The 48378-nt window shown below is 46.0% G+C and carries 49 protein-coding genes and 1 pseudogene; 24 read left to right on the forward strand and 26 right to left on the reverse strand.

Going from position 1 to position 48378, the window contains the following annotated elements:
- Positions 1–168: 168 nt before the first annotated feature.
- A pseudogene (locus tag NDI33_RS23895) lies at positions 169–486 on the reverse strand (DUF4277 domain-containing protein); the annotation flags it as partial.
- A gap of 207 nt (positions 487–693) precedes the next feature.
- The gene (locus NDI33_RS23900; protein ID WP_190673439.1) at positions 694–1368 is read right to left on the reverse strand and encodes an HAD-IA family hydrolase; all 675 of its coding nucleotides are present in this window, start codon (positions 1366–1368) and stop codon (positions 694–696) included.
- Between the two features lie 228 nt (positions 1369–1596).
- Here NDI33_RS23900 and NDI33_RS23905 point away from each other — a divergent pair, with 228 nt between their 5' ends.
- Entirely contained in the window at positions 1597–2652 is a 1056-nt protein-coding gene (locus NDI33_RS23905) for a saccharopine dehydrogenase NADP-binding domain-containing protein (RefSeq protein WP_190673441.1), read from the forward strand.
- A gap of 35 nt (positions 2653–2687) precedes the next feature.
- Here the strand turns inward: NDI33_RS23905 and NDI33_RS23910 are convergent, their stop codons facing one another.
- Positions 2688–3209 carry a DUF937 domain-containing protein gene (locus tag NDI33_RS23910; RefSeq protein ID WP_190535041.1) on the reverse strand — a complete coding sequence of 174 codons (522 nt, stop codon included), beginning with the start codon at positions 3207–3209 and terminating at the stop codon, positions 2688–2690.
- Positions 3210–3275: 66 nt separating this feature from the next.
- Positions 3276–5072, reverse strand: coding sequence for an ATP-binding protein (locus NDI33_RS23915; RefSeq protein WP_190673444.1), 1797 nt, complete (start codon positions 5070–5072; stop codon positions 3276–3278).
- Positions 5073–5292: 220 nt separating this feature from the next.
- Here NDI33_RS23915 and NDI33_RS23920 point away from each other — a divergent pair, with 220 nt between their 5' ends.
- Positions 5293–6846, forward strand: a complete 1554-nt coding sequence (locus NDI33_RS23920; RefSeq protein WP_190535035.1) for a GTP-binding protein — start codon at positions 5293–5295, stop codon at positions 6844–6846.
- A 201-nt stretch (positions 6847–7047) separates the two neighbouring features.
- Complete coding sequence (locus NDI33_RS23925) at positions 7048–7176, forward strand: hypothetical protein (RefSeq protein WP_277877468.1); 129 nt, start codon at positions 7048–7050, stop codon at positions 7174–7176.
- A gap of 423 nt (positions 7177–7599) precedes the next feature.
- Here the strand turns inward: NDI33_RS23925 and NDI33_RS23930 are convergent, their stop codons facing one another.
- From NDI33_RS23930 to NDI33_RS23945, 4 genes are all read right to left on the reverse strand, one after another.
- On the reverse strand, positions 7600–8157 hold the full coding sequence (locus tag NDI33_RS23930; protein ID WP_190431592.1) for a 2OG-Fe(II) oxygenase: 558 nt from the start codon (positions 8155–8157) through the stop codon (positions 7600–7602).
- 79 nt (positions 8158–8236) lie between these two features.
- Positions 8237–9178, reverse strand: coding sequence for a putative 2-dehydropantoate 2-reductase (locus NDI33_RS23935; RefSeq protein ID WP_190673447.1), 942 nt, complete (start codon positions 9176–9178; stop codon positions 8237–8239).
- Positions 9179–9184: 6 nt separating this feature from the next.
- A complete protein-coding gene (locus tag NDI33_RS23940) occupies positions 9185–9361 on the reverse strand; it encodes a hypothetical protein (RefSeq protein ID WP_190673450.1) in 177 nt (58 codons plus the stop codon).
- Between the two features lie 35 nt (positions 9362–9396).
- The gene (locus NDI33_RS23945; RefSeq protein WP_190673454.1) at positions 9397–10035 is read right to left on the reverse strand and encodes a hypothetical protein; all 639 of its coding nucleotides are present in this window, start codon (positions 10033–10035) and stop codon (positions 9397–9399) included.
- Positions 10036–10166: 131 nt separating this feature from the next.
- Here NDI33_RS23945 and NDI33_RS23950 point away from each other — a divergent pair, with 131 nt between their 5' ends.
- Both NDI33_RS23950 and NDI33_RS23955 read left to right on the forward strand, forming a co-directional pair.
- On the forward strand, positions 10167–11147 hold the full coding sequence (locus NDI33_RS23950) for an ABC transporter ATP-binding protein (protein WP_190673457.1): 981 nt from the start codon (positions 10167–10169) through the stop codon (positions 11145–11147).
- Positions 11148–11337: 190 nt separating this feature from the next.
- Entirely contained in the window at positions 11338–11754 is a 417-nt protein-coding gene (locus tag NDI33_RS23955; RefSeq protein ID WP_190410504.1) for a fasciclin domain-containing protein, read from the forward strand.
- A gap of 316 nt (positions 11755–12070) precedes the next feature.
- On the opposite strand, the gene NDI33_RS23960 is transcribed toward NDI33_RS23955, so the two are convergent.
- Positions 12071–13531 carry a glycoside hydrolase family 13 protein gene (locus NDI33_RS23960; RefSeq protein WP_190673461.1) on the reverse strand — a complete coding sequence of 487 codons (1461 nt, stop codon included), beginning with the start codon at positions 13529–13531 and terminating at the stop codon, positions 12071–12073.
- Between the two features lie 268 nt (positions 13532–13799).
- Here NDI33_RS23960 and NDI33_RS23965 point away from each other — a divergent pair, with 268 nt between their 5' ends.
- The 3 genes from NDI33_RS23965 to NDI33_RS23975 all read left to right on the forward strand — a co-directional run bounded on the left by NDI33_RS23965 (position 13800) and on the right by NDI33_RS23975 (position 17409).
- A complete protein-coding gene (locus tag NDI33_RS23965) occupies positions 13800–14579 on the forward strand; it encodes a helix-turn-helix transcriptional regulator (protein ID WP_190673464.1) in 780 nt (259 codons plus the stop codon).
- A gap of 22 nt (positions 14580–14601) precedes the next feature.
- Positions 14602–16608 (forward strand): pentapeptide repeat-containing protein, encoded by a 2007-nt coding sequence (locus tag NDI33_RS23970; RefSeq protein ID WP_190673468.1) that lies wholly within the window; start codon positions 14602–14604, stop codon positions 16606–16608.
- Between the two features lie 402 nt (positions 16609–17010).
- On the forward strand, positions 17011–17409 hold the full coding sequence (locus tag NDI33_RS23975; RefSeq protein ID WP_190410507.1) for a response regulator transcription factor: 399 nt from the start codon (positions 17011–17013) through the stop codon (positions 17407–17409).
- A gap of 75 nt (positions 17410–17484) precedes the next feature.
- Here NDI33_RS23975 and NDI33_RS23980 read toward each other — a convergent pair whose 3' ends face one another.
- Complete coding sequence (locus NDI33_RS23980; protein WP_190410508.1) at positions 17485–17667, reverse strand: hypothetical protein; 183 nt, start codon at positions 17665–17667, stop codon at positions 17485–17487.
- A gap of 42 nt (positions 17668–17709) precedes the next feature.
- On the reverse strand, positions 17710–17970 hold the full coding sequence (locus NDI33_RS23985; protein WP_190428356.1) for a hypothetical protein: 261 nt from the start codon (positions 17968–17970) through the stop codon (positions 17710–17712).
- A 300-nt stretch (positions 17971–18270) separates the two neighbouring features.
- Between NDI33_RS23985 and NDI33_RS23990 the strand changes: the two genes are divergently transcribed.
- Entirely contained in the window at positions 18271–18816 is a 546-nt protein-coding gene (locus NDI33_RS23990) for a DUF2854 domain-containing protein (protein WP_190428357.1), read from the forward strand.
- Positions 18817–18841: 25 nt separating this feature from the next.
- On the opposite strand, the gene NDI33_RS23995 is transcribed toward NDI33_RS23990, so the two are convergent.
- Together NDI33_RS23995 and NDI33_RS24000 are read right to left on the reverse strand one after the other, a co-directional pair.
- A complete protein-coding gene (locus tag NDI33_RS23995; protein WP_190410511.1) occupies positions 18842–19099 on the reverse strand; it encodes a chlororespiratory reduction protein 7 in 258 nt (85 codons plus the stop codon).
- Between the two features lie 276 nt (positions 19100–19375).
- Positions 19376–19888 carry an Hsp20/alpha crystallin family protein gene (locus NDI33_RS24000; protein ID WP_190673471.1) on the reverse strand — a complete coding sequence of 171 codons (513 nt, stop codon included), beginning with the start codon at positions 19886–19888 and terminating at the stop codon, positions 19376–19378.
- Between the two features lie 31 nt (positions 19889–19919).
- Here NDI33_RS24000 and NDI33_RS24005 point away from each other — a divergent pair, with 31 nt between their 5' ends.
- Complete coding sequence (locus NDI33_RS24005; protein ID WP_190535014.1) at positions 19920–20093, forward strand: hypothetical protein; 174 nt, start codon at positions 19920–19922, stop codon at positions 20091–20093.
- Between the two features lie 53 nt (positions 20094–20146).
- On the opposite strand, the gene NDI33_RS24010 is transcribed toward NDI33_RS24005, so the two are convergent.
- Positions 20147–20680 (reverse strand): Hsp20/alpha crystallin family protein, encoded by a 534-nt coding sequence (locus NDI33_RS24010; protein ID WP_190673473.1) that lies wholly within the window; start codon positions 20678–20680, stop codon positions 20147–20149.
- A 304-nt stretch (positions 20681–20984) separates the two neighbouring features.
- Here NDI33_RS24010 and psaC point away from each other — a divergent pair, with 304 nt between their 5' ends.
- The 3 genes from psaC (at position 20985) to NDI33_RS24025 (ending at position 24611) form a co-directional block, all read left to right on the forward strand.
- Positions 20985–21233: a photosystem I iron-sulfur center protein PsaC gene (gene psaC, locus NDI33_RS24015; protein ID WP_089128523.1), complete on the forward strand. Its 249-nt coding sequence runs from the start codon at positions 20985–20987 to the stop codon at positions 21231–21233.
- A gap of 183 nt (positions 21234–21416) precedes the next feature.
- Positions 21417–23570, forward strand: a complete 2154-nt coding sequence (glmS, locus tag NDI33_RS24020) for a glutamine--fructose-6-phosphate transaminase (isomerizing) (RefSeq protein ID WP_242033035.1) — start codon at positions 21417–21419, stop codon at positions 23568–23570.
- A gap of 231 nt (positions 23571–23801) precedes the next feature.
- Positions 23802–24611 carry a methyltransferase domain-containing protein gene (locus tag NDI33_RS24025; protein ID WP_190673476.1) on the forward strand — a complete coding sequence of 270 codons (810 nt, stop codon included), beginning with the start codon at positions 23802–23804 and terminating at the stop codon, positions 24609–24611.
- 35 nt (positions 24612–24646) lie between these two features.
- Here the strand turns inward: NDI33_RS24025 and dxr are convergent, their stop codons facing one another.
- The gene (dxr, locus tag NDI33_RS24030; protein ID WP_190673514.1) at positions 24647–25843 is read right to left on the reverse strand and encodes a 1-deoxy-D-xylulose-5-phosphate reductoisomerase; all 1197 of its coding nucleotides are present in this window, start codon (positions 25841–25843) and stop codon (positions 24647–24649) included.
- Positions 25844–26018: 175 nt separating this feature from the next.
- Between dxr and NDI33_RS24035 the strand changes: the two genes are divergently transcribed.
- From NDI33_RS24035 to NDI33_RS24050, 4 genes are all read left to right on the forward strand, one after another.
- Positions 26019–27308, forward strand: a complete 1290-nt coding sequence (locus NDI33_RS24035) for a mannosyltransferase family protein (RefSeq protein ID WP_199302319.1) — start codon at positions 26019–26021, stop codon at positions 27306–27308.
- A 338-nt stretch (positions 27309–27646) separates the two neighbouring features.
- Positions 27647–28627 carry a methyltransferase domain-containing protein gene (locus tag NDI33_RS24040; protein WP_190673479.1) on the forward strand — a complete coding sequence of 327 codons (981 nt, stop codon included), beginning with the start codon at positions 27647–27649 and terminating at the stop codon, positions 28625–28627.
- Between the two features lie 134 nt (positions 28628–28761).
- Positions 28762–30165, forward strand: coding sequence for a DUF2079 domain-containing protein (locus NDI33_RS24045; protein WP_199302320.1), 1404 nt, complete (start codon positions 28762–28764; stop codon positions 30163–30165).
- 30 nt (positions 30166–30195) lie between these two features.
- Positions 30196–30876 carry an acetoacetate decarboxylase family protein gene (locus tag NDI33_RS24050; RefSeq protein ID WP_190440412.1) on the forward strand — a complete coding sequence of 227 codons (681 nt, stop codon included), beginning with the start codon at positions 30196–30198 and terminating at the stop codon, positions 30874–30876.
- Positions 30877–31145: 269 nt separating this feature from the next.
- On the opposite strand, the gene NDI33_RS24055 is transcribed toward NDI33_RS24050, so the two are convergent.
- Positions 31146–31625 (reverse strand): orange carotenoid protein N-terminal domain-containing protein, encoded by a 480-nt coding sequence (locus NDI33_RS24055; RefSeq protein ID WP_190410531.1) that lies wholly within the window; start codon positions 31623–31625, stop codon positions 31146–31148.
- Positions 31626–31861: 236 nt separating this feature from the next.
- On the opposite strand from NDI33_RS24055, the gene NDI33_RS24060 reads away from it, so the two are divergent.
- Positions 31862–32053 (forward strand): hypothetical protein, encoded by a 192-nt coding sequence (locus tag NDI33_RS24060; protein ID WP_190673482.1) that lies wholly within the window; start codon positions 31862–31864, stop codon positions 32051–32053.
- Between the two features lie 12 nt (positions 32054–32065).
- On the opposite strand, the gene NDI33_RS24065 is transcribed toward NDI33_RS24060, so the two are convergent.
- The gene (locus NDI33_RS24065) at positions 32066–33505 is read right to left on the reverse strand and encodes a 1-acyl-sn-glycerol-3-phosphate acyltransferase (protein WP_190673485.1); all 1440 of its coding nucleotides are present in this window, start codon (positions 33503–33505) and stop codon (positions 32066–32068) included.
- A 78-nt stretch (positions 33506–33583) separates the two neighbouring features.
- Here NDI33_RS24065 and NDI33_RS24070 point away from each other — a divergent pair, with 78 nt between their 5' ends.
- The 3 genes from NDI33_RS24070 to NDI33_RS24080 all read left to right on the forward strand — a co-directional run bounded on the left by NDI33_RS24070 (position 33584) and on the right by NDI33_RS24080 (position 37123).
- Positions 33584–35392, forward strand: a complete 1809-nt coding sequence (locus NDI33_RS24070) for a proline--tRNA ligase (RefSeq protein WP_190673488.1) — start codon at positions 33584–33586, stop codon at positions 35390–35392.
- A gap of 184 nt (positions 35393–35576) precedes the next feature.
- Positions 35577–36395 (forward strand): DUF2993 domain-containing protein, encoded by an 819-nt coding sequence (locus tag NDI33_RS24075; RefSeq protein WP_190673491.1) that lies wholly within the window; start codon positions 35577–35579, stop codon positions 36393–36395.
- Positions 36396–36484: 89 nt separating this feature from the next.
- Positions 36485–37123 (forward strand): GerMN domain-containing protein, encoded by a 639-nt coding sequence (locus NDI33_RS24080; RefSeq protein WP_190673494.1) that lies wholly within the window; start codon positions 36485–36487, stop codon positions 37121–37123.
- 8 nt (positions 37124–37131) lie between these two features.
- Here NDI33_RS24080 and NDI33_RS24085 read toward each other — a convergent pair whose 3' ends face one another.
- The 3 genes from NDI33_RS24085 to efp all read right to left on the reverse strand — a co-directional run bounded on the left by NDI33_RS24085 (position 37132) and on the right by efp (position 39034).
- The gene (locus tag NDI33_RS24085; protein ID WP_190673497.1) at positions 37132–37485 is read right to left on the reverse strand and encodes a metalloregulator ArsR/SmtB family transcription factor; all 354 of its coding nucleotides are present in this window, start codon (positions 37483–37485) and stop codon (positions 37132–37134) included.
- Positions 37486–37812: 327 nt separating this feature from the next.
- A complete protein-coding gene (gene accB, locus NDI33_RS24090) occupies positions 37813–38331 on the reverse strand; it encodes an acetyl-CoA carboxylase biotin carboxyl carrier protein (RefSeq protein WP_190410538.1) in 519 nt (172 codons plus the stop codon).
- A 145-nt stretch (positions 38332–38476) separates the two neighbouring features.
- Complete coding sequence (gene efp / locus NDI33_RS24095) at positions 38477–39034, reverse strand: elongation factor P (RefSeq protein ID WP_190440430.1); 558 nt, start codon at positions 39032–39034, stop codon at positions 38477–38479.
- Positions 39035–39229: 195 nt separating this feature from the next.
- Here efp and NDI33_RS24100 point away from each other — a divergent pair, with 195 nt between their 5' ends.
- Positions 39230–40366 (forward strand): peptidylprolyl isomerase, encoded by a 1137-nt coding sequence (locus NDI33_RS24100; protein ID WP_190673500.1) that lies wholly within the window; start codon positions 39230–39232, stop codon positions 40364–40366.
- A gap of 99 nt (positions 40367–40465) precedes the next feature.
- Entirely contained in the window at positions 40466–40777 is a 312-nt protein-coding gene (locus NDI33_RS24105) for a hypothetical protein (protein WP_190530198.1), read from the forward strand.
- A gap of 337 nt (positions 40778–41114) precedes the next feature.
- Here the strand turns inward: NDI33_RS24105 and NDI33_RS24110 are convergent, their stop codons facing one another.
- From NDI33_RS24110 to tyrS, 4 genes are all read right to left on the reverse strand, one after another.
- Positions 41115–41969, reverse strand: coding sequence for an exosortase-dependent surface protein XDP2 (locus NDI33_RS24110; protein ID WP_190673503.1), 855 nt, complete (start codon positions 41967–41969; stop codon positions 41115–41117).
- 605 nt (positions 41970–42574) lie between these two features.
- Positions 42575–43198, reverse strand: coding sequence for a hypothetical protein (locus NDI33_RS24115; protein WP_199302321.1), 624 nt, complete (start codon positions 43196–43198; stop codon positions 42575–42577).
- A complete protein-coding gene (gene pyrF, locus NDI33_RS24120; RefSeq protein WP_190673505.1) occupies positions 43195–43947 on the reverse strand; it encodes an orotidine-5'-phosphate decarboxylase in 753 nt (250 codons plus the stop codon). Before pyrF ends, NDI33_RS24115 begins: the two co-directional genes overlap by 4 nt.
- A 67-nt stretch (positions 43948–44014) precedes the next feature.
- Entirely contained in the window at positions 44015–45223 is a 1209-nt protein-coding gene (gene tyrS, locus NDI33_RS24125) for a tyrosine--tRNA ligase (protein WP_190673508.1), read from the reverse strand.
- A gap of 324 nt (positions 45224–45547) precedes the next feature.
- On the opposite strand from tyrS, the gene NDI33_RS24130 reads away from it, so the two are divergent.
- The gene (locus NDI33_RS24130; protein ID WP_190436664.1) at positions 45548–47467 is read left to right on the forward strand and encodes a PBP1A family penicillin-binding protein; all 1920 of its coding nucleotides are present in this window, start codon (positions 45548–45550) and stop codon (positions 47465–47467) included.
- Between the two features lie 43 nt (positions 47468–47510).
- Here NDI33_RS24130 and NDI33_RS24135 read toward each other — a convergent pair whose 3' ends face one another.
- Together NDI33_RS24135 and NDI33_RS24140 are read right to left on the reverse strand one after the other, a co-directional pair.
- Positions 47511–47834, reverse strand: a complete 324-nt coding sequence (locus NDI33_RS24135; RefSeq protein ID WP_190410546.1) for a DUF1825 family protein — start codon at positions 47832–47834, stop codon at positions 47511–47513.
- Positions 47835–47941: 107 nt separating this feature from the next.
- Positions 47942–48238 carry a hypothetical protein gene (locus NDI33_RS24140; RefSeq protein ID WP_190673511.1) on the reverse strand — a complete coding sequence of 99 codons (297 nt, stop codon included), beginning with the start codon at positions 48236–48238 and terminating at the stop codon, positions 47942–47944.
- Positions 48239–48378: the final 140 nt, after the last annotated feature.

Consider the following 48378-nt stretch of genomic DNA (forward strand, 5'->3'; position numbering starts at 1 on the left):
TTTGGATTGGATTATACGGTCAATCTTGGGTAATGGGAATGGAATTTTGCCAGGATATTGTTCATGAATTAATGGTAATAAGACGTAACAAGCTGCCATCTTTTCAGAGAGGTTTGAGGGCTATGTCCTTGATTTTACGTATATTTTGACGGGGTTGTCACCCCGTGAGGTCAATCCCACCTCAAACAACTCATCGAGAACTCGTCCCATGCGGTCATCGTTCAGGTGTTCTGCCCGAATCCCTTCCCCCAACAAATGCTCCGTTGCTTTGTCTACGAAAAACTGCTCGAACAAATACAAAGGTGCGCTGACAAAGCCTAGTCCGTTGAGAATCATGGCTTTGACCGCTTGCCCAGGGCTAACCACCTGCAACGGGTGTTGCTTAAGGCGCTGGTTGATTTGCTCAACCAAGCCCATCTCGTCGATGACCCCTGCCACAATCCCACTGTGATCAATATCTTGTACTCTAATCTCAGATGCACTCATGCATCAAAAATACAATAACTCCATGCCAAAACCTGCGGAATATGGGATAAATTAGGTCTCTGGCTATCAAACCTACCTCTACAAAAATCAAACTGTACATCCACAGAAATATAAATATCGCAATCCTAATTCATTCATAAAATCGGAGAGATCTCTTCTTACTCGTCCTCAGTGCTTTATAGCGAAGAGAGTGTAGCGTTAATAAATTCAATTAGGATCGGGATCGTTTTTTGCGGGAGAATCTAGCCACGTCCACAACTGCGGAGAGGTGAAATTAGGCACTGCAAAAATTGCTCCGCAGTCGCAGAGAACTTTGGGGTCGTAGGTTGAGGCAATGCCAATTGTCACAATGCCTGCGCCTACCGATGAACGAATGCCGGAGGGAGAGTCCTCAAAAGCGATCGCTTGTTTCGCTTTAATACCAAAATAATCTAACGCCAGTTGATAGGGAGCCGGATCGGGCTTGCCCGCGATCGCTTCTTCTGCTAAAACAACGGTGGCGAAGGCATCTGCCAAATCCAAAGCTTCTAGCATGAAGTAGACATTTTTACGCGGTGCATTTGTGACAACTGCTCGTTGCAACTTTAATTCTTCTGTCCATGCCAAAATTTTAGAAAGTCCAGCCAGGGGTTTAAGTTCTGGTGATAATTCTCGGAAATAAGCTTCTTTCGCTTCAGCGAGTTGTTCGCCTTCTGATAAGGATAACTGAGGGAGAATATCTTGGATAATAACTGGATTAAGGCGTCCGCTAATCCGGTTTTGGTAAAAATTTTCGTCAATATCAATATCGTATTGTTTTAAAATATCCTGCCAAGATTTGTAATGGATTCGGTCAGTATTTACCAGAGTCCCGTCCAAGTCAAATAAAATTGCAGCCAACATAGTTTCAGGGGCGAGACGATTGAATCAGTGCCATAGCTATCCTAGGGTGGGAAGCAAAGCCAAGCAAACATTCTGTCATCTTACCTGTACCTTTTGCCGTATTGAAGAAAACACTCCCAAGCGGACAATAGAAGTATGCAGTCGCTCGACTGTTATACCCTTGATTGACAAAGCGGGATAAAAAGAGCGATCGCTTTCTATCTCTGCTGTGTCGTAACTTCTGTACTAATGTCCTCAAACTTTTTGTTATACGGTGCGAATGGCTATACCGGAACCCTGATTGCGCGATTGGCAGTGCGGCAAGGGTTACGCCCGATTCTGGCAGGACGCAATTCCGAAAAGTTGCAGCCGTTAGCGACATCGCTTGGTTTAGAACACCGCGCCTTTAGCCTAGAAAATGAATCCGCCGTGGATGCGGCACTCCAGGATGTCGCCGCGGTACTCCACTGTGCAGGGCCATTCTCCCGCACCTCTAAGCCAATGGTTGAAGGGTGCCTGCGGACAAAAACGCATTATCTGGATATTACCGGAGAAGTCGCAGTATTCGAGGCGATCGCTGCCAAAGATGCTGAGGCAACAAAAGCAGGCGTAATGCTGCTTCCCGGCGTCGGTTTTGATGTCGTTCCTTCTGACTGTCTCGCGGCTCATCTCAAGAGACAGCTGCCTTCAGCAACAAGTCTGGCGCTGGCTTTCACCGCCGGTCAGACATCGCGGGGAACTGCCACAACAATCGTGGAAGCTCAGAAGCAAGGAGGCTTAGTGCGGCGGGGTGGCGTTCTGACTCCGGTTCCAACCGCCTGGAAAACTAGAACCATCGACTTTGGAGAAGGCCCTGTTTTAGGAACCACACTTCCTTGGGGAGATGTGTCTACCGCTTTCTACAGCACAGGGATTCCCAATATTGAAGTTTATATGGCAACCCCTCCCTCCACTTACTGGGCGCTAGTCGCAAGTAGATATTTGGGTTGGTTATTGGGGGCACCACCCATACAAAGCTTACAGAAACGTCTAATCCAAGCTCAACCACCAGGACCAACCGATGCACAGAGGCAACAGGGGAAAACTAGATTGTGGGGAGAGGTGTCAGATGATGGCGCAACTAAGGTATCCCGACTGCAATGCCCCGAAGGCTATACGCTCACGGCAATGACAGCGCTGGCAATTGTTACCAAGGTGCTTGCCGGACAGGTGAGTGTTGGTTTCCAGACGCCGTCTAAAGTCTATGGTGCCGATTTGATTTTGGAAATTGAGGGGGTTGAGCGGTCAGATATTAATAATGGGTAATGAGTAATGGGGTATCCCATTACCCATTCCCAGCTTTATCTACCCAGATGGCGAGCTGCTAACTGCATCGCATCAGCAATATCAACATCGCCATCGCGGTCGGCATCTAAGAAAGTATTCAGAACTGGATTCGACCCGTGCGGATTTTGAGCGCTGGAGCCAGTTTTTAGAAGATTTAACACCAAGGGAACTAGAATCGGCAACATCTGTTGAATCATCGCCGGATTCAAGCCGGTTCTTTGAGCAATGACTTGCACGATTTGTGGCACTTGAGAAAAACCAAAAAGCGCATCAACGGCTTGAGGATTGGGAGAAGTGCCGCCATATTGATTGACAAGGGCTTGCGCTTGTTGAGGGCCTTCGGTAGCTTGCTTCTGTTGTAGAGCAGAGCGCACGTAGTTACCTACAAGGGACATTGTAGATTGCACTGCTGACGGGTCGGCACCATAATTATTGCCTACCTGCTGCACGGTGCCAAAAATATTATCCATCTGTCCGGGAGTCGCTTCCCGATCTGGACTGTCTAAGGCATTGATAATTTGGTCAAAAAGCCCCATAACTCTTTCTACTCCGATAACTTGAACAAAATGTCTCACTTTTGGACTGTAGTTCGCCTCTAGCTATTAGCAGAGAATTTTTGTTGATATTGATGCGACACCGACTTGATGTTTGATCGGTAAAGCGATCGCTAACTCTGTCCCTTTACCAACTTCTGATTTGCAGCTAAAATTACCGCCATGTTTCTCTACGATAATCTGATGGCTGATTGATAGACCCAAGCCCGTACCAATGCCTCTCGGCTTCGTGGTAAAAAAGGCATCAAATATTTTCTCTTGATGTTCTGGTGAAATGCCAGAACCATTGTCAGCAATCCGCACCCCAACGGTATCCTTGTTTAGGCGTTCTGTAGAAATCACGATTTCTCCAGGCTCTTTTGCCTCTTCTAGAGCATCAATCGCATTGCTGAGTAAATTCATAAATACCTGATAAAGCAAGCCGGTGTAACCTTCAATAGCTGGGATATCGCCGTAGTTTTGAATAATATTGATATTATTTTTAATCCGATTGTTCAAAATCAGCAGGGTACTATCAAGACAGGCGTGCAAATCTACAGAATTCGGTTGTGGATCATCGAGGCGAGAGAAATCTTTTAAACTTAGAACAATTTGTCGAACTCGGTCAGAACCGACTTTCATCGATTGCAGAACTTTAGGCAGGTCTTGTTTAAGAAAATCGATATCAATTTCCTCTGCTTGAGTTTGAATCGTTTCAGGCGGATTGGGAATTTCAGCTTGATAAGTTTCTAGTAATGCGAGAAGTTCTTTAACGTAGTCACCAGCATAAGCCAAGTTGCCATAGATGAAGTTGACCGGATTATTGATTTCATGGGCGACTCCGGCAAGCATTCGCCCCAAGCTAGACATTTTCTCACTTTGAATTAGCCGCAACTCGCTGTCTGCTTTTTGTTCTTGCAAAAGATGCCCCACCTGGAGGATGAGCTGATTGAGGGAGGTTGCCAACATTCCCACTTCATCTTCAGTTGTAATCGGCACTTGCAAGTCAAAATTAGATTCTTGAGTTGTCTGCTGCGCTACATCGGTTGCAGCTTTCAGGGGACGGACGATGGCGCGAGAAGTGTAGATGGCTAAAAGGATAGCGATCGCAATTGACAATAAAATACTTGCAACAATAATTTTAAATCGGATTGTTTCCGCAGCAATCAAAGCTAGTTCTGCCTGCTTAACATCCTGGTAAGATCCCTGAATAACTCCAGTTAAGTCGTCTGAGAGACCATCAAAATTTAGCGCTACAGAACCATTCGTAAAATTTAAAAGTAGTTTTTGTGCTTCCTGAATTTTATCTGGCTTTAAATGAGACAGCTCAATTTGCTGTACTAATTCATCAACCTGATGAAAATAGATTTCTGGTACGTTTTCGTAAGTTTTTAGAAAACTGGGTATTCCATCAGCGTGTACATGAGCCGCTGCCTCGCGTTGATAAACGGCGCTGTTTGTATAAGATTTGATTTGAGACAATATCCGCTTAATTTCAGCAGTATGTTCCAGAAAATGAGAGTATTCGTCCCAAAACAATTCCGGATTTTCTGCTAGCGGAATCAATTGTTGTTGGTGCGTACGTGCCTGTAGTACGCCATTTTGCAAGCGATGGAGAAGGTTGAGTTCTTGGTTGCTATATTCATGCAACTTCGTAGCTCGTTGCTGATAGTAATCTCCAATCATAAATCCGGCAGCCGTTCCCAAAACGGCAATGCCTAGGGTTAGCCCATATCCATAACTAATTTTTTGGCTAACGCTGAAACGACCAGTGACCCGGCTGAGCCAGCCTGTGATACTGACTGGGTGAGGGAACGCACTGCCTAAGCGTATCTGAGGCTTCCTGACGTTTGGCTCAGAGATCATCGATCTATCCGGTGGGGGATAATTTTAAAAGCTAGTTTGTATTATAATTTACTGTTTTTTAAAATTACTCAGAAAGACGCTTTGTTTTAATTATCTAGCCGAGAAAAAATCACGGCAACAGGCTCTACTTTATTCGTGGAAGCATCTCTTGCCTGTTGCTGATAGCAGACAATGATAGGGAGATTAAGATTAGAAGCATCTCCTTACCACAATCCCGTTCATGCCCCTGTCGCGCTTATTAACGCTGATCGTTGGCCTCAGTGTAATTCTGGGGCTGATGCTGTGGCTGATTAATTCTCTCTATCGGCTGTATATTCAGATTTCTTTTACGGCACCTTTACTGGGAAATCTGCTGCTTTTGTTGCTGATTGTCCTACTGGGGGTGCTAATCGGTGGATTTATCTACTATGTGATGATTCTTCAGGGGACTGCAAAAGGTTCGCGGCAACGCCGCAGATTGCCGAAAGTCCCGGAAGCGAAGACAGAGGCGGCTTCAGAAACCCTCAAAGCAGTGCGGCAGCAAGTAGCACAGATTCAGGATGAGGTGTCGCGGCAGGCATTACTTGAGCGATCGCGCGAAATCGAAGCAAATTTAGCGCGTGGGGAACTGTTAGTCGTCGTATTTGGCACGGGTTCCGCTGGTAAGACTTCTCTGGTGAATGCCCTGATTGGGCGCATGGTAGGACGGGTAGACGCGCCAATGGGAACGACGGAGGTGGGAGAAACTTACGTTCTCAAGTTGAAAGGATTAAATCGGCAAATTTTAATTACCGATACGCCCGGAATTTTAGAAGCAGGGGTGGCGGGAACTCAGCGAGAACAACTGGCAAGGCAATTGGCAACTGAAGCGGATTTGTTGTTATTTGTCGTAGATAATGACTTGCGGCAGTCCGAGTATAACCCGTTGCGAACCTTGGCAGAAATTGGCAAGCGATCGCTGCTGATCCTCAACAAAACCGATCTTTATACAGACACCGATAAGGAAACAATTCTGGCGCGTCTGCGGGAACGAGTGCGGGGATTTATCGCTACCGCCGATGTGGTTGCGATCGCCGCGAATCCCCAGCTTGCCGAATTGGAGAGTGGCGAAACCTTCCAACCCGAACCGGATGTGATGCCGTTAATTCGCCGCATGGCAGTGGTTCTTAGAGCCGAAGGGGAAGACCTAGTCGCTGACAACATCCTACTGCAATCTCAGAGACTGGGAGACGAAGCGCGACGCCTGCTGGATGCTCAGCGCAGACGCCAAGCGGAGAAGGTGGTAGAACGTTTTCAGTGGATTGGGGCGGGTGTCATCACCGTGACACCCTTGCCAGTAGTGGATTTGCTAGCAACCGCCGCTGTAAATGCCCAAATGGTTGTAGAAATTGGCAGAATTTACGGTTGTGAACTGAATATGGATCGAGGGCGCGAATTAGCGCTTTCTTTAGGGAAAACTCTCGCGAGTTTGGGAATTGTCCAAGGAGCAATTGAGTTGCTTTCTAGAGTCCTCCAACTGAGTGTCGCCGCCTATCCTATTGGTAAGGTCATTCAAGGCGTTACCGCCGCTTATTTGACTCGAATTGCTGGGAAAAGTTTTATTGAATACTTCCGTCACGATCAAGATTGGGGCGATGGCGGAATTACAGAAGTTGTGCAGCGACAGTTTCAGCTAAATCGCCGGGATGAGTTTATCAAGACATTTGTGCAAGAAGCGATCGCGCGAGTCGTCAAACCTTTAGCAGAAGCGAAAGAACCGCAAGAGGAACGCCAATCAGATCCGCCTCAACAATAGTAGCGTTCGCGAAGCGATATTCCTTCATTGGTAACACCCAGAAATATACCAGTTCTGGGTTACAGATTAAGGGTGCGCTTGCAAATTCTCTTGATCTACAAATAAATTTTATCTGCCAACCTGAAATTTATCCGGATATAGCAATTCTTGAGTTGATTAATAAGGTTAACAAGACAGCTTGCTTAACTTGGAGAAATTTCTATGGAATTAACGATTGCCGCAATTGCCTTCACCTGGATATTTTTCGCCTTTAGCGGAAGAACCTTATCCGACAAAAAAGGGTCTGACAAAAAACCCGAATATATCGCCAAAATCTACAAAAATGACTAAAGAAAGAGAAGCTCACTTTTTCACTTTCTTTCATGGCTCATAAAATGACGATTTTTCAGATGCTCAACAAATTTTAAATTGCTGTTTTAAATTCATCGTCATAGCAATTGGAGACTGGGAACACAAAACTTCCCAATCTCCTTTTTTATTTCTTATCGTCCAAGCTAAACAATGCAAATTCTAAAAGCTTCCTACTGGGTGAATTAAAGATACGAGATATGCAGACTTTTTTTCAATTGTTTTTCTGAGGAAAACCCAGTACAGGGTTAGCAAAGACAATAACATAAAAAGTTACACATGGGGTATAAATAAATGGGGGAATAGCAGTTTTATCTTACAACTATTTACCAGAAGAATAAAGAATAATTAAATGAAATTGTGTAGAGCGATCGCCCTTTTTTAAAAGTCAACTTCCCCCGATTTTTATTGGCTCGCATACGTGTACATCACGTCTGAACGCAGTACATACTTTCGACCTTGGATTACGGGTGCGCCTTCATGTTTTATTTCGTGGATAAAGAACAGCGCCATACCGATTTGAGGAACTATAGAGACGTTGGGTGAAAAAAACAGAGTTTCGCCTCCCTCAAAGTCTTCGCTCAGATAAATCATAAAAGTTAAACGGCTATGGTCGCCGTTTGTTCGCCAATAACTACCATCGTGATGTGGTGCGAAGCGCTGACCCGGATCGTATCGGTAGAACCGCAAGCGCTCATTAAGTCCCATTGCACACCAGTTACCGATTCTGGGGACATAAGTTTCCACACGATGCCATAAATTTGCTGCAAGTTCTTCATCATCCAAAATCACCCGATCGTTATTTCGGATTGATGGAGCCATTATGTATTCATCCTGTCCTACGGTGAGACCAGCCGGAGTATAGCCTATGTTTTCGGTTAAGGCGATATACTCGGCACACTCTGCTTTTGATAGAACGTTTGGGACGGTAAAAATCGGATTTTCTAAAGGCGCTTTTTTCATGACTAATTATTATTTAAGGTTTTTTTTCAGGGTGTCAACTATATTTAAGTCATGAAAAATCGGATGCCAAAAGAACATACTATTTGTGGCGATTTCTAGCATCCAAGAATTTTAGCTGCTGGTAAAGCATCGCAATTTTTGGCAAATCAACACCTGCTGCTTGTGCAGTTCGTAGGGGATTACCGAACATGGTTTCCACCTCTAGAGGACGCCCTTCGTCATAGTCGATTTTCATACTGGTGCGGTACGGCTTCATCTTTGCCGTGTGATCGAGCATCTTTTCGACAAAGCTATCAGGAATCTTCCGACCAAAAGCAGATGCACCTACCAGCACTTCACTCATTAACTGCTCGACTAATAATCGCGTGTGAAGATCGCTCATCAGCTCATCTGTTGTGGCGTCAAGAACCACAGAAAGCCCGTTGTATGGGATATTCCACACCAATTTCTGCCAACGAGCAAACAGCAAGTCTTCAGCAAGTTGGATAGGGATGTCAGCACTTTCAAAGTCACCCGCAATCTGACGCATTCGCTCGGTAATCCCGGCGGGTTGATAATCGGGGGTATATTCGCCGAGTGTAATCGCCTTATAGTCTAGGTGGCGGATGTGTCCTGGCCCCACTTTATTAGAGCAGAGAAAGCACAAGCCTCCCATCACCCGTTCCGAACCCACAATTTTGGCGGCTTTCTCCTCAACGCCTAGACCATTTTGCAGCACTAAGACAACGCCATCATCCTTAACCATAAATGGCAGCATTTCAGGTAGCAGGTGGTTTTGCGTCGTTTTCAGCGCCACAACTACCACATCGCAAGGTGGCATTTTGTTAGCGTCAGGGTAGGCGTTAACGTGGGGGAGGGTAAAATCGCCGTCTGGGGACTCAATGACTAAACCCTGTTGACAGACTTGTTCGTAATCGCTGTGCAACAGGAAGTGGACATTCAGCCCCGCTCGTTGTAGTTTAGCTCCGTAGTAGCCCCCCAGCGCTCCTGTTCCGAGGATGGCGTAACTCCGATTAGACATTGCTCTCTATAAAAGCTGAATCGCGGATATTTGGGCAACTTGCACGACTGGCGGCAATTGACTTGTGGGTGCGGGTATCATTTCACCCCGGAAGTCTAGTAACTGAACCAGCAGCAGATAGGCGATCGCTAGAATTATAGAAATTGCCCCAGTGATAATGGCAACTATTTTGGATCTATCCATTCGTTTCTCTTCTGTTAAATACTCCTAAATCCAGTCTAAGTGAATAGAAGTTCAGAACTGTATTTGCGCCAAATCGACTTTAAGCCTGCTTCTCGCAGCATGGTTTTTGCTGTTTCTCGCCCGTAAATCTGCGTTAATAATCCCGGTAGCCAAGTTACATCAGCACTGTTACCTTGGCTATACCAGTATTTCCAATAATCTAGGAACCCATACACCTGGCGATCGAGGTCTGGTATAAGCCGACAAATTTCTTCCATAAACTCGTGCGTACCAGCCAGTAAACCGTGATGCTCGTGAGACATCATCACTCCCCATTTTCCTTGAGGCGAGTAGAGAACATTCTCCGAAGTCAAAGCATTGTTAAACACTTTGCCATCGGCTGCTATGTAAGCTGAAATCTCAGAAAAATGGATATACCAGTGATTGGGGTGTTCGGGTTGTTCTTTGTTACGCCATAGATTTGAGAGGTAACAACCAGTGTCTCCCACACGGGAAGCAGCCGCAACTACAGCATCTAGGAGCGGTGGCTCTATGCGGTAGAAATACTCATAGATTATCCTTCGCGCTGGGACATCCGGTGCAAAACGCTGGTTAAACGGGTCGTCGTTCAGAAAAACCAGACGCAGAGAGGATTCTGCCGATTCTCGAAACTCGGCTTCAGTTAAGATAAGCATCCGCCCAGTTTATCCCTAAGAAATAGAACAGATATAGGACTCATATCATCTATCATTCCAAACTGATACGAAAGTCCGCAAAATAGGGAATCAATAATATTGTAGAGAATGCGATCGCTTGCCGAACTAATATGAATTCTGTTGAAGATAAGTCAGGGGAACCGATTACCGTTTACCGTCAATCGGTAGTACAGACTTTTGAACTGCGAAAGGTTTATCGCACCGGATTTTGGCTAAATCAAAAAATTGAATCTCTCAAAAGCTGCACGCTGTCAGTGTTTGAGGGGGAAACGTTTGGGCTGCTAGGACCAAATGGGGCTGGGAAAACGACGCTGTTAAAGACGCTTTTGGGAATAGTACGCCCTACGGGTGGACGAGGGGTACTTCTGGGAAAACCTTTGGGCGATCGCGAGGTGAAACAACGCATCGGTTATTTACCGGAAAACGCCTATTTCTATGACTTTCTCACCGGCTGGGAGTTTTTGCAATTTACGGCTGGATTATTTCAAATCCCGAAATCAGTGCAGCGTCAACGCATTCCCCAACTACTGGAATTAGTTGGATTGGCTCAATCCGCTGCCCGTAAAAAGCAGATGCGTCAGTATTCTAAAGGGATGCTGCAACGGGTAGGCATGGCTCAAGCGCTGATTAACGATCCAGAACTGGTATTTCTGGATGAGCCGATGTCAGGTCTTGATCCAATGGGGCGGTACCAGATGCGAGAGATTATTTTATCGCTCAAAAAGCAGGGAAAGACAATTTTTTTTAATAGTCATGTTCTGGCGGAAGTGGAGCAGATATGCGATCGCGTCGCTATCCTTGCTCAAGGCGAGCTGATTTGCGTCGGCTCCCTTGATGAACTCCTTGGCACCGCTGAATCCTACCACGCCAGAGGCAAAGGCGGGAACCTAGAGGTTCTCAAACGCTGGATACCCGATTTAGCATTTGAGCATAATGGCTGGCACGGACACTTACAAGGCGAACCCCAAGAGTTTCTGGCTAGTCTCCGTCTGATGGATGCCCATTTGACGACAATGAACCTATCCCGTCCTTCTCTAGAAGACTTTTTTATTCAGCAGCTACAACAACGTGGGATTCGTTCCAGTAGTTGAGTTATGTAACGGGGTTGGGGTATCTGATGAGTGGCTGCACGCTAGCGAAATCAGATGAAATGGGTAGCGGTGCTAACCTAATAGCGATCGCGCCTTCAATACTTTTGCCTTCAATACTTTTGAAGGATGCACTGCAAGTCTTATAGCGAGTATCTCTAAACAGGACACTCACTTAAAATCATCAAAACGCATGGCTGACCTTTTAGAAACTGCCACTAATGAAGGATCTTTCAAAACTCTGGTTAATGCTCTTGAGGCTGCTGGTCTGTTTGAGATTCTCAAGAGTCCAGGACCCTATACTGTCTTTGCTCCAACCGACGAAGCATTTGCCAAAATTCCAGAGGATACACTGGCTTCTTGGATGGACAACATCCCCAAGCTGAAGCAAATTTTAATGTATCACGTCCTGTTTGGGGATGTTAGAACTGATAACTTCGTCGAGATAGATTCCGCTGAGACAGTTGAGGGCGGCATTCTGGGGATTGATAGCACCGACGACGGTTTTAAAGTGAATGATGCGAAGGTGCTAAAAACAGATATCCTTACCGATAACGGCGTCATCCATGTCATTGATTCAGTACTTACACCGACGATAATGTCTAAATAGGCACTAATTTCGGCTGCTGACTTCTGTCTTCAGACAGAATTTATTGACCAAAAACTGGGTAATGGTAAGACAAAAGCAAATTTGGAGTCAGTGCGATCTAAACGACATCGTAAAAATTTAAAATTCGATTTGCTGACATAAAAAAGGAGGCACCTTTGCAAAGGTGCCTCCTTTTGATTTGGGCGATCGCCAAGGAATGTGGATTAAATAATTGGTCAAATTCACATTCTGTAAGGACATGGCACAAACACGCCCCTACGCAGGCAATTAGAGGTTAATCAATCCACCCTTCTTGGCAAACATTCGCGAAATTTGTTTAACCCAGGATGCATCCACTACGCGCTGGCAAATGCAAGGACAGATGGTTGGATTCTCCCTCACCGCTCCATGACACCTCGGCAGTGCCATACAATTGCTGATTAGGCTTGGATTGTAGCCCCGTCACCTCAAAACTCACATGATCTGCCGGTGCCGTCCCCACGTTAATGGCAACAATCAGTTCCTCATCTCCCAATTTCCGAGCAAAGACGTAAACGGTTCCTTCCGCAAACAGAACGTGGTAAGAACCTGTACGCAAGGCAGGATATTGGTGACGCAGGGCGATGAGTTGCTTGTGATAATCTAGAACATCACGCTCCCAGTGAGCTTCCATCGGAAAACCCCGACGCGAATCTGGATCGAGTTTTCCCGGTAATCCCACTTCATCACCATAGTAGATGCTGGGCGCGCCTGGATAAGTCAATAGCAGCAATGTTGCTAGTTGAACACTCTCCTTATCACCGCCTGCAATAGAAATCAGTCGCGCCGTATCGTGGCTAGCTAGCAAATTCAACTGAGTCAGTTGAATATCCCACGGATAAAATTCCAACAATTGCTGGATTTTTTCGGCATACTCTGGTGCAAAGAGGGGCGGATAAGGATGGTAAGAGCGATCTTTCACTTGGTCAATGTCTACGCGATCGCCTGCGGCAAAAGCAATCGTCGGCGCAGCAAAGAGATAGTTCATTACCCCGTCAAACTGAGTCCCATCCAGCCACTCGCGGGAATCTCCCCAGACTTCCCCCACAATATAAGCTTCTGGGTTAATCGCTTTCACGCGATCGCGAAATTCTTGCCAAAATCCTTGAGCCTTAATCTCAAAGGGCACATCCAAGCGCCAGCCATCGATGCCGAATTTAATCCAATATTCGGCAATCTCCATAATATATTCCCGCACTTCCGAATTTTCATGGTTGAACACTGGCAGCGCCCGATTTCCGTCCCAGCCCTCATAATTCGCCGGAAAATCGCCGTTATACGCCGATAAAGGCCAGCCTTCAATCTTGAACCAATCCACCCAAGGCGAATGGGGGCCATTTTCCAGAACATCGTGGAAAAAGAAAAATCCCCGACTGGAGTGATTAAATACCCCATCCAGCACAACTTTGATATCCCGTTCGTGGGCAGCTTCTAGCAACTCCCGAAAAGCGCCATTCCCCCCCAACATCGGATCGACTTGGTAATAGTCGTGAGTGTGATAGCGGTGATTGCTAGCCGATTGAAAGATGGGGGTAAAGTAAATCGCATTAATCCCTACATCCTGCAAGTAATCCAGCTGTTCCATCACCCCCCACAAATCACCGCCCTTGTACCCTTGAAGCGTCGGTATTTCGTGCCAATCTTCCCATCGGGTATCCTTCAAAAGCCGCTTGTGAGAATGCTTCGTTTTAGCAAAGCGATCCGGGAAAATTTGGTAAAAAACCGCGTGCTTAACCCAATCCGGCGTCTGTATCTGCATAAACTCCTTCCTAGCCCTTCACCGCTAAGGTACAGCCCTTGCCAGCTTTTCGCTTCTCACCTCTGGAAGATAATCTTTGTTACAGAATGCCAGATTGCAAAATCCAACTTTTCCTTTTTATGCTACTTATGTATCAAATTATTTTAGATCAGAGTTTAATATGGGTTACTAAAATATAAAAAATTTCTTAAGTTTAAAGCATTTTTTAGTTTTCCCTTAGCAATAATAGTTAAGCATCAAACATCCCCTTAAGACAAAAACTTCATTAATGATTACTCTTCGTATTCAAGAAATTGCAGACGCAAAATCAAAACCTTTAACTCTAGAAGAACTTAGCCAAGTCTCAGGCGTTTCTTTAAAGGTTATTCAAGATTACGCAACTAAACCTATCAAAACACTTACAGAGGAAGTTGCTGACAATCTCAGAAAACTTGCAGACAAACTAGAAGTAGACGTATTGGAGTTAGTTATGCCTGTACGTCAGGATGTAGACGTATTGGAAGTTAAGCCTGTAGATAAACAAGAGGCAGTCAAGCTCGAAATTCGTAAAATAGCAAAGGATACGAAAGATTGGAACTTACAAGAGTTGAGTAAGCAGTGTGAGGTAGACCTAATTATAGTGGAATTTTATAGCAAGCAGCCTATTTATAAGCAAAAATTAGATGAAACTAGCGCTAAAGAAACTCTCAGCAAAATATGTAAAGCTCTAGATTGTCAAATTGAGGATTTGTTAGTTGAAGTTAAAGCTGAAGAGTTGCCAGAGACTAAGCTTCGTATTGAAGAACTGGCGGCAGAAAGAGGTTTGAGTTTAAATGATTTGAGTTTGCTCACACGTTTATCTTATGAATTTATAGATTTAGTCGCTACTCAGCCTATTAATGTTGATCTTTTGAGTGATTTATTTACTGAGAATGAAATAGTAGAGTCTGCCGATAATAAAATACCTACTGATGATAATAAAATACCACCTAATGTATATGTTTTGCGCCCTAGATTTTGCAGACATTTAGGTTTTTGGTTTCCTGGTATTTGCAGAAGAAGATTTTAGCAATAACCTTGATTGATTGCGTATGACAAGCTATAAAGGCGATATTCGTAGTATTAATTTTACTAAAATTTATTCATTTAATAAAAACTTTCAAAATGCACAAGCTGGGCTGAAGAAAAATCATAAGATTTTGTTAAGCACTATAGGTATTGTAACTTCAATGCTCAATATAATGCCTTTGCTCTCAGGAGGAGCTTTAGGTTTTGTTATTTACCTTTCTCTAGGAAATGACTATGCTATTAGTTTTACAGGAATTTTTATAGAAATTAGTATATATACGGCTAGCTTGATTTTATTAATAGTTCGTGGTTATCATTGGACATCAATTTCCTTTATTGCTGCACTAATTATTATTTTTACACTAATAGGTATTTTTACAGATAATGAGCTGGGCTTTGCAATTTTTTTGCTTGGATTAAGCATAATTCTTGGTTGGCTTGGAGCTATTACTACAGGACTATTAGTAGTTTTTACTTCTTTAGGTTATTGGCTTATAAATGAATTCCTAGCTATTTTAGGAGCTAGTTTGACGGTTGTAGTCTTACTTTTGATTATACCAAAATTAACAAAAGTCGAATTTACTGTAACTTTAATTGCAGCGATCGCAGTCATCCTTACAGGCGCTATCATCGCAAGACAGGCAATTAGAGGCTCCCCCAAATTTTCTTGGATTAGAGAAAAAGCGGTCTTTTGGGCGGCAACAGGTGGTACATCTTTTTATGGAGTCGATTTAACAGATGCTTGCTTTGATGGTGCAGATTTACCGCACACAGATTTTAGAAAGGCTATCTTAACCCGTGCTAGCTTCAAAAATGTAACTGGACTAGAATTATCTAGATTGCAGGGAACGATATTGGAACAACCCAATGTTAGAAAGTTACTGATAAAACCACACGAAGGTTACGGAAGGGATTATACAGGAGCAAACTTAAGTGGCGCTAACTTAAGAGAGGCTAATTTGGAAAAGGCAGTTATTACGGGAGTGAACCTGAGTAATGCCGATTTGAGAGAGGCTAATTTAGAAGGAGCAAATCTTAAAGAAGCAAATTTGAATGGTGCCAATTTCAGAAAAGCTAATTTGGAATGGGCAAACCTAGCTAAAGCTCAAATATTAGATGCAGATTTTTCAGAAGCTTATCTTACATATTCCTGCATTCAAGAGTGGAACATTAATAACAACACCCGTTTCAAAAACGTTGACTGTAAGCTTGTCCATTTGAAGCAAGGCAAGCACGGGTTTTTACTACAAAAACCAGACAGCGGAGAGTTTCAGCCGGGTGAATTTGAAAAATGGATTGACAAATTACAAGAAACGGTTGACCTAATTTTACAACAAAGAATGAATTTAGCGGCTTTTGCTGTTGCCATAGCTAAAACTGCTCTTGAGTATGATGGATTAGATGTATCTCGTTACAGTATTGAAAATAAAGGTGATCGTGTCTTCGTCGCTAAGGTGGGTGTTTTTCCAGGCGCAGACAAACCTGCAATCCATCAAAGTATTACAAATTACTATTACAATGAAGTGTCTATTCAAGGTGAAAGAGCCAACATATTATTAAATCCATCAGCGGAGGTTGAAATTATGGAAAATAAACACACTAATGTCTCCGGAGATATAGTTAGTGGGGATAAAGGAGATAAGACTACTGTCGGTGATGTCACTGTTGGTCGCGATTTTATAGGGGCTAGCATTGTGGGCGATATCAGTGGTCAAGTAACTACGACTATTCAGCAGCTTCAGGGTGTTAATACTACTGATGGCAACGATCTTGCGGAGATTTTGACAGTTTTGCACGAAGCTATTAAAGGTGATTCTGCGCTTTCTGACAGTCAAAAGAAAGAGGCGCTAGAAGCAGTGGAAACCATCGCAGAAGAAGGGAAAAAACCCCCGGAGGAACGTGCGCTCAAGTATTGCTCGATGGCTGTGAATGCTCTTAAGGGGGTTACTGCTGCTGTTACCGATGCTAGTAAACTCGCTGAAGTCCTTCAAACTTATCTGCCGACGCTTACAGGACTTCTGGGCATTTAGACAGTGTAGGACTTAAATTCAGTCTTTAATTCATTAGACAGGAAACTTTAAAGAAGCGATCGCACTCTCTACCCAATTAGGAGGGCGATCGCTCTTTTAGCCTATCCCTCCCGATGGAGAGGAAAGTCGGAAAAGGTATTGGTATCCTTGGAAGTGAATGGCTGAAGCTCAAGAGCGATCACGCTAGAAAGACAAAAGCGAAACGAGCGGCTGTTCAATTGGTTTAAACATATAAAAACTAAACTTCCAGATTTCTTTATAAATATTTAAACTTTAGAAAATTATCTACTTTAGTTTGGAGGTAAAATGAGTATTTCTTGCAGCAGTTCGCTCGGATGGTAGAGGGACTTTTGTATCCTATGCCCCTAAACTAGAACCGTCAGATGATATAGTTATCCTCTTATGTTGTCCTGTCAGCACCCCCTTCTTCGTGTTCTTGTTGTTGATGACCACGAGCTAACTCGTTTTAGCCTGAAATTAGCATTCCAGAGTCAGGCAAACATCGAGTTAGTTGGATTGGCTAGTAACGGTCAAGAAGCCGTTGAGATGGTCGAGCGTCACCACCCTGATGTGATTATTCTCGATCTACAAATGCCAGTTTTAGACGGTTTGAGCGCATCTACCCAGATCAAGCACATCGATCCGCACGCTCAGATTATTGCCTATTCCTCAGTCGAAGACCCGCAGATTGAGGTGATGAGCCAAACCGCCAGAATTGATGCTTTTTGTAAAAAAGACACCGCTACTCAAGAGCTGATTGCTCTAGTCAAGCAGCTTGGGCAGCGGGCAGTCAGTCATTAGAAATGGGCGCAAGCAGCGATTGGTGTCCTTGCCGTAGCCTCTTGGCTAGAGTTCAGCTCGGCAAGGCGTTAGTTTCTAGTTGGCATCTGCCTCTGGGAAGGTGCGCCGAAATTCATCAATCAGGTCATCAATTTCTTCGAGTGCCTGATTAACATCAATTCGTAGAGTTCCCAGGTTTGGTTCCTCCAGAAGCCTTACCAGTGACTCACGCTTGAGTTCAATCTGGCTAATCCATTGCTTGAGTGTTTGTGGGTCCATTGTTTGCTTCCTCTGTCGATTATTTATTTACAATAATTAATCCTAGCGAAGGAAAGGAGGACGTTTCGGATCGGTAGGCTTATTTTTAATCACTTCAGAAATAAACCGCTTCAGCGCCTTCTCTCGATTTTTCATAAAAGCCGACCAAAATCCTGGTTGAAACTCATCCATTGTTTTGGCTAAAGCCCAAACATCTACAGCCAAGATGTTATAAAGCGTTTCATCTTCCTGCTTCAGCGTTTTGAGTTGATCCAGGATGGCTTTACTCTTTTTTGTAGCCCCGGAATTGTCTTCTTGAATCATTTTATTATCTCAGTTATGAATTGATGGCGGCGGACAACAGCGACTTATTTTGATAATAGGGGTTCCTTTTGTAAACGCCCTGAGTTATGAATTACGGTTGGTTGATGGGCTACTTTACAGACTCTGCACTCATTCGTCAAGGGCTATCAAATTAGCGAGACTTCTTCAGCTTCGTGCTTCCCAATCGCGACCCAAAGCAATGGACATGGTTTTAACAAAAATCCTACCCATACTAGAGATGTTACCCAGTGCCAAGGATAATAAAGCTGAAGAGATTGTCAATTGGGTATCCTAATTAAAATGTTACGTCAAACTTCTTTGGGAACGTTGGGTTTAAGTGTTGGTGGCGTTTTATTTCTGGCGGGACTGGTCGCTTACGTTACCGACAACCCAACGCTGAATTTAGCCGGATTCTTTTATGGGGTTCCCCTGTTGCTGGGAGGACTTGCCCTCAAAGCCTCAGAACTTACGCCCGTACCATTCAGCAAACCGACTTCCAAGGACATACTGGCACTCCGAGAACAGCAAGCAACCGCAACTCAAAACCAAATTCGTCTAGATGTCACCCGCTATCGCTACGGTCAAGATGCTCATCTCGATAGCTCTTTGAGCAGCTTGGGGCTGAGTCCAACCGATGAAGAAAGACCTGTGCTAACAGGATTACACGAAACTGCGATCGATGGGGCTTACGCTTTGGTGTTGGAATTTGAGTCGCCGCTCTTCCCTCTAGAGGTTTGGCAACAGAAGCGGGAGAAAATAGAAGGGTTTTTTGGCCCTGGTGTGCGCGTAACCGTGACTCAACCAGCTGAACAACGTGTTGATGTAGCGCTAATTGCTACACCCTAAACGTAGGGGCGGAGGAACTCCGCTCTTATTTTTCTAAACGCACGACATACCACTGTAAAAATTGTCCTGGCCCCATATCTAATTCGCAGGACGTTTCTAGCAGGTATTCAGCTTGAGCTTCTACTGAAGGAAATTTTTGCAAATCTGGCGGTAGGTTATCTTGACGAGTTGCCAAAATTGCCTTCAGTTTTTCTAACATTTCTGCGGGAGTGAGGAATTGCTCTGGTTGGTTGGGTTCCAGAACAACGAAGGCATCTTGTCGATACATCAAGGAATCTGGCATTTTAAGTTTTTTCCCAAAGAAGGCATCTTGCACAAGTGTATCGTCCTTGACGATAGCTAAAAAGATGACATTGTCCAATTAGGAGATGGTTTTTTCTAGAGGCAACTTACTGAGGGATTGTCTCTAAAATAAATAGTTTTTCAAGGTGCAACGCCAAAAAAATAGCCGCTGAGTGGAGGGTAGGATTCTACTGAAGACCACTCAGCGGTTAGATAACTAAATTAGGCTATTGTTTCTTACCCAGGCTCAAGACTCTTCAGGAAGGCAAGGGCAAGATTAGTTCACGCTAGCGTGGTTGGCTTCAGGAGTTGACTGACTGGTCAATTCTGGAGTTGTATTGGTGCCGCCTAAGTTGAGTTTGACGACGGTACGCCGCGCTTCCGTGACTTTCGGCAGGGTTAATGTCAGGATGCCATTCTGGAAGTCAGCCTTGGCTTGGTCGTTTTGAATGGGCACTGGCAGCGGAATCACGCGCTGGAAACTACCATAGCGGAACTCGGAGCGGAAGAAGCCTTTTTCTTCATTCTTCTTCTCAAAGCGATGTTCGCCGCTAATGGCGATCGCTTCACGAGTGATTTGGACATCAATGTCCTTGCCTTCTACGCCTGGAATTTCAGCCCGCAGGATCAGATGGTCTTCAGTGTCTTGGAGTTCAATGGCAGGCTTCCAAGTTGTGCTGTACTGGCGAGAAGCTACGCGATCGCTTCCAGCAAGTTCATCAAACATTTGATCCATTTGACGACGCAGAGTTTCCATTTCTTGGAAGGGTTGCCAACGAATCAGTGCCATAAAACAGTTACCTCCAATTTGCAGTGACTAAATGCTTGAATTGAAATTTGTTCAATGGGATGAAGCTTTTAGTTCCCACGTTTTTATAATGTCAAAACAGTCTGGTTACGTCAGTGAGGAAAACCGAATTGCCTTTTGGGGGATTTTCCCGACTTCTGGAAGAAGGCGAAAAATAACCGCTGAGTTGCTGATGCTCAGCGGTTGAGTGGTTAGACTAAGAAGTTTTTGCAGCTACGGATTAACCGAAAATTATCTGGATTAATCCCAGACGCTAGCCGGTTCAGCACTCTCAGTTGCTTCGGTCTTCTTCGTATCAGCAACGGGTGCATCAGTGATTTCTGGAGCCGCACTGGTACTATCTGCTAGATTGAGCTTGACCACGCGATCGCGAACTGACGTTACTTTGGGCAGCGTCAGCATCAGGACGCCATCCTTAAATTCAGACTGGACGCGATCGTTGTGAATCGCAACAGGCAGAGAAATTACTCGCTGAAAGTTTCCGTAGCGGAACTCAGAACGGACGTAACCGCCTTCTTGTTCTTTCTTTTCGTAGCGGCGTTCGCCTGTAATCACAACCGCTTCACGAGAAATGCGGATATCAAGGTCTTTGGCTTCGATGCCAGGAATTTGTGCCCGCAGGATTAAGCTATCCTCTGTATCTTGCAGCTCAATCGCAGGCTTCCAGGTGATTGGAGCATCCCGATTAACGCTTGCCAGTTCGTCAAACATTCGATCCATTTGACGGCGCAGGGTTTCCATTTCTTGAAAAGGTTGCCAACGAATCAGTGTCATAGTCGATTCCCAAGGGTTAAAACTTCTCTGTGTCGAACGCTGGAATTGAATTTTGTTCAACTGAGTTAAGCCTTTCGTTCACACTTCTTTATGATGTCGAACGCACCCCAGCTTTGCCGGTGAGGCAAACCGCCTTGAGACAGAGGGATTTCCCCGCCTTTGTCGGAAAGTCGCAATTAGGGGCAATCTATTACAGAGTTTGAAGTTCTGTGGCCTTTTGCAGAGGCGTCTATGCGCCTGCGGTAAACTAAGCCTTGATTCTAGTGTCATTAGTAGAGAACACTCAGAAAGGAGCCGTTTTTCGATGTCTCATACCGTTAAAATCTATGACACCTGCATTGGATGCACCCAATGCGTTCGCGCTTGCCCAACGGACGTCCTAGAGATGGTTCCCTGGGATGGCTGTAAAGCCCAACAGATTGCCTCATCTCCTCGGACTGAAGATTGTGTAGGTTGCAAGCGGTGCGAAACTGCCTGTCCTACCGACTTTTTGAGCATCCGAGTTTATTTGAGCAATGCTGAAACGACTCGCAGCATGGGCTTGGCATACTAACAAGCTGGCTTGAAAACACTTTTTATCATTCCGATTCCAAGGCATTGAGGGGGCAAATTGCTCCCTCTTTTTTGCGGAATAAGAGCGCGATCGCCCGTAACCAATACAATGTTGTTGACCTTGACGTTCCTGGGATAGCCCAGTAGCTTTTAAGATTAAGTGTGAACAGGAGTGTTGTGATATATGTGCGGAATCGTTGGCTATATTGGCACTCAAGCGGCGACAGAAATTTTGCTGGCAGGCTTGGAAAAACTGGAGTATCGGGGCTACGATTCTGCCGGTATCGCCACAGTCTTGGAAGGTGACATCCACTGTGTGCGGGCCAAGGGCAAACTCTACAACCTGCGCGAAAAGCTACAACGAGAAGTCAATCCGGCGACGATTGGCATTGGACACACCCGTTGGGCGACTCACGGCAAGCCAGAAGAATACAACGCCCATCCCCACACGGATACGGCTAAGCGAATCGCGGTAGTCCAAAACGGGATTATTGAAAATTATCGGGAGTTGCGAGAAGAACTCAAAGCCAAGGGACACGAGTTTCGCTCAGATACCGATACTGAGGTGATTCCTCACTTAATCGCCGAATTAATGGCACAGCAAGCGCAGCAAGCAGCGGCGACAGCTCAACCGTTTCCGTTTTTAGAGGCGGTGCGGCAGGCGGTGACGAAAACGGGGACGGATACTGAGTTAATCCCCCAGTTAATCGCCGAACTAATGGCACAGCAAGTACATAACTCGGCTTCTACACCTCAACAGTTTCCGTTTTTAGAGGCAGTGCGGCAAGCGGTAACGAAGGCGGGAACAGACACGGAGGCAATCCCCCAATTAATGGCTGAAGTGATGACACAGCAGGTACACAACTCAGCTGTGACAAGTCAGCATTCTTCCTTTTTAGAAGCGGTACGGCAGGCGGTGAATAAACTGGAGGGAGCGTTTGCGATCGCAGTTATCTGTGCTGACTATCCTGATGAATTGATTGTGGCACGGCAACAAGCTCCCCTCACCATTGGTTTCGGTCAAGGAGAATTTTTCTGCGCCTCTGATACTCCGGCACTGGTTCCCCACACTCGCGCCGTCCTGACGCTGGAAAATGGCGAACTCGCAAGAATGACCCCGATTGGGGTTGAGGTGTACAATTTTGCAGGCGATAGGCTGAAGAAAAGTCCCCGGACGCTGAGTTGGAATCCCGTACAGGTGGAAAAACAGGGATTCAAACACTTTATGCTCAAGGAAATTTACGAGCAACCGGGAGTGGTTCGCGCTTGTTTAGAAGCTTACCTGAACGCAGATTGGAACGCCGACTCTCGTCAATCTCCCATTAAACTGAACTTACCAGCGTCACTGTACGAGAATTTAGAACACATTCAAATTCTTGCCTGCGGCACCAGTTGGCACGCCGGACTGGTGGGTAAATACCTGCTGGAACAGTTAGCGGGAATTCCGACCATCGTGCAGTATGCCTCTGAGTTTCGCTATGCACCCGCGCCTCTCACTGCCAATACGCTGACCATTGGTGTTACCCAATCTGGAGAAACAGCGGATACGCTGGCGGCTTTGGCAATGGAATCCCAGCGTCGTGCCACTCAGCCGTCCCAATTTCAGACGCGATTGCTGGGGATTACCAATCGTCCAGAAAGCACTTTGGGGACGATGGTGCCCCAGATTATCGAAACCCATGCCGGAATTGAAATTGGAGTGGCGGCGACGAAAACTTTTGTTGCCCAGCTGATGGCATTTTACTGTTTGGCGCTGGATTTAGCTTATCGGCGTCAGACGGTATCGGCAATTCGGTTAGAGCAAATTTTAATTGGCTTGCGGCAGTTGCCAGCCCAGATTGAACTGATTTTAGAAAGTCAGGAGCGGTATATTGAACATCTGACTCACGATTTTGCCGAAACAAAAGATTTTATCTTTTTAGGACGGGGGATTAATTTCCCGATTGCCTTGGAAGGGGCGCTGAAATTAAAAGAAATCAGCTATATCCACGCCGAAGGTTATCCCGCTGGAGAGATGAAACACGGCCCAATTGCATTGTTGGATGCGAAAGTTCCGGTAGTAGCGATCGCCATGCCGGGGACTGTCTACGAAAAAGTCCTCTCGAATGCCCAGGAAGCGAAGGCGCGGGATTCCCGCTTAATTGGTGTGACGCCGATGAACGACCCAGAAGCAGCGGAAACTTTTGATGATTTGTTGCCCGTTCCTGCTGTGGAAGAGTTGCTTTCTCCGATCCTCACAGTAATTCCGTTGCAACTGTTGGCTTATCACATTGCGGCGCTTCGCGGCTTAGATGTAGATCAGCCTCGGAATTTGGCGAAATCGGTAACAGTTGAATAAGCTGTTATCACGTTTCTTAGTCTTTTTTATTAGGAACCGCAAAGACGCTTGGTACACGAAAGGAAAAAAGAAGAGTTCATCAATTAAATAGGATTGCTATATATAGCAATCCTTTCACTTTTAAGAATTGCAAAATCCTGGCTTCTCTTTATCTGCGTCCTAAAGCGGTTTACTTTTTTACAACTCAAATAGGACTGCTGTACTTGCATACGTTGATAACTTCATCGAATTATGAATAGTTACAAGCAACAGGTAATTGAATTTTACAATAGTAGAACTGCCTACGATTTCGAGGAAGGGACACGCCATCCACTTGAAGCTAAGCTCCTACTTGAATCTGTCCCGATTCAGAAGGGAGATAAAATTCTTGATGTTGCTACTGGAACGGGTTTAGTGGCGATTCCCGCAGCTCAAAAAGTGGGTTCCGAAGGCAATATCATTGGCATAGATATGTCTCCAGGAATGCTCCATCAAGCTAGAGTTAAAGTTGAAGCAGCTTGCTTACAAAACATCGAGTTGATTGAGGCAGATGCAGAATCAATCAACTTTAATGATGGTAGTTTTGATGCTATCTTTTGCTGCGAGGCAATTGTACTTTTTACTGATATTCCTGCTAGTTTGAAAAAGTGGTATCGCTTCCTGAAAACAGGAGGATTTGTAGCATTTACGTGTCCTCCTGAAACGGCTTATCTGGGAGATGTTTACAGGACTATCTGCGCTAGAGTATTGGGCATATCGCTGCCACACATCCTCGAAACACTCGGTACTCCAGAAAAGTGTCGGAATTTGCTACAACAGGCAGGTTTTAGAGATATCGAAATCAAAATTGAGCCGTCTGGACGGTATCGCAATATAAGAAATGACGAATTATCCTCGAAGAGAATTAATTTAAGTTTTAAAGGCAATCCGTTGTTGACCGAACTATCACCGGAACAATTAGAGCGGTTTCAAGTTGAGTACAGAGCAGAAATTGATAAACTAGCAACCGAGAAAGGTGTCTGGGAAGACACCACAAAATTTTTTGTTCGAGGTAGAAAATGAGTTGCTGAGTGATTGAAGGAAGACCAGGAAATACCCTAACGCATGACTGCGGCGCTACTACCTTTGTGCAACTGCTGACTCACCTCAAGCGCTTCCTGCCTTGCCCATTTGTCGGCGGCAATGATGTCATCGAGAGTAGGCGTTGAGCGGTTTTGGGAAGTAAAGCGATCGCAAACTGATTCAATGCAACGGGGAATATCCAAAAATTGAATTTTTTCTTCTAAAAATAGCGCTACTGCCTGTTCGTTCGCCGCATTCAAGACAGCAGGCATCGAACCACCGGCACGACCCGCCGCATAAGCCAATTGCATACAGGGATACTTGTCGTGGTCGGGTTCCTTGAAAGTGAGATTTCCAGCTTTCACTAAATCTAGCTGTTCCCAGTCGGTATAAATTCGCTCAGGCCAGGATAGGGCATAAAGTAGCGGCAAACGCATATCAGGCCAACCCAACTGAGCTAAGACTGACGTATCTTGCAATTCAATCAGCGAGTGAATAATGCTTTGGGGATGGATGACAATATCGATGCCATCGTAATCCATGCCAAAGAGGAAGTGCGCCTCAATCACTTCCAGCCCCTTATTCATCAACGTGGCGGAGTCGATGGTTATTTTGCGACCCATCGACCAATTGGGATGCTTCAGGGCGTCTGCAACTGTCACCGAGCCTAATTTCTCGACAGGCAAATCGCGGAAGGAACCGCCAGAAGCCGTGAGCAGAATCCGTCGCAAGCCGCCTTTGGGGACGCCTTGAAGACACTGAAAAATTGCAGAATGCTCCGAGTCCGCTGGCAACAGCTTCACGCCGTGTTTCTCTACCAGCGGCAGCACCACAGGGCCACCAGCAATCAGAGTTTCCTTATTCGCTAAAGCAATATCTTTCCCGGCTTCAATCGCGGCAATGGTCGGTAATAACCCTGCACAGCCGACAATTCCGGTGACGACAGTTTCCGCATTGCCGTAGCGGGCGACTTCAACGACCCCAGTTTCCCCACCTAACAGGATTGGTTGGGGGTCGAGGTCTGCGATCGCTTCTTTCAGTTCAGACAATTTGTCTTCTTGACAGATAGCGGCTATTTCCGGTTGGAACTGCCGAATCTGTGCGGCAAGCATTGGCACGTTGCGCCCTGCTGCCAACCCCACGATTTTGAACTTTTCCGGGTTTTGAGCCACAATATCTAGCGTCTGAGTCCCGATAGAGCCAGTGGAGCCAAGGAGAGTAATCGCTTTCACAATCATTTAAGGATTCAGGGGCAATTCCACTATAAATTGCTTGGGGTTCATCCTTAACATCTCATCTGAGCGGATTGATAAAGATCGGGGTATTATTACTGACCATAAGCCCTCAATCGTGGGCTGGATGAGTGTCAATCAATAAGATTGGGAAGATCAACTGAGTGGGGCATCTATGCAAAAATACGCTGCAACTGTGGAAACCACTGCTGTTGAAAAAAAGGAGATATGGGCGAATGGGTTCGTCTTCGCAACGGCAATGTGGCTAAGCAGCCGACTCATCATTGCGATCGCAATGATGGCGATCGCGCCTGCACTTCCAAGTCCCTCAAACATAATGCCTACATCTGGCTGGGGAGTTTTTGAGGGCTGGGATAGCATTCATTATCGAGCGATCGCTGTCTCTGGTTACGAATACGCAAATGACGGACAAGGACATAATGTTGCTTTTTTCCCCGTTTTCCCTTTACTCATCCGGGGAGTGATGACCCTCGGCTTGCCGTTTGAAGTCGCAGGCACGCTCGTAAATAATTTGGCATTATTAGGAGCGATCGCTCTTGTATACTTTTGGGTCGAAGAACGTCATGGTAGAAGTGCTGCACGGTGGGCAAGTGCCGTATTAGCTTGGTGTCCCTTTTCCCTCTTTGGAACCGTAATTTACACAGAAGGGCTATTTTTATTCTTCAGCACTGCGGCTTTACGAGCCTTTGATAAACGCCAATATGCCTGGTTATCCCTGTGCGGTGCATTAGCAACTGCCACCCGTCCCACCGGAATTGCCCTCATCCCCGCCTTTCTGATTGCAGCGTGGAAAGAACGCAGACCTCTTATCGCCTACGTTGCCAGTCTAGCGACTGCGGGAGGGTTGCTTCTATTTAGTTTGTATTGCTGGATTCGATTTGCAGACCCTTTCGCGTTTATTCAAGCACAGCGAGGATGGCGACCTTCAGTTGGTTTCGATTGGCAGGGTTGGTGGAAAATGCTGATGCAAATTTCGATTGGTACAGCAAATTGGAAGTATGGCGGGATTAAAGATCCTTGGCATCCGCTACTGTTTTTAATCCTTGTCGGCTGTGCCTATTTGCTGTGGCGATTCCGTCAAAAATTAGGTTCGGTTAAAGTCGGATACGGCTTTTGTGTTTTATGGTTAATTTTGTGGTTACAAGCAGGCGATCCGTTGATTAATACGGTTTCGTTAGTAGGGGGTGGCTACTTGTTATGGCACTTCCGGAATCAACTCAGTTTAGTGACCGTAATTTATGGCTTTTGCGGCTTGGGGTTAATTTTGTCCTCCGGAGGAACTTGGTCGATTGGGCGGATTGCTTACGGCATTGTGTCACTTGCGATCGCGCTTGGCTTATTACTTTCCCGTCACCCGCGTTGGGGATATGCCACGATCGGCTTCTTTACCGTCTTACTTATTCCGCTATCGATTCGATTTGCCCAACACCTTTGGGCAGGATAAGAAAAAACCAAAAGGCAAAAGGAGGGGGGAAATCTTCGCCCTTACAAATGCGATCGTCCAGCTATTAAATTTCCCTAAAATGCTGTGATTTTTGCACTATCAAAATCAAATCAACTTTCACTAAACCAAGTTTTACAAGAACCGCGACCAGTATGCTAAATTCACAATAAACTAATCCGATGGCTTTATATAGCAATCCTGAGAATTTGCGATCTTCTGTAGAGATGCGATTAATCGCGTCTCTATTAAGGCGAATATTGGCGTACAACTCAAATAAAGTTGCTATATATCTCTAATTTTCATTTTAAATTATTTTTGATTAATATTTGATTCAAAATATGGAAAACTCATTACGAAACAAAAAGCTTCTAGCGTTTAAAGTTTTTAGGTATGTAATATTTTATCCCTTCGACTTACTTTTAATTTCAATTTTTTTAACGGTTAATTCCTTCTATCAGCTAACCAAAATCAAAGTAAATAATGAAAACTATATAATTAACCTTTATAAATATTTGATTAATTCACCTCCTTTAGATGAAGAAGTTCAATTTTATTTAAAAAAGCTAGATTCCGGTGAAATAACACGGACATCATTAGTCTTTTCATTTTTGATGATTCCTGCTGAAACTGAAAGAAAGTTATTCAAAACGAATGGAATTCTTTCCCACCATTTAGCGCGTTTAACCCTTGTCCGAGAACATCTTCCTCCTGCTAAAGTAATCTTGGATCTTGGGGGTGCTGCTGGTCATCTCATAGAAGGAAGCTTACTAGCGATGGGGTATCCTTCTATTCCCGATCGAGTCCACATTATTGATTTGCCTCCTGAACAAAGAATGTTCGGTTCCGCTATCCTACCTACAAATGAAGTAACAACGCCTCAAGGCACTAAAGTAACCTATTATTATCAATCCATGACGGATTTATCTAAATTTGAGAATGAAATAATTGATCTAGTTTGGTCAGGACAGAGTATTGAACACATTACAGAAAACGAAGCGGAAAAAGTATTTATGGAGGTTCATCGTGTCCTGAAACCCGGAGGCTATTTTTGTTTAGATACTCCCAATCGAAAACTTACTCGTTTACAAGTTAGAATGGGCTTTGTTCATCCGGAACATAAAATAGAATACTGCCCAGAAGATTTAATTAACGACATAGAAAAATTTGGATTTAAAGTCGTAGATAAAAAGGCTGTCTCCCCGATGCCTTTTAGTTTAAGAACGGGAAGATTTAGCCGCCTAGAACTGATTGATGCAGTTGGACTGAGTGAATCTCCTGATGAAGGATATTCTTTTTATTTAAAGTGTCAAAAGATTTAGCGTCTAACTAAGGATATTATTTTTATTTAAAATGTCAAAAAATTCAGCTTTTCACTTTTAGGTTGAGTTGGGATTAGGACGTAAAGTAACCAGCAATCGCTAATTCTCTGCGTTCTCTGCGGGAAAAATATCTTATGAAAGAAACACGAATCAAGCCGAGTGCCCTGTCATTGATGATTGGCACAAGTGCCGTAATATTATTCGCGTGCAGTAGCCTACGACACTCCATGTTTCAATCGGGGGCTTATGACTTGGGAATTTATGACCAAGTGGTTTATTTAATGAGTCAAGGACAGCCGCCAATTTCTTCGATTCTAGGCTTTCATCACATGGGAAACCATGCTGCTTGGGCGGTTTATCTGCTGTCTTTCCTGTACAAAATTTATCCTAATGTTCATTGGTTGTTAGGAGTACAAGCCATCGCTTTGTCTTTAGGTGCTTTACAAATGTGGCACCTAGCACGTCAAGCGGGGTTGAAAGAATCGCAAGCAATCACAATATCAGCAGTCTACTTGCTTTACCCGCTAATTTTTAATGCAAATTTATTTGAATTCCACCCGGAAGTGATGGCAGTTCCCGCTTTTTTAGCAGGGGTATGGTGTGCTAGACAAAATCGAATTGGCTGGTTTTGTGTCAGTATTATTTTTATTTTGGGGTGTAAAGCTGTTTTATCCCTTACTGTCACAGCAATGGGGATTTGGCTGCTGATGTTTGAGAAGCGGCGTTTATGTGGTGCATTTGCTCTTTCTGCTGGTATCGCTTGGTTCCTAATTGCAACTCAGCTAATTATTCCATCTTTCAGCGGTAGCGAAGTAGCTGCCGTTTCACGTTACAGCTATCTCGGTAACTCAGTTCTAGATATTGCTAGAAATCTCCTGTTTAAGCCTGAGTTGATATTGGGAAGAATTTTCTCATTTAAGACACTCGAATATCTGGCACTGTTGGTTTTTCCAGTAATTTGGGGACTTTCTCCCCGACACATGACTCCTCTAGTAAGTGCGATTCCCGCGTTGGCGTTAAACATTCTTTCCGACAAACCACACCAACGGGATTTACTCCACCAATATTCTTTGCCAATTCTGCCTTTTTTGATGCTGGCTGTCATTTCCAGCCTTGCCGCAAATCGAAGTTGGTTGCGAGACAAACGGGCAATAATCGTATGGTCGATAGTGGCTTTCTTAGCATTAGGAAAGTATGGCTATTTTTGGTCGAAATATCAAAATTCTGTTGATACTTGGCAAGCAGCGCGAGAAGCGATCGCTCAAGTTCAAACGAAAGGCGGTGTGTTAACCACCAATCGGATTGCACCTCATTTAACTCACCGCCAGACGATCAAATTAGTGGACGATCTGAGTCCGCTCCCTGCCGATCTATCTCCCTTTGAGTATATATTGCTCAATGTGCGTTATCCAGGCGGTGCTGGCGGGACTGGTAGCCAAGAGTTCGCTGCCAAGCTGGCAAATCAACTAAAAAATACCCCAGGATTTCAATTAACCTATCAACGTGATGATGTTTATTTGTTTAGGAAAAAGTCTTAATAAAAATGAATATGATTGTAGGAGTTGAAAATGTCATATCCACAAGCACCTTGGACACTCCAGGGTTACGCGCTACAAACCCTGCACTTGATAGATGTTGAGCGATCGCGTCCCTTCATCCCTCCAGAGTTAGAAATCGTCTCAGTTTTTCCTGGAAAAACCCTAGGCGGGGTTTATCTTTCCTACTACGGATCGGGTTCCGTGTTGGAGTATAGCGAGTTAATTGTTATCCCAGCGATGGTCAAATATGAAGACAAGTTCGGCGGTTGGGTGTCCCACATCTATGTAGATAATGCCGATTCTGTTGCTGGTGGGAGAAGAATCTGGGGTTTACCGAAGGAACTTGCTGAGTTTACCTGGGAAAAAGGCGATCGCGCTGGTGTCACTGTCCGTCAAGGCGATCGGTTACTATGCAGTCTCAGCTACACAGACGCCTTATTGCCCATCTCTACATGGTGGCGGCAGCCATTAATCGGAACTGCGTTTAGTAGCCAAAATTACGATTTGCTTTTCTTCAAAAGTCAGCTTGAATCTCAACTAAAGGCAATGAGTGGCAAGCTAGAAATCCCAGCAGAAAGCCCTTTTTCCCAGTTGAACTTAGGTCAGCCTTTACTAACTGTTTACTGCGACGAGATGAATTTAGTAGTCGGTGCGCCAGAAGCAGTAGGCACAACAGTAACAGCCAGGGAAGTTGAATTTAGCTACCCTTAAAAACTAAACTTCTTGCGAAACTTGCTGTAGCTCACACATTACAACTTGGAGCTACACAAACGAATCGACCTCTCGGAATTCATCTGGGCTAAAATTCCAAAGTCTCAAAGCTTCAAGTCCATTTTGATGGACTTGAGCTGTTACCCCGGAATTTGAATTTCGAGTAGGCTACCGGATTTGTGCAAAATATCAGTAAAAAAACCCGCTAATTGCTTAACAACATAGCGGGGGTATAAAGGAGGAATTCAACAGGAAATTAAATATTCTTTCTAGATGTCAGAACCCCCAGCAGCCTCAGCACCCATCGGTAGCACCGCACCGCGTAGAAAATCGATTTGGTGCTGGAAGTCCATTCCTTCAATTTTTGCTAGCAAGTCTTTTCCAGCTTGGGAAAGTTCATAGTTAGGAGGCATCGGAATGATGGTACCACTATCCATTCCTTGCGCTAAAAAGTACCAAAACGCTAGTTTGGTTTCTGGACTCAGAGAACCATATTCGCGGCTAATTTGTGTATTCGCTTTAGAAGCAATGTCACGCTGAACTTGCAGCTGTTCTTCATGGGATAGTTCCTTAACTTGATTGAACAATCCCTGAGCAATCTCAGAACCAGAAGCACCTGGAGCGGCTGGTGTAACAGATTTACCCATCTTGGTGTACACAAACCACAGTACGGCAAGCTGCTGGTCTACATCCATGCCTTGAAAAGCTTGTTTACCTTGATCGTATGCGTGTAAAGTGCCTGATGTCATACTTAACCCTCCGGAAAATTAATAATTGCTTTGTCTCTTTTGTTCAAGAAACAGGTTTTCACTTACTTAAAGAAAATTAACGAATAAATCATGGAAGTTTAACCCCGCTAGAGACAGATATGATCCCCATTAGAAATCCATCAATAAGATGGCAAAGATATCACAAGATTTCTAACTAAAGGAAGACGTAAGCAGAGAAGTCGTCATTCGCTATTCAGTAGCCGGATGGAATAAACTTGGAGATTTTCGCAGGTTGGGAAAACACCAGGAAACTCAACGCTGAAATTCTTTTTCAGCATTTATTGCAAAAAGTAATTGGGTTTGTCCTGAGTACAGCCGTTATGAATAATTTGGATGAAATTATTACTCGCGATCCGCAAGATTTTATAAATGCCATCCTGCGGATTTTTACGAGCCAACTTATTTAAGAACTGGGGATTTCATCCAGCCGAAGCAATCAAACCTTCCATCGCGTGTTGCAAATCTTTAGTCAAATCAGTTACTGCAAGTCTCGCACCGTGGCGATTTGCCTGATAGACTGGGTAGCGTTCTGAAACCGAGATGGGTTGCCCTACACTCATCTCTACCCGTTGCTTACCTAATCGAGGACGCTGGAAGGGATTGCTGCCTTTGATTCGAGTTACCATATCCCATAAAAGTAAGGTAGTCTCGGCAAAACGCTCTACGGTTGGTTTTTCTAGAACATATTGTCCAGTTACGGCTACAAAAGTTTCTACCAACCGCATATGCCATATCCGAAGGCTGGCTTCCTCAGCAATTCGATTCGCCAATCCGCGTTCTAGGGGAGACAGCGCTTTAATATTCTTCAGGTCTTCCCGATAGATATAATTCCAGCCAGCCGCCTCTAGACGACGACAACGGTCAATTACGCTTCCCTTGGATGGCAGGTTAAAATACTCTTCTGCCACTGTTAGGGCCACATTCAGTAGTGCTTGAAGTCGAATCGCCAAAGCTTCATTCGCATTGTTCTGTGACGCTTCCACAGTCGGCAAAGTTTGATGATAAAACCGGGTGTAAAACTCCTCCATTACAGACAGTAAATGTTCGCCTAGACGACACAGCCGCTGGTAGAGAGAAGCTTGAAAAGGTTGCAGGTTAGCAGATGGATTTAAACTTTCACCCTGTAATTCGCCTTTCAATTCACCCTTCAACTTTCCTTCTGGCAAACCGCTCGCTACTTCCAATTCGCCTAAAAGCTTTTCTATCCCTTTCCAGGGAGCTTCGACGTAACGGTATTTAATTCCGACTGGCACAATTAAAACTTGCTCCCCTCGTCCAGCCTTCTGCAAATCTTCAGCACACCAAAAGCCTAATTGTGCGATTCCGGGTTCTAGAGGGCTGATAATCTCATTGTGACCATTGGTGGCTCCTTCTGGGGAAGCGGTTATCGGAAACCGAGCATTGGCAAACAGGTCACGAGCCGAACGCAATCCCGTCCAGTCTGCCTTACCGCGATGGATAGGGGTACCACCTAAGCGAGAATAGAGCCAGCCCATGTGCGCTCCCGCCCATAAAGGAATCCCTCGGTCATAAAGAAAGTGGGCATGAATCGGGTGCTGTAGTGAGATACCCTTTTCTCGTGCCAGCCGCGGTACTAATTTCCAAAGCAGATAGCTCATGCACAGCGGATCTTCAACTCTGGGATGGCGAAATGCCATCATAAAGCGGATCTTCCCATCCTGAAATTGGCGATATAAATCGACTAAAATCTCAACGTTTTCTGCTTGAATTTGGGTAATCGCTGTTTGGGAACGTATGCAGCCAGGTAGCACTTGTTGGGCGGCTCGTAAAACCAGGGGGTTGAGCGCCGGTGGAATAAATTCTAGAGGAGGCTGAGCCGCACTCATTAAATCGGGCAAAGTGGTTTTCTTGTGAACTTGTGGACATTCTAGACTTAACTGAGATATCGATTATCCAATCTGTAGAGGGAACCAGCGATGCGACTGTCACAAATGTTTTTTGTCACTCTGCGGGAAGAACCGGCGGAAGCGGAAATCCCCAGCCATAAATTACTGCTCCGTGCAGGCTACATTCGTCGCATCGGGAGCGGTATCTACGCCTATTTACCCTTCATGTGGCGGGTGTTGCAAAAAATCTCTCAGATTGTACGGGAAGAGATGAATGCAACCGGCGCACAAGAGTGTCTACTCCCGCAACTACAACCCGCTGAATTGTGGCAGCAGTCGGGGCGCTGGGATACTTATACCAAAGCTGAAGGGATCATGTTCGCCCTGACAGACCGCCGAGAGCAGGAACTGGGGCTGGGGCCAACGCATGAGGAAGTGATTACAGCGATCGCTCGTGATATGATTCGCTCCTACCGCCAGTTGCCTCTGCACCTCTACCAAATTCAAACTAAGTTTCGGGATGAAATTCGCCCCAGATTTGGTTTGATGCGAGGACGGGAATTCATCATGAAGGATGGCTATTCGTTCCACGTCGATGAAGAAAGCTTGAAAAAAACTTATCAGGATATGCACCATGCTTACAGCAAGATGTTAAGCCGGACGGGTTTAGCTTTCCGTGCTGTAGAAGCTGATTCCGGTGCGATTGGAGGGTCTGGTTCTCAAGAATTTATGGTGTTGGCTGAAGCCGGGGAAGATGAAGTTCTCTACACCGAAGATGGCAAGTACGCCGCCAATGTGGAAAAAGCGGTTTCTTTACCTGCTGACATCGAACCATCTCCGTTTAACACTTATGAGAAGCGGAAGACGCCGGACGCCGATACCATTGATAAACTCTGTCGATTCCTCAAGTGTTCGCCGACTCAAGTGGTGAAAAACGTCCTCTACCAGGCAGTTTATGACAACGGCTTGACGGTGCTGGTACTGATTAGTATCCGGGGCGACCAAGAAGTTAATGAGGTAAAGTTGCACAACGCTCTGACAAAATTGGCACCGGAATACCAAGCCAAAACGGTGCTATCTGTAGAGGTTCCAGCGGCAGCGCTTCAGCAACTGTGGGCGACGAGACCCCTACCTTTGGGCTATATCGCTCCCGACATTGCAGATGATTATATCTGTACGGCTAAAAATTTAGCTCCCCGGTTTTTGCGGTTTGTCGATAAAACTGCGGTCGAGCTAAAAAACTTCGTCACAGGTTCTAACGACTTGGAATACCATGTTGTCGGTGCTAATTGGGGCGAGCAGTTTAAGTTACCAGAAGGGGTCGTAGATATCCGCAAGGCACGACCGGGCGATCGCGCAACTCACGATCCCGCTCAAACACTCCGTACTGCCCGTGGCATTGAAGTGGGGCACATTTTCCAGCTAGGTAACAAGTATTCTCAAGCAATGGGAGCCACTTACACCAGCGAACAAGGTGAGGAAATTCCCCTAATAATGGGTTGTTATGGTCTGGGTGTTTCGCGGTTAGCGCAGGCAGCCGTAGAACAATCTTATGACAAAGATGGAATTATCTGGCCTGTTGCGATCGCGCCCTATCACGTCATCATCTCAGTTCCCAACACCAGCGACGCCCAACAAGTGGAAGTTGCCGAAAAACTATACACCCAGCTGAATCAAGCGGGAATCGAAACCCTTTTAGATGACCGCGATGAACGAGCGGGAGTAAAGTTCAAAGATGCCGATTTAATCGGGATACCCTATCGCATCGTAACCGGGCGATCGCTCAATAGCGGTAAAGTGGAAGTTGTCGAACGGGCGACTCGCAAATCTCAGGAAATTCCTGTGGAGGAAGTCGCGACCACTTTAAAGCAGCGGATTGATGCTGCTTTAAATCAATAACAATTCACCCCAAAGGCACAAAGACACAAAGTTCTCATTCTGTGTCTTTGTGCCTTTACGCTTCAAAAAACCCTTGGATGATATTTGATGCCAATGCGCTTTTATCACTCCTAAAAACTTTGCGTCTGTGCGCGAAATTTCAGAAAATCGCGTCATTGTGCGCCAGAAAATTTAAGCGAGAACTATGGAATTTATAGCAATTTTTTTATCTGGTTTGCTTGCTCTCGTTTCCCCTGTTAATTTTGCCATTGACCGCATCGCTGCGAATGCCATTCGTTCACGGTTTGATAAAGTGGAGCAGTTGCAAGTCCGCGTTGACAATGCTCCAAATTTCCAAATCGTGCGAGGAAAAGTTGAGCGAGTGCGGATTGGTGGGCGAGGGTTGTGGGTAACGCCAGAATTCCGGATTGCAGAGCTGGAAATAGAAACCGACCCCATTAACCTGGATGTGGCGCGTCTCCAGCAGAAGCGAGTGCGACCGACCGAATTGTTGAAGGAACCTTTACAAGCTGGGGTGCGTTTGGTGATTACCCAGCAAGATATTAATCAAGCTTTACAGTCACCCGCCGTTAGCGCTCAATTGCGTAAACTGGGAAGCCGCATTCTTGGCAGCAACGCTGATATGCTGGTTCAGCGCTATGAGTTTGTCAATCCTCAAGTGGAATTTCTGGGAGATAACCGGCTGCGTTTCCAGTTGGAATTGCAGGAGCCGGAAAATGCAGATAAACTGGTTGTCTCGGTGGAATCAGGGCTAGGTATCGTGTCTGAGCATCAGTTGCAATTGATCGAGCCAAATGTCTTGGTCAATGGGATGCCAGTGCCACCCCTCCTGGTTGCCTCCTTCGTGTCCGGTCTCAATAGCCGCTTGGATCTACGCACCTTGGAAGATAGAGGGATTGCTGCCCGACTCATAAAATTAGATTTAAATCAAGAACAACTAGAGTTAGCTGCATTTGTGAGGGTAGAAAAGCCAGACACAGCTTCCGCATCTAGGCCGCGTTAGAATTATCCGGAGCAGCGCTCGTCTTCACTGTATTCCTCAACAAAACCTCCTCACCAGCATCCAAATAAATTTTAAGGAGGGAAATTGATATGAAAATTCAACAACCAGGCCGTCGAATCGGGATTGGCATCGCCGTTAGTGTTTTGGCGATGGCTTTGGCGGCTTGTCGCCCAGGGGAGCAACAGGCAGCAAATACAGACTCTTCACCAACACCATCAGCTACGGCTATCCAACCGACTACTTCGCCTCAGGCGTCTGTACAGCCGTCTGTGCAGCCGTCCGCTCAGCAACTACCCAGTCAGAAGACGGTTCAGGTCTACTGGCTCAAGAGTAGTGGTAGCAAGATTGAGGTGGTGCCCGCTCCGGTCAAAATACAGGCAGGCGTTAAGTCTGAGAACATTCTAGAAGGTGCGTTTAATCGCTTGTTGGCAGGCCCGAACGATCCGGCTTACAGCAGCACGATTCCCAAGGGAACGCAGCTACGAAATCTGGATGTTCGGGAGGATGGTGTTCACGTAGATTTGTCCCAAGAATTTACTGCTGGTGGCGGTAGTGCCTCGATGACAGGTCGCGTGGCGCAAATCCTCTATACAGCCACCAGTATCAATCCCAATACCAATGTTTGGATTGATGTAGAGGGAAAAAGGTTGGAAGTTTTGGGCGGTGAAGGGTTGGAACTCAATCAGCCTCTGACTCGCCAAAACTTTGAGAAAAATTTTGATTTATAGGGCTTTGTTTACTTTCTCGCGCTTAAGCTAAAGTCACGGAAGTGACGGGCTTGCTGTTCAATCCGAGCGGCAAGGCGATCGCAAACTAAGTTACATAATTCAAAAATCAACTCATCTTCCACTTTGTAATAAGCCGATGTCCCTTCGCTGCGGCGACTCAGGATACCGGCTTGCAGCATCACTTTTAGATGCTTAGAAACGTTAGCCTGACTGGTTTGTGTTGCATCAACCAATTCTTGTACGCATTTCTCGTCGTCGCGCAGGAAGTTCAAAATCCGCAACCGCATTGGTTCGCTCAAGATGCTGAAATACTCTGCAAGTTGTTGTACAACTTCTGGTGGTACAGACAAAGCTTGTCGCATGAGACTAACCAGAAATGATAGTTCATCCTGATTATATATGATGTTTTTTGGTTAATAACTATTTAGTAATTGTTAAATTTCTTTTGTTGATTAATATTGTGAACCGGGTAACTTTAGATACGATTTCTTAAAGGAAACCTCGTAGAATTAAATAATGGAAATATGCGTATTTAGCAAAATTAATCGATATTTCCATTATTTAGAAGGAATTTTTTAGACAATTAAATTATACAAAAAAGTTTACTCCAAAAATAGAAAAATTTTGGAAATAAACTTTTTGGGCGATTCATGGCAGATGCCTCCGCGCAACGTTTACAAACGCTAAAGTTATTCGGGGTTAATCCGCATCAGCGGTTGACCATACTCAACAGGTTCGCCGTTTTGAACCAAAACTTCTATCACCGTACCGGACACCTCGGCTTCAATTTCATTCATCAGCTTCATTGCCTCAATGATGCAGACGGTTTGTCCGGTACGGATGCGATCGCCCACTTCCACAAATGGAGAATCATCCGGTGAGGGAGCGCGATAAAACGTCCCCACCATCGGTGATTTGACATCTTCGAGTCTTCTATCAATGGGAGAACCAGCAGTGGTCGGCGGGGCAGTTCGTGGCACCGCCTCTAAGTTCGGGCTGGACGGCATGGACGGAGATGCCTGGGAGGGGGGAGCCGAGACTTCGGGACTCCCACTCCCTGCCAGGGCGGGTGGCAAGACCGGCAAACCTCCGCGCGGATCTTTCCGCACGGTGAGTTCAAAATCAGCGCTTTTGAGTGTCAACTCTGTAATATCGGTTTGCGCGATCGCTGCCAGCAGTTCACGGAGATCGTTGAAGTCTATGGACATGAGAAAAAGGATGTCAGTAGTCAGGGATTAATTGTTGCTTGGTAGAGACAAGGGTAAATCTCGTCTCAAGGTCAGTGTCAGTTGTTGGTTGTTGGTTGTTTCTTCTGTACCGCTGACCCCTGACCACTGACTAAAAACTTTTGCATTATTCTCGACCCAGATAGGTATCGCTACGGGTATCAATCTTGATCCGCTCTCCGACCGTGATAAACAGGGGAACCATCACCTGGGCACCTGTTTCCACAATCGCGGGTTTCGAGCCGCCAGTGGCGGTATCGCCTTTGAGACCGGGATCGGTTTGCGTCACTTCCAGCACTACGGAGTTGGGCAGTTCCACTTCCATGATCTGCTCGCCCCAGCTGATGACGTTCACTTCCATGCCTTCCTTAAGGTACTTTACGCGATCGCCAATCTGAACCGCATTCAGGCTTGCTTCTTCATAGGTTTCCATGTCCATAAACACGAACTGGTCGCCTTCTTTGTAGGTATGCTGCATCGTGCGCTTTTCCAGATTTGCCTGGGGCACCGTTTCTGCGGCCCGGAAGGTTCGTTCCACAACGGAGCCTGACTGCACATTTTTTAGCTTAGTGCGGACAAACGCAGCTCCTTTCCCTGGCTTAACGTGGAGAAATTCCACTACCCGCCACACAGCTCCATCTAATTCAATGGTGACGCCAGTTCTAAAGTCGTTACTCGAAATCATGAATCTTTATCTAGGGGAGAACAATCGGCACCTCATTTTACCGCGAGCGGAGGTTCTTCCTATTACTCGTAGATCGATCGGCTGCGTCTAATGTCGCTGGGTCGGGACACCCGTGTGGCAAGATTAAAAATGGAGTTTTTGGTAAGCGTGAAAGCTTCAACCGCAGTCGGGAAAGCAGCATGCAGGAATTAATTTATGCTTGATTCAAACCGTTCCACGCTCGATTGGTTCAAACGCTTGGCTTTAACAGGCGTCTTAGTCGTGCTGATGATGACACTCTCAGCAGGACTCAGCGCTGCTTGGTGGGATTCTGGCAAAACTGCCCGTGATAGTGGATTGCCATCGGGAAATGCCATCACAGATGGTAAAGCTTTGTTACGGTATGCCCTACCCATTGACAATCAAGCAGTGCGGGAAATGCAAGCCGATTTAGAAGATATTTCCATACAACTGCGAAGTAAGCGTTGGAGTGCGATCGCCAGCGATGTTAGCAAAGCATCTCGAATTTTAAGCGATCGCTCCTCCGACTTGCTCGCAGGCGTCCCCCCGTCGCAGAAATCTCAAGCAGAAGCCCTAATTGCGAAGATGGAAGATCAATTCGGGAAGCTTCGAGAAACCGTGGAAGCCAAAGATAAAGACCAAACTCAGGCGGAACGGGGCAACGTTCTCGATCTCGTGGGTCAGCTAGAAGAGCTAATGGTGCCGGGATTCCCCTTCGAGGTGCCTTCAGAGTACAGTAATCTGCCTCAACTCAAGGGACGCGCCACTATAGAAATGACAACTGAGAAAGGCCCCCTGACCCTAGTAGTAGACGGTTACAGTGCGCCCGTAACTGCGGGTAACTTTGTAGATTTAGTCCAGCGTGGTTTCTATGACGGGCTAGAATTCGTCCGCGCCGAAGACTCCTACGTGCTGCAAGTGGGAGATCCTCCCGGCCCAGATCAGGGGTTTATTGACCCAGAAACCGGCAAATACCGGGCGGTTCCGTTAGAAGTGCTGGCGAGAGGGGACAAAGAACCTACCTATGGCATCACCTTAGAAGACGCGGGGCGTTACCTCGACCTACCCGTGCTTCCTTTCTCAGCTTACGGTGCCTTAGCAATGGCTCGTCCGGAAACAGAACCCAACGGCGGTTCTTCTCAGTTCTTTTTCTTCCTGTTTGAGCCAGAACTAACCCCAGCCGGTCGTAACCTGTTGGATGGGAGATATTCAGTTTTTGGCTATTTAACGAAAGGCAAAGAAGTTCTGGAAAAACTCGATGCAGGCGACAAGATTGTCTCGGCTAAAGTAATCCAGGGCGTGGAGAATTTAGTCCAGCCACAAGCCGCATAAACATCACAGGGCGATAAAGAGCTATTAATAGGGTGGGTGGGACGGCAATGCCAGCATTGCGCGATCGCCCACCCTCTCTGCTATAAAATTAGGAAATTTATGGCAATTATTGAGGTAATTTTTGTCATCACTGTCAGTGTGATGGCGGGTTTTTTGGTTTACAGTACCTCCCAGCAACGACAGCAGCAGATGCAACTAGAAAATGCTTTTTATCAATTGCTGGAAGCTCAAAATAGTTGTATTTCGCTCATTCAATTGACAGCAGCAGCAAGAGTAGATGTCCCATTAGCGAAGGAATACCTGGATCGTCAGGTGCAGATGTTTGGGGTGCTGCCAGAAGTAGATGCTGATGGAGATACCTTTTACCGCTTTCCTAAGCTGAAGCGGGATTCTGCTTCAGATAGAAATTAGCGTGAAGTGAGGAAATAGAACGATCGCGTTTTTTTGGGGAGTAGATGAGGCGCAATTTGCTTCTCTTTGCTCTCTTACTTTCTGGCAAATCCGCTTTAAGTTTTTGCGCCTCTATAGTAATCCGATTAGAGTTGTCAGATGCTAGCGGTTTGGATACCCGGCTTCTCCCTCGAAGTCGGGTATTTTGCCTTCAGGAGCAATAATAGTAGGTGTAGCTCCAGACGAATTCTAGTATCAGCAACTAAACAACGAGGACTAGAAGCGTTATCCACTTTCTAGCCCTCATTTTCATGTTCACTTTCACTCAGTCTTTATGAACGTAAATCTTCTCTAAAACCTAGCTAGCTTTGCGGCTTCGACGCCGACGAATTGTCATTAACGATCCAGCTACCAATCCCAAGCCAGCAAGCGTGGCTGGTTCAGGAACTTTTTGTTCTCTAGCCATTACTTTAAAGTCTGGGCCATTGTAACTCGCGTCTGCTGTCACTCGGATACCTGCTAGAGAAGTAATTCCCAATTGCGCTAGGCTAACTCCCCAAGAACCAACCTCTTGACTTCCACTAATTTCCATTGTGTCAATGCTATAACCTGCGGCAAACTGATCGGTTCGCTTGAGTTTTAGAAAATTACCAATGAGGTTGCCAGCTTTGTCAATTGCTTGAATACCTAGATCGCTGTTCTTGCCTCGTTCCCAGAAAAAGAGGTTGTCTAATCCTGTCTTATCTGCACGAACTAGGTTATTGAAGAAAAGGTTGATACTAAAGGAACCTTTATCCTCAGTATCAATAATGTTGTTGAGGTTTTGGTTACCTAGATAAGTAGCAATATCAGTATTGGTTGGGTTCTTAATTCCAGATACTTCAACACCGTTTGGCTTACTAGCTTTATCGCCTTTATCTGTGCTAGCAGCCCCCGTATTATTGTTGTAGCCACCGGCTTCTGGATTGGCAGTTTCTCCCTTCTTGCTAGTGAGAGTAATAGCAGTATTGGAGATTATTTTAGCCTCTTTAACCAGATTAAAACTATCAATTGTGACTTTATTCTGAGTAATCGACTGAAGCCAAATATCTGCCTCAGGGTTACTTTTTTGGCTAACGTTGGTTTGGAAGCTTGCAGCTTGCGCTGAACTAGAAATCGTGAAGGCTGTTCCAACGGCTAAGCATAGAAAAGTTGATGTACGCTGAAAATTCATTCTTTTAATCCTCTGGTAGGTGCTCATGTAGAAACGTTGTTGAAAGGTATTAGTTGAAGGTTTTCAGTGACAGATTCTCCCAATCCACAGCAACTCGTTAAGCCCAAACTTTAGCGATGTAGGTCTAAGCTAAAACTTTAGTCATTTAGCTGAAGTTTTGCTTTTCCGCCATTTCATCTAAATTAAACTGCCAACTTTCTCAAATAATTTAGTTCTTTTAGCTAAATCCTTCAGAAATCGGCACTATTTCATCCTAAGAGTAAAGATTAATTAAGTCATCCTTGAAGCTACGGAAATTAAAATTAGAATGCTTCTTGCTGTGCGTAAAATTTCGGATACCTTGAAAATGTTGTTAGAGATACAGAAGTTTTATTAAAAGGAATTACGTATAAAAGTAGGACTTTAGATAGATAGCGATCGCACTTTCAAAAGCTACAATTACGCACTCAAGTAAAAACTTGTAGATAATGATGAAATTACTGAGAAAAAATTACTGAGACGCATTAGAAATTAACCATCATTTAAGTAAAAGATGGATGAATTCCCGTTGAAGTTACGGAAGTGTCAAAAAAATGCTCGCTTCTTATGCGTGAGAGTTCGGAGATTTAGAGCGATCGCACTTTTCCCACCCGGCAATCTTGCAACCAATTCCGAACTGCCTGACCAATGATGCCATTACTGCTATCGCGCGGCGGTGTAGGGGGTCGTCCTCCCGGAGAAGGGCCAGTACGGGAAAACATGAGTGCTAGGCTCCAACCACTGTCAGTTTGAGCCAGAAATAGCCAGTGATACTGCTGTAATTCAATTGCCTTGCCAGCCGTATATTGTCGCTCCAAGGTGGTAATGAATAGCTGCTTGGGGGCTGCGGCCAGTTCGGCTGGAGTCGTTGGGGTATATTGACCGGGACCCAGGCTAAGCGGCTCAAATTCCGGGCGTCCAGCGATAATCACCGAACTAGAAGAAATATCAACTTTTCTGCTGCGGCGTCGAGCACGTTGATTGACCCGATTCGCATAACTGGGTAAATCCCGCAGGAGTAGAAGTGTGAGGTTTTCTAAATTATTGGGGCAAGCAGAAAGCTGCCGGGACAGAGAAACCCTGTCCCTGTTGAGTGCAGGGGCGGAGTTTCCTTGTCCCGGTTGAGTGCTGAATGCAGCGAACAGCGAACAGCCAGAAATCAGAAGTAACCGCCTAACTTCTAACAACTGACGCTTTCGACCTGAGTTCATGAAACCCCTGTTAGCTCGTCACAAATTCTTGCCCAAGCCGCAACAGGGTCAGAGGCGGCGGTAATCGGACGTCCAATTACCAAGTAATCAGCGCCTGCTTGGAAAGCTTGGGTGGGGGTGAGCGATCGCTTCTGATCTCCCGCTTCTGCCCAAGAGGGGCGCACACCCGGACACACCAGCAGAAAATCATCGCCGCAAGTCTGCCGCAGCTGGTTTGCCTCTTGGGGGGAACAAACTGCCCCAGCCAGCCCTGCTTCTTTGGCTAGCAGCGCCATCTGTAAGGCATACTCTGGCAGTTCTAGCGGTATTTTTAGTTCAAAGGCTAGCTGGCGCGAGGTGAGACTGGTCAGCAGCGTAATCGCAATTAAATTGGGGGGTGTCACCCCTACCTCCTCTGCGCCCTCCTGTGCCGCTGCTACTGCCCCCTGCAAGGCACCGCGACCGGCAGTTGCATGAATTGTCACTAAATCCACCCCGTAGCGGGCAGCGGCGCGACAAGCCCCAACAACCGTGTTGGGGATATCGTGAAACTTCAGATCCAGAAAAATTCGCTTTTGCCGGTCTTTGAGCGCCGTTAAGATTTCCGGCCCACTGCTAACAAATAGCTCTAACCCCACCTTCCAGAATGACACTTGGGGCAATTGATCGACGAGAGCGATCGCGGCTTTCTTTGTCGGCACATCCAGCGGCACGATGATGCGCTCTGTGACTGACTTAGGGGATTCTAGGCGAGTAGGATTTGGGTTCACGGGTAGGAGTAAGGCTGAAAAAATCGACTTGGCAACCAGAGTGAATTTTTCAATTCACTCGCTCACCTTAGCTTACAAGGCGGACAAATCGCTTTTTCCCCACACTCAGGATGCGTCCGGCTAGTTGTTCGGGCGTGTCAAAGACGAGATCGATGGTGTCAACGCGATCGCCATCTAGTCGTACGCCACCCTCTTGTATTCGCTGTCGTGCTTCCGAACTACTTTTACACAGACCGCTAGCACTGACAATGTAGAAAAACTTAGCCGGAAATTGCACGCTCGAAAGCGAAAATTCCGGTACATCGTCAGTTTTTCCCTTCCTCGCTTCCTCCGCGGCTTGCTGACCGTGGTACTGCTTCACAATCTCGAACGCAAGTTCTTGCTGGCGATCGCGCGGAGTTTCTGGCAACCGATCCAAAGGCAGATCCGTCAGGAGTTCAAAATACTGCTCCAACAGCTCATCTGGAATCTTTTCCAGCTTCTGATACATTGGAGTCGAGCGTTCCGATAGCCCCACATAATTGCCCAGAGACTTCGACATTTTCTGGACGCCATCTGTCCCGATCAAAATCGGCATCAACACCCCAAACTGAGGCTTCTGACCAAAATGCCGCTGTAAATCTCGCCCCACGGCAATATTAAATTTCTGATCGGTTCCTCCCAACTCCACATCCGCTTCTACCGCCACAGAATCATAACCCTGCATTAATGGGTAGAGAAACTCATGCAGATAAATCGGATTTTCTTGTTCAAAACGGAGAGCAAACCCCTCCTTCGCCAGCATCTGTCCCACCGTCATCGTGGCGAGTAATTCCTGAATTTTTGCCAAATCCAGTTTGCCCAGCCACTCCGAGTTGTAACGAATTTCCAACCGTCCCGGCGTATCGAAATCCAGGATTGGACGCACCTGATCCAGATACGTCTGGGAATTTTGAGCCACTTCCTCCGCCGTCAGCTGGCGGCGTACCTCAGACTTCCCCGTTGGATCGCCAATCCGAGCCGTAAAATCCCCCAGAATTAGAACAGCCGTGTGACCAGCATCCTGAAGCGATCGCAACTTTCGCATGGGGATAGTATGACCGAGATGAATCTCTGCACCTGTCGGATCGATCCCATACTTCACCCGCAAAGGTCGGTCAGCCTGCGCTAACCGTTGAACCAAATTCTCCGCCGGGTCAGAAGAATCAGGCTGATTGGGAAAAATTTCGCTGACGCCGCGATAGAGCCAACTGAGGGCTTCTGGAGGCGTTTTTGCCGATGATACACTAGCGGTCATGCTTTGCCAAAACTCAATCGGGTATGGTAACTAATCACTATATTTGTATTTAATGCAAGTTCAAGGCAAATCAGATTAGTATAATTTGCAAAAATTGTTAAAATCTCCATGCCCGATTTCAAAATTTTAGGAACAGGCTGCACTTATGCTGCTATAGCAGATCAGTTTTCTCCCCGGTCTAACCTCCCGATCGCATTCCCGGACAGATTTTAAAATCGTCCCTCCGGCTGCCCCTGGAAAGTCTTTGTAATTTCAATCAGCAAAGCCCTATCCAGTCGCACAACATCCAAGTCCCACATTTTTTAGTGAGGAAGTGAAATCCCCGTGTCGTCTAGCACTATTCAAGACAAACACCCGCGAGAGCCAGTCCCACCGATTTTTAAGTTCATGCAGGGAGTCGGGAAAGCAACGGGCGGAACCCTCCTCGGCATCACCATGCTTACCAGTTCGGTAGCTGCTGGTGGACTGGTTGGATTAGCAATTAGCTTCCGTAACCTCCCAGATGTGCGCGTTCTCCGCAGCTATGCGCCTACTGAAACTTCTTACATCTACGATGTTAAGGGCAAGCACCTCACCAGTCTCCACGGCGAAGCCAATCGCGAAATCGTCCCCCTTGACCAAATTTCTCCTGAACTGAAGCGGGCGGTTCTCGCAATTGAAGATAGCCACTTTTACTTCCACCAAGGCATCAACCCCAACAGCGTTGGTCGTGCTGTCCGAGCAAACTGGCAGAAGGGTTCGGTTGTTGAGGGCGGCTCGACGATCACCATGCAGTTGGTGAAAAACCTATTTCTCTCTCGCAAGCGTACCTTTAGCCGCAAAATTGCTGAAGCTGTGCTGGCAATTCGTTTGGAGCAAATCTTTAAGAAAGACCAAATTTTAGAAATGTACCTCAATCAGGTGTATTGGGGTCACAACAATTACGGTGCCCAAACCGCATCTGAAAGCTACTTCGGCAAAAAAGCTGCTGACCTCAACTTGGCAGAGGCGTCAATGTTGGCAGGGATGATTCAGGCTCCAGAAGACTACAGCCCTTTCACCAACTACAAGCTCGCCAAACAGCGACAAGCGCAGGTGTTGGGTCGGATGAAAGAGTTGGGGTGGATTACAGCCCAAGAGGAAGCAGCCGCCCGCAAGCTAACTATTAAAAAGGGTCAGCTGACTTCTTGGCAAACCAGCGAACTACCTTACATCACAGATGCAGTCGTGGCTGAGTTGAAAGAGCGCTTTGGCCCGGATGCAGTGCTAAAAGGGGGAATGCGAGTCCAAACTACCATCGACTACAAATTCCAGCGGATGGCGGAACAAAAGGTCAGTCGTTGGCATAGAAGACTTCAGGGTTGGGGAGTTTATAACAACCAAATTGCTCTGGTGGCAGTCGATCCTCGGACGCATTTTGTGAAAGCCTTAGTTGGCGGGGTTAATTACAAAAAAAGTAAGTTTAATCGGGCAACCCAATCGCTACGCCAGCCAGGATCTGCCTTTAAACCATTTGTTTACTATACGGCGTTCGCGACTGGGAAATATTCGCCCTATTCCACGGTCTACGATTCGCCAGTCAGCTATCGAGATGGAGGGGGCTATTACTCTCCTAGAAACTACGGCGGCGGCTATTCCGGTGCGATGAGCATTCGCCAAGCCCTCGTCGTCTCTGCTAATGTGCCTGCGGTGAAAATCGGACGGTCTGTGGGGCTGGATAAGGTAATTGAAACCTTGCGGACGATTGGCTTTAAGAGTCCGATTGAGCCGGTGATTTCCTTGCCTCTGGGAGCGATTGGTGTGACGCCGTTGGAAATGGCTGGCGGCTATGCCACGTTTGCCAGTAATGGCTGGCATTCTGACACCACGCTGATTGTCCGGGTAACAGACAGCCGAGGCAATGTGTTGCTCGATAACACTCCTAAACCCCGTCTGGTGTTAGACCCGTGGGCGACTGCATCTCTGACTCAAGTGCTGCAAGGGGTGATCAGTGGCGGTACGGGGAAAGCTGCACAGATAGGTCGTCCGGCGGCTGGTAAGACGGGTACGACTTCTTTAGAGAAAGATGTTTGGTTTGTGGGCTATGTCCCGCAGATGTCAACGGCTGTTTGGATTGGCAAGGATAACAACCGCAGCTTAGGCGGTGGTGTTACAGGGGGCCAGTACGCTGCTCCGATTTGGCGCGATTTTATGTCAACGGCTATGTCTGGCGAACCCGTGCAATACTTCCCATCACCTTCCAAATTTGAGAGACCCCGCTCATAATTTGAGATTTTGGATTTTGGATTCGCTCCAAAATCCAAAATCTTTAGGGTTGCTTGGACAGTTCGGATTTCATCCGCTCTAGGGTGAGGTTCATTTGGTCAAACATTTGAGCTGGAGTGATGCCAAATTGACCAAGCTGGGTATGTAGCTGCTGTACTGTCATTTGAGCCATGAAGTCATCAGATAGCTCGAATCGCTTCATAAAGACGCGATAGCGATCCATCATGGCTTCCATTTGCTCAATGAAAATCTTTTTTCCTTCGAGATCGAATTTGCCATAGTGGCTTCCCAGTTGGATCAGGGATTGATAATCTTCAAATAGCTGCTTGGCTTCTTGCTGAACAATTTCTGAATCAAAAAATCCCATAGCCTTTTCTTTTTCCCGTTAATGGGCTTCCCCGCCAAGGAGAAGTTTACTGCTTTGAGTATCATTTTAGTGCAGCCCAATGTTTCCGTTATATTCGGTTTTCCGTATTAACGGCGATCGCGCTCTAAATCCTCGATCGCTTTTTCCCTATACCATTCCTCTGATTTACCTGGATGCCTCTGTTTTAACCGCCCCACTAGCCGCACCGCAGCTGCCCTATCCCCGCTCAACAGTCTCAGCAGCTTGTTTTGTAGCTTAATGGTGGGTTGGCGACGCTGATGCTTACTTTGCTTAACGGATGATTGTTTAGCTGAAGATTGTAAGTTGCGAAACTGCCAGAAAAAAATAGCTAGCAGCAAAATCAAGCCGAGTAAGATAGCAATACCGATTGTCCAAGATGGCATCTTATCACCTGCCTACCATTGACAAGCTCAGGACTTACGCAAAGGCGCTAGATATAGCGTACAAGTTACACAAGTTGCATGGGAATAGAAGGATGTTTCAGTTCCTCAATCAAGGAATCAGAAAGCCACTGGTATTTCAC

Source organism: Trichocoleus sp. DQ-A1, from assembly GCF_039961955.1.
GTDB lineage: Bacteria > Cyanobacteriota > Cyanobacteriia > Cyanobacteriales > FACHB-T130 > FACHB-T130.

Excerpts from the sequence above, each read along its gene's own strand:
- NDI33_RS23900 (WP_190673439.1), bottom strand. The coding sequence starts at position 1,368 with ATGTTGGCTGCAATTTTATTTGACTTGGACGGGACTCTGGTAAATACT.
- NDI33_RS23905 (WP_190673441.1), top strand. The coding sequence starts at position 1,597 with ATGTCCTCAAACTTTTTGTTATACGGTGCGAATGGCTATACCGGAACC.
- NDI33_RS23910 (WP_190535041.1), bottom strand. The coding sequence starts at position 3,209 with ATGGGGCTTTTTGACCAAATTATCAATGCCTTAGACAGTCCAGATCGG.
- NDI33_RS23915 (WP_190673444.1), bottom strand. The coding sequence starts at position 5,072 with ATGATCTCTGAGCCAAACGTCAGGAAGCCTCAGATACGCTTAGGCAGT.
- NDI33_RS23920 (WP_190535035.1), top strand. The coding sequence starts at position 5,293 with ATGCCCCTGTCGCGCTTATTAACGCTGATCGTTGGCCTCAGTGTAATT.
- NDI33_RS23925 (WP_277877468.1), top strand. The coding sequence starts at position 7,048 with ATGGAATTAACGATTGCCGCAATTGCCTTCACCTGGATATTTTTCGCC.
- NDI33_RS23930 (WP_190431592.1), bottom strand. The coding sequence starts at position 8,157 with ATGAAAAAAGCGCCTTTAGAAAATCCGATTTTTACCGTCCCAAACGTT.
- NDI33_RS23935 (WP_190673447.1), bottom strand. The coding sequence starts at position 9,178 with ATGTCTAATCGGAGTTACGCCATCCTCGGAACAGGAGCGCTGGGGGGC.
- NDI33_RS23940 (WP_190673450.1), bottom strand. The coding sequence starts at position 9,361 with ATGGATAGATCCAAAATAGTTGCCATTATCACTGGGGCAATTTCTATA.
- NDI33_RS23945 (WP_190673454.1), bottom strand. The coding sequence starts at position 10,035 with ATGCTTATCTTAACTGAAGCCGAGTTTCGAGAATCGGCAGAATCCTCT.
- NDI33_RS23950 (WP_190673457.1), top strand. The coding sequence starts at position 10,167 with ATGAATTCTGTTGAAGATAAGTCAGGGGAACCGATTACCGTTTACCGT.
- NDI33_RS23955 (WP_190410504.1), top strand. The coding sequence starts at position 11,338 with ATGGCTGACCTTTTAGAAACTGCCACTAATGAAGGATCTTTCAAAACT.
- NDI33_RS23960 (WP_190673461.1), bottom strand. The coding sequence starts at position 13,531 with ATGCAGATACAGACGCCGGATTGGGTTAAGCACGCGGTTTTTTACCAA.
- NDI33_RS23965 (WP_190673464.1), top strand. The coding sequence starts at position 13,800 with ATGATTACTCTTCGTATTCAAGAAATTGCAGACGCAAAATCAAAACCT.
- NDI33_RS23970 (WP_190673468.1), top strand. The coding sequence starts at position 14,602 with ATGACAAGCTATAAAGGCGATATTCGTAGTATTAATTTTACTAAAATT.
- NDI33_RS23975 (WP_190410507.1), top strand. The coding sequence starts at position 17,011 with ATGTTGTCCTGTCAGCACCCCCTTCTTCGTGTTCTTGTTGTTGATGAC.
- NDI33_RS23980 (WP_190410508.1), bottom strand. The coding sequence starts at position 17,667 with ATGGACCCACAAACACTCAAGCAATGGATTAGCCAGATTGAACTCAAG.
- NDI33_RS23985 (WP_190428356.1), bottom strand. The coding sequence starts at position 17,970 with ATGATTCAAGAAGACAATTCCGGGGCTACAAAAAAGAGTAAAGCCATC.
- NDI33_RS23990 (WP_190428357.1), top strand. The coding sequence starts at position 18,271 with ATGTTACGTCAAACTTCTTTGGGAACGTTGGGTTTAAGTGTTGGTGGC.
- NDI33_RS23995 (WP_190410511.1), bottom strand. The coding sequence starts at position 19,099 with ATGCCAGATTCCTTGATGTATCGACAAGATGCCTTCGTTGTTCTGGAA.
- NDI33_RS24000 (WP_190673471.1), bottom strand. The coding sequence starts at position 19,888 with ATGGCACTGATTCGTTGGCAACCCTTCCAAGAAATGGAAACTCTGCGT.
- NDI33_RS24005 (WP_190535014.1), top strand. The coding sequence starts at position 19,920 with ATGCTTGAATTGAAATTTGTTCAATGGGATGAAGCTTTTAGTTCCCAC.
- NDI33_RS24010 (WP_190673473.1), bottom strand. The coding sequence starts at position 20,680 with ATGACACTGATTCGTTGGCAACCTTTTCAAGAAATGGAAACCCTGCGC.
- psaC (WP_089128523.1), top strand. The coding sequence starts at position 20,985 with ATGTCTCATACCGTTAAAATCTATGACACCTGCATTGGATGCACCCAA.
- glmS (WP_242033035.1), top strand. The coding sequence starts at position 21,417 with ATGTGCGGAATCGTTGGCTATATTGGCACTCAAGCGGCGACAGAAATT.
- NDI33_RS24025 (WP_190673476.1), top strand. The coding sequence starts at position 23,802 with ATGAATAGTTACAAGCAACAGGTAATTGAATTTTACAATAGTAGAACT.
- NDI33_RS24035 (WP_199302319.1), top strand. The coding sequence starts at position 26,019 with ATGCAAAAATACGCTGCAACTGTGGAAACCACTGCTGTTGAAAAAAAG.
- NDI33_RS24040 (WP_190673479.1), top strand. The coding sequence starts at position 27,647 with ATGGAAAACTCATTACGAAACAAAAAGCTTCTAGCGTTTAAAGTTTTT.
- NDI33_RS24045 (WP_199302320.1), top strand. The coding sequence starts at position 28,762 with ATGAAAGAAACACGAATCAAGCCGAGTGCCCTGTCATTGATGATTGGC.
- NDI33_RS24050 (WP_190440412.1), top strand. The coding sequence starts at position 30,196 with ATGTCATATCCACAAGCACCTTGGACACTCCAGGGTTACGCGCTACAA.
- NDI33_RS24055 (WP_190410531.1), bottom strand. The coding sequence starts at position 31,625 with ATGACATCAGGCACTTTACACGCATACGATCAAGGTAAACAAGCTTTT.
- NDI33_RS24070 (WP_190673488.1), top strand. The coding sequence starts at position 33,584 with ATGCGACTGTCACAAATGTTTTTTGTCACTCTGCGGGAAGAACCGGCG.
- NDI33_RS24075 (WP_190673491.1), top strand. The coding sequence starts at position 35,577 with ATGGAATTTATAGCAATTTTTTTATCTGGTTTGCTTGCTCTCGTTTCC.
- NDI33_RS24080 (WP_190673494.1), top strand. The coding sequence starts at position 36,485 with ATGAAAATTCAACAACCAGGCCGTCGAATCGGGATTGGCATCGCCGTT.
- NDI33_RS24085 (WP_190673497.1), bottom strand. The coding sequence starts at position 37,485 with ATGCGACAAGCTTTGTCTGTACCACCAGAAGTTGTACAACAACTTGCA.
- accB (WP_190410538.1), bottom strand. The coding sequence starts at position 38,331 with ATGTCCATAGACTTCAACGATCTCCGTGAACTGCTGGCAGCGATCGCG.
- efp (WP_190440430.1), bottom strand. The coding sequence starts at position 39,034 with ATGATTTCGAGTAACGACTTTAGAACTGGCGTCACCATTGAATTAGAT.
- NDI33_RS24100 (WP_190673500.1), top strand. The coding sequence starts at position 39,230 with ATGCTTGATTCAAACCGTTCCACGCTCGATTGGTTCAAACGCTTGGCT.
- NDI33_RS24105 (WP_190530198.1), top strand. The coding sequence starts at position 40,466 with ATGGCAATTATTGAGGTAATTTTTGTCATCACTGTCAGTGTGATGGCG.
- NDI33_RS24110 (WP_190673503.1), bottom strand. The coding sequence starts at position 41,969 with ATGAATTTTCAGCGTACATCAACTTTTCTATGCTTAGCCGTTGGAACA.
- NDI33_RS24115 (WP_199302321.1), bottom strand. The coding sequence starts at position 43,198 with ATGAACTCAGGTCGAAAGCGTCAGTTGTTAGAAGTTAGGCGGTTACTT.
- tyrS (WP_190673508.1), bottom strand. The coding sequence starts at position 45,223 with ATGACCGCTAGTGTATCATCGGCAAAAACGCCTCCAGAAGCCCTCAGT.
- NDI33_RS24135 (WP_190410546.1), bottom strand. The coding sequence starts at position 47,834 with ATGGGATTTTTTGATTCAGAAATTGTTCAGCAAGAAGCCAAGCAGCTA.
- NDI33_RS24140 (WP_190673511.1), bottom strand. The coding sequence starts at position 48,238 with ATGCCATCTTGGACAATCGGTATTGCTATCTTACTCGGCTTGATTTTG.